We start from the raw sequence: 53639 nt of genomic DNA, 5'->3' as shown, positions 1-53639 counted from the left end.
ACCAGAAGTCTTCATCACCAACCAACCTCCTGAACTTCAACATCTCCTGCAATCTGCAGCAGCCGTCTCAGTAGCGAAGCCCTCGACTATAGCACCGTTTTGGGCGCTTCGCTACAAGTTGTGGAGAAATTGGCCTACAAACCAGCTGGCGCCTTCATGGCAGCTTCCAGCGCATCGATGAAGAGCGCAGCGACATCGCACCCTGTCTGGTCGAAGATCTCCTGGAAGCACGTGGGGCTGGTGACATTGATCTCTGTGACGCAATCGCCAATGACGTCCACGCCCGCCAGCAGCAAGCCACGCGCTTGCAGGATGGGGCCCAGGGCTTCACCGATTTCCTGGTCGCGTGCCGACAGGGGGCGGGCCACGCCCTTGCCGCCGGCCGCCAGGTTGCCGCGCACTTCGGTGCCCTGCGGAATGCGCGCCAGGCAATAAGGCACCGGCTTGCCGCCGATGACCAGCACGCGCTTGTCGCCCTCGACGATCTCCGGCAAGAACTTCTGCACCATCACGCTTTGCGTACCGTTGCGGTTCAGCGTCTCGGTGATGCTGCCCAGGTTGAGGCCATCAGGCCCCACGCGGAAGATGCCCATGCCACCCATGCCGTCCAGCGGCTTCAGGATGATGTCGCGGTGCTCTGCGTGGAACGCCCGGATGTCCGCCGGGCTGCGTGTGACCAGTGTCGGCCCGATGAACTGGGGAAACTCCATGATCGCCAGTTTCTCGGGATGGTCGCGCAGTGCCCGGGGCTTGTTGAACACGCGTGCGCCTTCGCGCTCGGCCTGCTCCAGCAGGTGGGTGGCGTAGAAATACTCGCTGTCAAACGGCGGGTCCTTGCGCATCAGCACGGCATCGAACTCCACCAGCTCGGCGGTGCGTTCGGGCTGCGCCTCGTGCCAGTGGGTGGCGTCGCCTGTCAGGCGGATGTCGGTGACCTGGGCCACGACCTTGCCACCGCGCTGCCAGGAGATGTGCTGGGGCTCGCACACTGCCAGCGTGTGGCCGCGGCGCTGGGCCTCGCGCATCATGGCGAAGGTGGTGTCCTTGTAGATCTTGAAGCTGTGCAGGGGGTCGGCGATGAAGAGCAGGGTCATGGTGTCAGATGTCTAAGAGCGCTGGGAGCAGACGCCTGGGCAGGTCGTCCACCTTATATATAGAGGCCGCACCGCCATCCCCAAGGGCGGGGCCGCCAGCCGCTGCAGGTGCAGCCGGGGCCCGCGTCAGGCTCCTCGGGCCGGCGAACGCCTGTACTGTTGCACAAATAGCGCAAAGCTGCCGGCGACCACGCCCCAGAAGGCCGACCCCACACCGGCGATGACCACGCCGCTCAGCGTGACGAGGAAGGTGATCAACGCCGCCTCGCGGTGCTGTTCATCGCGGATGGCCACGGCCAGGCCGTTGCCGATGGTGCCGAGCAGGGCCAGGCCTGCGATGGCCACGATCAGCTCCTGCGGGAATGCCGTGAGCAAGCCGGTGATCACCGCGCCGAACAGGCCGATGGCCACATACAGCGCTCCGCACGACACGGCCGCGGTGTAGCGGCGGCGGCGGTCTTCATGCGCCTCGGGGCCCATGCACATGGCGGCGGTGATGGCACTGAAGCTCAGCGCGAAGGCGCCGAACGGTGCAAGCACCAGCGTGGCCACGCCCGTCAGCGTGATGAGGCGGGAGACGGGCATCTCGTAGCCCGAGGCGCGCATCACCGCCACGCCCGGGAGGTTCTGCGAGGCCATGGTCACCACAAACAGCGGAATGGCCAGGCTGATGGCGGCCGACAGGCTGAATGTGGGTGCGGTGAATACCGGCATGGCCAACTCCAGATGCACGGCAGACCACGCCATCTGCCCCTGCAGCGCCACAAACACCACCGCGACGGCCAGCGTGATCACCACCGCATAGCGCGCCGCGAACTTGCGGGCGAACAGGTAGACGACCAGCATGGTCAGCACCAGCGGCAGCGCCGTCTGCGCCGCCGCAAAGGCCTGCAGGCCGAACCGCGCCAGCACCCCGGCCAGCAGCGCCGCCGCGATCTCCATCGGAATGCGGTTCATGACCCGCTCGAACCAGCCCGTCATGCCGGCCAGTGCCACCAGCGCGGCACTGAGCATGAATGCGCCGACCGCCTCGCCCATGCTGAAGCCACCCGCCAGGCCGGCGGTGGCCAGCACCGCCGCACCGGGGGTGGACCAGGCAATCATCACGGGCTTGCGCAGCAGCAACGAAGGCACCAGCGAGCACAGCCCCATGCCCAGGCCCAGCGCCCACATCCAGGAAGTGATCTGCGCCGGGGTGGCGCCAAAGGCCTGCGCGGCCTGGAACACGATGGCGACGGAACTCGTGAAGCCCACCAGCACCGCGACGAAGCCCGCGGTGAAGGCCGACAGGCTCAGGTCTTTGAAGAATTGCATGGGCTGGATTCTGGCACCCAGGCTTGCACAGCACAGTTGCTATATTTTCTATAGCTGCTAGCGCTTGCAGGACAAGCGGCAGAGGCCCAAACACCTCCCACCCCGCCCCTGTCCCGCCGCGCCGCACCGCGGTCAGATTTCGATCTTCGACCCCAACTCGACCACCGCGTTGTTGGGCAGGTGCAGAAAGTCCGCCGCGCCGCTGGCGTTGTGGTGCATCTGGGCGAACAGCTTCTCGCGCCAGGGGGCCATGCCGCTGCCGATGGTGGGGATGACGGTGTCGCGCGAGAGGAAGTAGCTGGTCGTCATGGACTCCAGCTCGCAGCCGCGGCCGCGCAGCAGCTCGAGGGCCCGCGGCAGGTCGGGGTCGTTCTTGAAGCCGTAGTGGATCACCACCTGCCAGCAGTCGTGGCCCAGGGACTCGACCTGCAGGCGCTTGTCCAGGCCGATCCACGGCGTTTCGTGGTTGTGCACCGTGACGAACAGGTTCTGCTGGTGCAGCACCTTGTTGTGCTTGAGGTTGTGCAAGAGCGCATTGGGCACCGCACCCGCCTCCGCCGTCAGGAACACCGCCGTGCCCTCCACCCGCGTGGGCGGGCTGATGAACACCGACTCCAGAAAATCCTTGAGATCGATGGCATCGGCGCGCAGCTTGTCGTTGAGCAGGCGGCGCCCCTCCTTCCAGGTCATCATGAAGGCGAACACGATGCCGCCGATCATCAGCGGGAACCAACCGCCCTGAAAGAGCTTGAGCAGGTTGGATGCGAAGAACGCCAGGTCCACCACGAAGAAGCAGCCCGTGGCGGCGATGCACAGCGCCAGCGGGTAGCCCCAGCCGTAGCGAATCACGAAGAAGGTCAGGATGGTGGTGATCAGCATGTCCAGCGTGACGGCAATGCCATACGCGGCGGCCAGGTTGCTCGACGAGCGGAACATCACCACGGCCAGCACGATGGCCACGAACAGCCCCCAGTTGACCAGCGGCATGTAGATCTGGCCCGTGTCGCGCACGCTGGTGTGCTGGATGTTCAGGCGCGGCAGGTAGCCGAGCTGGATGGCCTGCTTGGTCACGCTGAAGGCGCCGGTGATGAGCGCCTGCGACGCGATCACCGTGGCCATGGTGGCCATGATGACCAGCGGGATCAGCGCCCAGTCGGGCGCCATCATGTAGAACGGGTTCTTGACGGCCTCGGGCTCCGCCAGCAGCAGCGCGCCCTGGCCGAAGTAGTTGAGCGTGAGCGCCGGCATCGCCACGCCGAACCACGCCAGGCGGATGGGCCGCTTGCCGAAGTGGCCCAGGTCGGCGTACAGCGCCTCGGCACCGGTCACGCACAGCACCACCGCGCCCAGGATGATGAAGCTGGTGCCCGGGTTGGCCCACATGAAGCCCAGGGCATGGTGCGGGCTCAGCGCCCACAGGATCTCAGGGTGCCCCACGATGTGCGAGACGCCCAGCGCCGCAATGGTGATGAACCAGATCAGCGTGATGGGCCCGAAGAACTTGCCGATGCCGCCCGTGCCGCGCTTTTGCACGACGAACAGGCAGAACAGCACGATCAGCGTGAGCGGGATCACATACTGCTTGAAGTGGGGCGAGACGACCTCCAGCCCCTCTACCGCCGACAGCACCGAGATGGCGGGCGTGATGACCCCGTCGCCATAGAACAGGGATGTGCCGAAGATGCCCACGCCCAGCAGCACCGAGCGCAGCCGGGGCTTGTCCTTGACGGCCTGCGAGGCCAGGGCCAGCATGGCGATGAGCCCGCCTTCACCGTGGTTGTCGGCCCGCAGCACCAGCACCACGTACTTGAGCGACACGATGACCGTGAGCGTCCAGAAGAAGATGGAAAGGACACCGTAGATGTTGTCCTGGGTGAACGGCACGTGGCCGGACCCGAACACCTCCTTCATGGCGTACAGCACGCTGGTGCCGATATCGCCGTACACAACACCGATGGCGCCCAGCGTGAGCGCTGCGAGCGATGATTTGGAGCTTTGCACTGACCTACCCCACGCAGAGTCTGGCGGGGTTCCGTTACTTTTGGGAACGCTATTGTGCGCCCGTGCCCCCGGCCGCGTCTGGAGGGCTTGCACTATGTTGCAGCGCAGCAACTCGGCGGTGATTCACGGCTTGGCAGCGCACCGCAGACATGGCATGGCCGCCACGGCAGCGCCACGCAAGGCTTCGATAGGCTCAGCCCGACCGCTGTGAACGGTGTGGAGTTATTGCGTGCAAATCCGTCGCAGCGATCCATTGCGTTGCGCGCGCCACCCAGGTGCATAAACTGGCGCGGCCAAGGCCAGTGCACCCGTGGAACTGGCTTTGCCAGGCCACGGGGTGCGTCCCCCGTGGGGGAAGGCGCGCAGCGCCTCAGGGGGTCCACTCACCTCAGTCGTAGATCTCGGCGTCGGGGTTGGTGGCTTCCAGTTCGTAGCTGGCGGCCAGCATGGCCAGGCGCGCCACCACGCCGTACATGTAAAAGCGGTTGGGCGCGCTCACCCCGGGACGCACGCCGGGCTGGGGCATGTGCGTGCTGTGCTCGAAGGCCAGCGGCACGAAGCTCGCGCCCGGGGCGTTCAGGTTCTCGTCCACGCCGCGCTCGGCATGCATGCGGTAGAAGCCGCCGACCACGTAGCGGTCCATCATGTAGACCACGGGTTCGGCCACGGCTTCATGCACCCGCTCCTGCGTCAGCACGCCTTCCTGGATGATGAGGTCGCTGACCGGCTGGCCGTCCTTGATGACCGCCATCTTGTTCTTGGTCTTGCGGTTGACCGCGTCCAGCTCCTTGGCATCGCGCACGGTCATGATGCCCATGCCGTAGGTGCCGTTGTTGGCCTTGACGATGACGAACGGCTTTTCGTTGATGCCGTATTCCTTGTATTTGCGGCGCACCTTGGTCAGCAGCGCGTCTACTGTGGTCTGCAGCTTGTCCATGCCTTTGTCCTCGGCAAAGTCCACGCCGTCGCACTGGCTGTACATGGGGTTCACGAGCCAGGGGTCGATGCCCAGCATCTTGCCGAAGCGCTTGGCCACCTCTTCGTAGTTCTTGAAGTGGGTGCTCTTTCTGCGCACGCTCCAGCCCGCGTGCAGCGGGGGCAACAGGTACTGCTCGTGGATGTCTTCCAGGATGCCCGGGGGCCCGGCCGACAGGTCGTTGTTCAGCAAAATGGTGCACGGGTCGAAGTTCTTGAGCCCCAGCCGGCCCTTGGTGCGCACCACGGGCTCCAGCGTCACCGTGTCGCCGTTGGGCAGCTCGATCAGCGTGGGCTTCTTGATCTCGGGGCTGATGGAGCCCACGCGCACGTTCAGGCCCGCCATGTTGAAGATGCGCTGCAGCTGCACCACGTTGGCCAGGTAGAAGGTGTTGCGCGTGTGGTTTTCCGGAATGATCAGGAGGTTGCGCGCCTCGGGGCAGATCTTCTCGATGGCGGCCATGGCGGCCTGCACGGCCAGGGGCAGCATCTCCTTGGTCAGGTTGTTCCAGCCGCCGGGGTACAGGTTGGTGTCCACGGGCGCGAGCTTGAAGCCCGCATTGCGGATGTCCACCGAGGTGTAGAACGGGGGCGTGTGCTCCATCCACTCCAGCCTGAACCAGCGTTCGATGGCGGGCATCGAGTCCAGGATGCGCTGTTCAAGTTCGTTGATCGGCCCGGTGAGGGCCGTGATGAGATGCGGAACCATAGGTGCCCTTGGGGAAGCAAATTGCGACGAATTGTAGGGATTTGGGGCCGCCTTCCCTTTTCGCAAGGCGGCGCGGCAGCCCGCGGGGTCAACGGCGCCAGAAAGCGGGCGTGAGCAGGGCCATGAAACTCAGGATCTCCAGCCGGCCCAGCAGCATGCCCAGCGTACACACCCAGATCTGAAAGTCGGTCAGCACCGCGTAGTTGGACGCCGGCCCCACCATGCCCAGCCCCGGCCCCGCGCAGTTCACGCTGGCCAGCACCACCGAGAACGCGGTCACCGGGTCCAGGTCGGTCAGCAGCATCACCATTGACAGGCCAAAGACCGTGCCGCCATACACCAGCATGAAGGCCAGCACCGAGAAAATCACCCGGTTGTCCACCACCGCGTCGCCCAGCCGCACCGGCTGCACCGCGCGCGGGTGCACCAGGCGGTTCATCTCGCGGCGCGCCTGCTTGACGAGGATGAGCATGCGGACCATCTTGATGCCCCCGCCGGTAGACCCCGCACTGGTCGCCACGCCCGACAGCAGCAGCATGAACACCGGCGCGAACACCGGCCAGGCCAGGTAGTCCACCGTGGCGAACCCGGTCGTCGTGGCCATGGACACCAGGTTGAACATGCCGTGGCGCAGGGCCACGAGCGGCTCGTACACGCCCTTGGCCCACAGCAGCAGCGACACCAGCAGCCCGCCGCCGACCAGGGTCAGCAGCGTGGCGCGCAGCTCCGGGTCGCCCCAGAAGCCGCTCCACTGCCCCTTGCGGATCGCAACGAAGTACAGCGCAAAATTGCAGCTGGCCACCAGCATGAAGACGATGCAGATCGCCTCGAGCAGTGGCGACTGAAAGTACCCGAAGCTCGCGTCGTGCGACGAGAGCCCGCCCAGGCTCACCGTGGCGAACATGTGCATCAGCGCATCGAGCGGGCCCATGCCCCCCAGCCAGAACGCCAGGCCGCAGGCCACCGAGAACATCGCGTACACGCCCCACAGCCCCTTGGCCGTGCCGGTCATGCGCGGCGTGAGCTTGGTGTCTTTCAGCGGCCCCGCCGCCTCGGCCTTGAAAAGCTGGCTGCCGCCCACGCCCAGCAGCGGCAGCACGGCCACGGCCAGGATCAGGATGCCCATGCCGCCCATCCACTGCAGGAAGGTGCGCCACACGTTGACCGACACCGGCAGCGTATCGAGCCCCGCCAGCACCGTCGAGCCCGTGGTGGTCAACCCCGACACGGCCTCGAAGTACGCATAGGTGAACGACATCGGCCGCCCGATGTGGTGCCCGGCCAGCATCAGCGGCACCGCGGCCGACAGCGGCAGCAGCAGCCAGACCAGCGACACCAGCATCACGCCGTGGCGCGGCTGCAGCTCCTGGCGGAACAGGCGCAGCCGCCACCACAGCCAGGCACCCGCGGCCAGCGTGGCGGCCATCGCCATCGGGTACACGTGCCACACGCCGTCGCCGGTCCACAGCGACACCGCCAGCGGCACGCCCATCGACAGCGAGAAGATCATGATGAGGATGCCCAGCACGCGCAGGACGGGAAACATGTCCGTCATGGCCAGCACCCTGGGTTCATGGCCGCCAACATCGCATGCAGCTGCCAATACTGGCGCAGCCCAGGCGAGGGCCGCCGCGCAAGGGCCGACGCGCTGCAGAGGCGGCGCTTCGCCTCCGTGCGCTGGCGGCGTCCCCCTGCCCGCAGTGCGCAGCGCTGCGAGAGCGGGGGGAAGGCGCGAAGCGACTCAGGGGGGTGCATCAAAAGAACGTCGCGCTCACGCGGAACAGCTTTTCCACGTCGCGCACCAGCCGCTTGTGCGGCAGGAAGAACACCACGTGGTCGTTGCTCTCGATCACGGTGGAGCTGCGCGGGATGATGACCTCGGGCTCGCGCAGGTCCTGCACGGCACCCTGCGACACGTCGTAGGCGTCGGGCAGGCCGCGCACGATCAGCCCCATGTGCACGTCGCGCGGCAGCTGCAGCTCGCTCACCTTGCGACCCACCACGCGCGAGCTCTTGCGGTCGCCGCGCACCACGATCTCCAGCGCCTCGGCCACGCCCCGGCGCAGGCTGTGCACCGCCTGCACATCGCCCTGGCGCACATAGGCCAGCAGCTCGCCCAGCATGGCCTGCGCGGGCGACAGCGCGATGTCGATCTGCGTGCCGTGCATCAGGTCGGCATAGCTGCGCCGGTTGATGAGCGCCAGCACCCGGCTGGCGCCCATGCGCTTGGCCAGCAGGCAGGACATGATGTTGTCCTCGTCGTCGTCGGTGAGCGCGAGGAACAGGTCCACCTCTTCGATGCCCTCGTCGCCCAGCAGGTCCTCGTCGGTGGTGTCGCCCTGCAGCACCAACACGTTGGTGGGCAGGGACGACGCCAGCTCCACGCAGCGGTCCGCGTGGTCCTCGATGATCTTGATGTTGAAGCGCCCCGGCGCCTGCGCCAGCTGCCGCGCCAAGCGCAGCCCCACCCGGCCGCCACCAGCGATCATGATGCGGCGCACGGGCTTGGAGGGCTGGCCCTGCGGGCGGTGCAGGGCGCCCAGCACATCGGCAATGCGCTCCTGCGCGGCCAGCACGAAGACCTCGTCGCCGGGCTCGATGCGCGTGCGGCCATCGCAGGCGATGAAGCGGTCGGGCTCGTCCGGAAAGCGCCGGTAGATGGCCACCATGCGCATGGCCAGCTCGGGCGCCTTGTCGCGCAGGTCGCCGATGGTGTGGCCCACCATGGGCGCCCCCACGCGTGCGCGCACCGACACCAGGCAGGCCCGGCCCCCGGCGAATTCACGCACCTGCATCGCCTCGGGGTAGTCGATGAGCTTGGCGATGTAACGGGTGAGCGATTCTTCGGGGCAGATGATGCGGTCCACCGCAAAGCCCTCGGGGCCCACCAGGCGCTCTTCGCCTTCGAAGCCGGTGGACCGCACGCGAGCGATGCGCTTGGGGATGTTGAACATCAGCTGCGCGATCTTGCAGCACACCAGATTGGTCTCGTCCTGCGCGGCGCAGGCGATCAAGAGGTCGGTGTCGTGCGCGCCGGCCTCCGCCAGTACGTTGGGCTCGATGCCGCTGCCCACCACACCGCGCAGGTCGTAGCGCGACTCCAGGTCGCGCAGGCGCTCGGCATTGGTGTCGATGACGGTGATGTCGTTGCGCTCGGACACCAGGCTGTCGGCCACGCTCTGGCCCACGCGGCCCGCTCCGAGGATGATGATTTTCATGTGTTTTTGGCTCCTACCGCTTGATCAGCAAGCGCCAGCAGCTATCAAAACAAGAGCAAATCAAACGCGGACTTCGCCATCGCCCAGCACCACGTACTTGAGCGAGGTCAGCCCCTCCAGGCCCACCGGCCCACGCGCGTGGAATTTGTCGGTGCTGATGCCGATCTCGGCCCCCAGCCCGTACTCGAAGCCGTCGGCAAAGCGCGTGCTCGCGTTCACCATCACGCTGGCCGAATCCACCTCGCGCAAGAACCGCTGGGCGTGCACGTGGTTGGTGGTGAGGATGGCGTCGGTGTGGTGGCTGGAGTAGTGGTTGATGTGGGCGATGGCCTCGTCCACACCCGCCACCACCTTGATGCTGATGATGGGCGCGAGGTACTCCTCGCTCCAGTCCTGTTCCGTGGCCTGGGCCAGTTGGGCGCCGGCCACCTTCTTCAAGATGGCCAGCGACTCGGGGCAGCCGCGCATCTCCACGCCCTTGGCGGCATACACGGCGCCGATCTTGGGCAAGAAGTCGGCCGCCACACCGCGCGCCACCAGCAGGCCTTCGCTCGCGTTGCAGGGGCTGTACTTGTTCGTCTTGGCGTTGTCGGCCACCTTCACCGCCATGGCGATGTCGCAGGGGTCGTCCACATAGGTGTGGCAGTTGCCGTCCAGGTGCTTGATGACGGGCACCTTGGCGTCGCGGCTGATGCGCTCGATCAGGCCCTTGCCGCCGCGCGGGATGATCACGTCCACGAACTGCGGCATGGCGATGAGCTGGCCCACGGCCTCGCGGTCGGTGGTCTGCACCAGCTGCACCGCGTCCTGCGGCAGGCCGGCCTCGGCCAGCGCCTGCTGCACCAGCTTGGCCAGGGCCTTGTTGGAATCGATGGCCTCGGAGCCGCCGCGCAGGATGCAGGCGTTGCCGCTTTTGATGGACAGCGACGCGGCCTCGATGGTCACGTTGGGCCGGCTCTCGTAGATCATGCCGAACACGCCGATCGGCACGCGCATCTGGCCCACGCGGATGCCGCTGGGCTGCTGCTTCATGCCCAGGATCTCGCCAATGATTTCGGGCATGGCGGCCAACTGCTCGCAGCCTTCGGCACAGGTCTCCAGCACCTTGGGGCTGAGTTTGAGGCGGTCCACCATCGGCTCGGCAAGGCCGGCGGTGCGGGCACGGTCCAGGTCCCGGGCGTTGTCAACCTGCAGCGCATCCACGTTCTCGCGCAGCAAGCGGGCCAGCGCCTTGAGCGCTTTGTTTTTGATAGCTGACGGCGCTTTGGCCATCAGCGCCGAGGCCGTTTTGGCCTGCAGGCCGAGGGTGTGCGTGTATTCAGCGACGTTGAGGGCGTTCATCCGGCGATTTTGCCGCAGATACCCTCTGTGCGGCCCATTGAGCGCCTGTTACCCTTGCCACCCCGCCCCCATCGCCCGCATCCAGAGCCGCCCATGACCCGCGCCCACCTGCTCCAACCTGTCCATGACGCCCTGCAGGCCTTCAGCCACGGGACGCTGTCAGCGTCCGCCCTGAGCACCACCGCCCGCGCCCAGACCGACCTGCTGGCCGCCCTGCCGCCGCGCTACACCGAGGTGCTGCACGGCCTGCTGGACCGGCTGGAATCCAGCGCGCTGTTCTCGGAAGAAAGCTGCTCGTTCAGCCAGAAGGATCTCGTCGCCAACCTGGAGATGTGGGTGGACAAGGCGCGCGGCGCGCTGGACGCCGCCTGAACATTACTACCAATTTGATAGCTGCCGGCGCTTGATGGACAAGCGGTAGCGGCTATTTTTATCTGAAACCAGGTGCAGCGCCGGTCACCGCGCCGCCTGCGTCAGCCGGCACACCTGAAACGCCAGCCGCTGCAGCGCCTGCCAGCCGTTCTGCGGCCAGTCGGGTACCTTCAGGCCCTTGACGATGCCGTCCACCGTGTGGGCCGACTGCAGCAGGCGTGCCAGGGCGGCGTCGCTGGCCTTGGGCAGGATGCGCTCATACAGCTTTTCCTTGGCTCCCCAGATGCGGTTCTCGCGCAGGGCCATGGGCAGGGGACGGCCGGCGTTCATCGCGTCCTTCACGCGCTTCAAGGCGCGGATGTCCTCGGCCAGCGCCCAGTGCACCAGCACTTCTGCCTCGCCTTCGGCCTGCAGGCCGTCGAGCATGCGCTGCACGCGCGCGGTCTGGCCGGACAGCACGGACTCGGACAGCTTGAACACGTCGTAGCGCGCCACATTGAGCACCGCTGCCTCGACCTGGGCCTGGCTCAGTTCACCCGCCGGGTGCAGCAGCGCCAGCTTGCTGATCTCCTGGTGGGCGGCCAGCAGGTTGCCCTCCACGCGGTCGGCAAAGAACTGCAGCGTGCGCTGGCCCTCCTCGCCCGCCACCACGCGCTGGCCCTGCGCGGCCAGGCGCTGGGCGATCCACTGCGGCAGCATGCCGCGCTCGATGGTGTCGATCTGGATCGAGGTGCCGTTGGCCTCCAGCGCGGCAAACCAGGCGCCGCTGCGGGTGGCCTTGTCCAGGCGCGGCAGCATGACGAGCGTGAGCGTGCTGTCGTTGCCGCGCGCCGCGTCGGCCACCTGCTGCAGGGCCACGCTGCCGTCCTTGCCGGGCTTGCCCGAGGGGATGCGGATCTCCACGATCTGCTTGTCGGCGAACAGGCTCAGACTGCCGCCCGCCGCCAGCACCGCGCTCCAGTCGAAGTGAGCGCCCGCCACCGTGTAGCTGCTGCGCTCGGTGTAGCACTGGGCCCGCGCCGCGGCGCGGATGCTGTCGGCCGCCTCCTGCTGCAGCAGGGGTTCGTCGCCGTGCAGCACGTACAGCGGCGACAGGCCCTTTTGGAGGTGAGAGGAGAGTTGGGCCAGGGCGAGTTGCATACGGCAAAGTTTATCGCCTTGGCCCCCTGCCACGGACTGCGGACGGACCGGGCGAGGGGTCGGCCGGCCGCCAGCGCCCCCATCAGCAAGCCCGCGTTGCGCAGATCGCCAGCGCCAGCCCGCAGATTGCACAGCGCACGCGCCCGATGGAGCAGCTGTCTGACTGTTCATTGGCGCGCGCTGCGCAGACAATCCCGCCACCACGGCGCACCCCGATCCCGGATGCCCCGACCCCTTCAGCTCCCCACAAAGGCTTTGTTCATGACCTCCTCGCCCCACCCTACGGCGCCCGCCATCAGCCTCATCGGCGCCCCCACCGACGTCGGCGCGGGCGCGCGCGGCGCCTCCATGGGGCCTGAAGCCCTGCGGGTGGCAGGGCTTCAGCCCGCGCTGGAGAGCCATGGCCTGACCGTGCTCGACCGGGGCAACCTCAACGGCCCCGCCAACCCCTGGCAGCCGCCCGACGCCGGCTACCGGCACCTGGCCGAGGTGGTGGCGTGGAACCAGCATGTGTTCGATGCGGTGTACGCCGAGCTGCAGCAGGGCCACCTGCCCATCCTGATGGGCGGCGACCACTGCCTGGGCCTGGGCAGCATCAGCGCGGTGGCGCGCCACTGCCTCGACGTGGGCAAGACCCTGCGCGTGCTGTGGCTCGACGCGCATGCCGACTTCAACACCAGCGCGCTGACCCCCAGTGGCAACGTGCACGGCATGCCGGTGGCCTGCCTGTGCGGCTTTGGCCCGGCAGAACTCACGCAGCTGGCGGGCATGCCCGGCGGGCGCCCTGCCCTCACGCCCGGCCAGATCCGCCAGATCGGCATCCGCAGCGTGGATGCGGGCGAGAAGCGCTTTGTGCACGAGCAGGGCCTGGAGGTCTTCGACATGCGCTACATCGACGAGATGGGCATGCGCGCCACCATGCAGCAGGCACTGGCGGGTGTGGACGACAACACCCACCTGCACGTGAGCTTCGACGTGGACTTTCTGGACCCGGAGATCGCGCCCGGCGTGGGCACCCTGGTGCCCGGCGGCCCGACCTACCGCGAGGCGCAGCTGTGCATGGAGATGATCGCCGACAGCGGGCGCCTGGCTTCGCTGGACATCGTGGAGGTCAACCCGGCGCTCGATGTGCGCAACCGCACGGCGGTGCTGGCGGTGGACCTGGTGGAGTCGTTGTTCGGCAAGAGCACGTTGATGAGGCGATCCCCCTGAGGCGCTGCGCGCCTCGGTGCTGGCCGCCAGAGGCGGGGCAGCCCTTGCGCGGCTGCCCTGGCTTTGGGGCGCGCCAGTATTGACCTGCAGCGGGCGAAAGACAGAAATCCACCCGACAGCGCCCAGCGAGGGACGCAACCGTTCAAAAATTGATCAGAGCCTGACCACAGCCAAGCGCCGCATGAGCTGCTGCACGATGTCCGTGCGCATGTTGCGGTACAGCAGCGCCTCTTCCGCTTCCTTGGCCAGGGCGATGGTTTCGTTGTAGCTGATGTCGCGCTGCTGCAGCAGTTCGGTCTCGGGGATCAGCTCCACGCCGGCCTGGGTGCGCAGGCGGAATTTCACGCGCAGGCGCAGTTGCAGTTCGCGCACCTGGCCGGAGGCGTTCAGGCCCACCACCACGCGCTCCTGCTGCTCCTGCAGCAGGTCCATGATGGCCTGCGCGGTGGTCATGCCGCTGGCCTCGCGCACCACCTGCAGCTTGCCGCCGGAGCCCGCCAGCGTGCGCTGGAGTTCGCGGGCCAGGGGCGAGGCGGCGGGCGCGGCGATGTAGAGCGTCTCGAAGCCGAACTCCGGCACGCCCCGCAGGCGAAAGCCGCATCCCGCCAGCAAGGCGGCAGGGGCGAAGGTCAGCAGCGTACGTCTTTGCATATCAGTCATCCATTGCGGTCGCGCGACCAGAAGAAGCTATCTACCCTGCGCGGCCCGGGCCTGACGCTGCCACACGGCAGGCGAGGCCAGCCACCGGCGCGGCACCGGCACCGGCACCGGGACCACTCCCGCAAAGTGCGATGGGGTGGCAGGCGCGCAGCGCGTCAGGGAGTCGTCGCTTCATCGGCCGGGTCAGCCAGTTAAATCACCACGTTCACGAGGCGGCCGGGCACGATGATCACGCGCTTGGGCGCCGCGCCTGCCGCTTGCGCGGTGAAGGCTTCGCTGGCCAGTGCCACGCGCTCGATCTCGGCCTTGTCGGCCTGGGCCGGCACGTGGATGGAGCCCCGCAGCTTGCCGTTGACCTGCAGCATGAGCTCGATCTCGTCCTGCACCAGCGCGCCGGCATCGACCTGCGGCCAGGCCGCGTCGAGCAGGTCGCCCAGGTGGCTGGCGTAGCCCAGGCCGCTCCACAGGCTGTGCGCGATGTGCGGCGTGGCGGGGTAGAGCACGCGCAGCAGGATGCCGAAGCCTTCGATCAGCGCGACCTGGGCACCGGCGGAGTCGGCGGCCTTGAAGTCTTCCAGTGCGTTGATCATCTTCATCGCGCCCGAGACCACGGTGTTGTACTGCATGCGCTGGTAGTCATAGTCCACCTGCTTGAGCACGTTGTGGATCTCGCGGCGCAGGGCCTTGGCCTCTTTGCCGAATTCGACGTCATTCAGGCTGCTCGCGCTTGCCACGCTTGCGGTAGCAGCTCCCATATCCATAGCAGACAGCTTCACGCCGAAGTTCCACACGCGGCGCAGGAAGCGGTAGCTGCCTTCCACCGCGGCGTCGTTCCACTCCAGCGTGGCCTCCGGCGGGGCGGTGAACATGGTGTACAGGCGGGCCGTGTCGGCGCCGTACTTGGCGATGAGGTCCTGCGGGTCGACGCCGTTGCGCTCGGTCTTGCCCATCTTGCCGACGCCGCCGTACTCCAGCTGCAGGCCCTGCGGGTACTGGCCCTCGGCCTCGGTCAGGCGGCCGCCCACGATGCGGCCCTGGGCATCGAGCACCTGCGTGACGGCTTCGGGCGGGAAGTAGTTCTTGCCGCCCTTTTCGTCGCGCCAGTAGTAGATGTGGTTGAGCACCATGCCCTGCGTGAGCAGGTGCGCAAAGGGCTCATCCACCGTCACCAGGCCCAGGTCGCGCATGACCTTGGTCCAGAAGCGCGCGTACAGCAGGTGCAGGATGGCGTGCTCGATGCCGCCGATGTACTGGTCCATGCCGGCACCGCCGGTGGCCGACTTCTGGTCGCGCATCCAGTAGGCCGTGCCTTCGCCCACCATGGCATCGCTCTTCTTGGGGTCGCAGTACCGCATGAAGTACCACGAGCTGTCCACGAAGGTGTCCATGGTGTCGGTCTCGCGGCGCGCGGCCTTGCCGCACACGGGGCAGGTCACGCCGGCGTGGAAGCCCTCGTGCTTGTGCAGCGGGTTGCCGGAGCCGTCGGGGATGCAGTCCTGTGGCAGCACCACGGGCAGATCCTTCTCGGGCACGGGCACGGCGCCGTGCTCTTCGCAGTGGATGATCGGGATCGGCGTACCCCAGTAGCGCTGGCGCGAGACGCCCCAGTCGCGCAGGCGCCAGGTGGTCTTCTTCTCGCCCAGGCCCTTTTGCTCCAGCGCATGGGCGACGGCGTTCACGGCGTCCTTGAAGGACAGGCCGCTGAAGCTGTCGGAGTTGATGGTCACCCCGCGCTGCTTGTCGCCATACCAGTCCTGCCACTGGTGGTAGTTGAAGCTCTCGCCGTCGACCAGCACGACCTGCTTGATCTCGATGCCGTACTTGAGCGCAAAGGCGAAGTCGCGCTCGTCGTGCGCGGGCACGCCCATCACGGCGCCGTCGCCGTAGCTCATCAGCACGTAGTTGCCGACCCAGACCTCGACCTGCTCTTCGGTCAGCGGGTGCGTGACGAACAGGCCGGTGCGCAGGCCCTTCTTCTCTTGCGTGGCGAGCTCGGCCTCGGTGGTGCCGCCGTTCTTGCATTCCTCGATGAAGGCTGCGAGCGCGGGGTTGCTCTTGGCGGCGTGCGCGGCCAGCGGGTGCTCGGGCGCCACGGCGCAGAAGGTCACGCCCATGATGGTGTCGGCGCGCGTGGTGAACACGTACATCTTGCCGTCGCCGATCAGCGCGCCGTCGTCGCCGCGAACGTCGTGCGTGAAGGCGAAGCGCACGCCTTCGCTCTTGCCGATCCAGTTCTCCTGCATCAGCTTCACGCGCTCGGGCCAGCCGGGCAGCTTGTCGCCGGTCACGAAGTCGAGCAGCTCGTCGGCGTAGTCGGTGATCTTAAGGTAGTAGCCGGGAATCTCGCGCTTTTCGACCGTCGCGCCGGTGCGCCAGCCCTTGCCGTCGATGACCTGTTCATTGGCCAGCACGGTCTGGTCCACCGGGTCCCAGTTCACGACCTGGGTCTTGCGGTAGGCGATGCCCTTGCCCAGCATCTTGAGGAACAGCCACTGGTTCCACTGGTAGTACTCGGGGTCGCAGGTGGCGACCTCGCGGCTCCAGTCGATGGCCAGGCCCATGGCCTGCATCTGCTGCTTCATGTACGCGATGTTCTCGTACGTCCACTTGGCGGGCGGCACGCCGTTCTTGAGCGCAGCGTTCTCGGCCGGCAGGCCGAAGGCGTCCCAGCCCATGGGCATGAGCACGTTGTGGCCGTTCATGCGCAGGTAGCGCGCCAGCATGTCGTTGATCGTGTAGTTGCGCACATGGCCCATGTGCAGCTTGCCGCTGGGGTAGGGCAGCATCGAGCAGGCGTAGAACTTCTTCTTGCTCGTATCTTCCGTCACGCGGTAGGCGTCGGTGGCGGTCCAGTGGTCGTGCGCGGCGCGTTCGACGTCTTGGGGAGAATATTTGTCTTGCATGGGGGCTCGGGGTGAGAGGGGGGTGCAGCCGCGTGCGGTGCTGCGCTGGGCGGATTTTAGGCGGTCATGCGCCTGTCATTGCAGCACGCCATGGCCAACCGGGGCCGGCACGCCGTGCCGGGCGCGATTTCAGGGCGTGCGGGGCGGCTGCGCGGCGGCCGCTGGCGTGGAGGTTGGCCCGGCGGATGGCGCGGTAGATGGCGCGGCGGGTGGCGCCGGTTCGGCCACGAAACCGATGCGCTGCAGGCCCGCCAGGTGCGCCGCGCCCATGACCTCGACCACGCGGCCATAGGGCACGGCGGCATCGGCGCGCAGCTGCACCTCAGTGTCGGGCTGCTCGGCGCCGATGCGGCGCAGGCGCTCGGCCAATGCGGGCTGGCTCAGGGGCTGGTCGTCCAGATAGGCCTGGCCCTGGGCGTCCACCACCAGCGTGATGGCCTGGGGCGCGGAGCCCGGCGTGGCGCCTTCGCTGCGGGGCAGGTCGAGCCGGATGGAGCTGGCCAGCAGCGGCGCGGTCAGGATGAAGATGACCACCAGTACCAGCATCACGTCGACCAGCGGCGTCATGTTGATGTCGCTCATGGGCTGCGGGCCCGTGGTGCGTTCCAGCCGTCCGAAAGCCATGGAAGGTGTCCTGGTGAGGGTGCCGGGGTGTGGCTCAGGCCGCGCCTGCGGCGGGCGGCAAAGCCCCCCGCGCCACCGCTTGGTCGATCAGCAATTCGCGCAGATCGCGTGCGAAGCCTTCCAGATCGGCTTCGATGCGCCCGATCAACCGGCCGAACACGTTGTAGGCCAGCACCGCCGGGATGGCCACGGCCAGGCCGGCGGCGGTCATGATCAGCGCCTCGCCCACGGGGCCGGCCACGCGGTCGATGGTGATCTGCCCGGCACCGGCCATGGCGGTGAGCGCATGGTAGATGCCCCACACGGTGCCCAGCAGCCCTACGAAGGGCGCCGTGGAACCCACGGTGGCCAGCATCACCTGGCCGAACTGCAGGCGCCCCAGCACGCCGTGCAGGGCGTCGCGCAGCACGCGGGTGAGCTGCGTGGCCAGGCTGCCCTGCGTGGCCAGGCTGGCCGATGCGGCCGTGGCGGAGCTTGCTATGGAATTTGCAGCAACCACGAGCGGCAGGACCAGCGCTTCCCGGTCAAAAGCCTGCAAGCGTTGCGATGCCATGTCGAGCGACGGCGCCTGCCAGAAGGCCGCGGTGCTGCGCGCCACGTCGGCGCTGGCGCGGCGCATCAGGCGCAGCTTCCAGACGATCACGACCCAGCTCGCGACCGACATGGCCAGCAGCAGCAAGGCGGTGACCTGCGTCACCGCATCGCCCTGGCGCCACCAGTGCAGCGCGTCCATGGATCAGTGCAGATCGAGCACGTCGAACATGTCGAACATGCCCGTCTTGCGCTCTGCCAGGAAGCGCACGGCGCGCAGGCTGCCCTGGGCATAGCCGGCGCGGTTGGAGGACTTGTGCGAGATCTCGATGCGCTCGCCGATGCCCGCGAACAGCACCGTGTGGTCGCCCACGATGTCGCCGCCGCGGATGGCCGCAAAGCCGATGCTCGACGGGTCGCGCTCGCCGGTCACGCCTTCGCGGGCGTAGACGGCGCAGTCCTTGAGGTCGCGGCCCAGGGCCTCGGCGATGACTTCGCCCATCTTGAGCGCGGTGCCCGAAGGGGCGTCCACCTTGTGGCGGTGGTGGGCTTCGATGATCTCGATGTCGTAGCCGGTGGCCATGGCCTTGGCGGCCATCTGCAGCAGCTTGAGCGTGACGTTGACGCCCACGCTCATGTTGGGCGCCATCACGATGGCGGTGCTCTGCGCGTGGGCCGCGATCTCGGCTTTTTGCTCGTCCGAGAAGCCCGTGGTGCCGATCACGGCCTTCACGCCCAGGCGGCTGCACACGGCCAGGTGGGCCAGCGTGCCTTCGGGGCGGGTGAAGTCGATCAGCACGTCGGCGTTCTTCAGGCCGGTGGCGATGTCGGCCGTGATGGCCACGCCGCTGGCGTGGCCCAGGAAGGCGGTGGCATCGGAGCCGATGCCGGGGCTGGCGGACACATCGAGCGCACCGGCGAGCACCAGGTCGTCCGTGGCGCGGATGGCTTCGATGAGCATGCGGCCCATGCGGCCGGAGGCGCCAGCCACGGCCACGCGGCACGGAGCGGTGGCAGCGGGGGTTGAAGTCCCTGTCATGAAAATCCTGTCATGAAAATCGTGGGTGCAGCGCCGGACATGCCACGCGCTGCGGCGGGCCGGGTCAGCGCGCGGGGGCTTCCAGCGGCGGGTAGCTGACGGAGGCGGGCTCCAGCGGGGCGGCCGTCGGCGGCGTGGTGGGCCGCGCCGAGGCGGGGAACCGCGCCAGCTGCTCGGGCGTGGCTTCCAGCACCGGCACCTTGCTCTTGGACCCCTTGGAGCCCAGCGTGGCGACGAACTCGGTCTCGGTGGGCATGGTGTCGCCCTCGGAGCGCTCGAGCGCATCGCCCTTGAAGAACACGGTCAGCTTGCGGGTCTGGGCTTCTTCGCCAGGGCGTTTGAGCGTGAACACGTACTCCCAGCGGTCTGCATGGAACAGGCTGGTGAGCAGCGGCGTGCCCAGGATCTCGCGCACCTGCTGGCGGCTCATGCCGGGCTGCAGGGCTTCGACCTGCTCGCGCGAGACGAAATTGCCCTGGACGACGTCGATCTTGTAGGGGGTGACGATGTTGGCGATGCGGTCGCTGGCGCCGTTGAGGCTGCCGCATCCGGCCAGGGTGGCCACGCCAGCACCGATCAAAAGGACCAGGCCCAGGCGGGCGCTGCAAGTGGCTTTGACGGGCATGGATAAAAGGGCTGAGGATATGATCGCCCCATTGTAGCGGCAGGCCCCCCGGACCCGGGGGCCCAGGCCGGCATCCCGAAAGACCATGCCATGACCAACATCGACGAACTCAAAAGCACGGGACTCAAGGCCACGCTGCCCCGCCTGAAGATCCTGGAAATCTTCCAGAAGGGCGCACAGCGACACATGACGGCCGAAGACGTGTTCCGCGTGCTGCTGGAAGAGCGCTCGGACATCGGCCTGGCCACCGTGTACCGCGTGCTCACCCAGTTCGAGCAGGCCAGTATCCTGATCCGCAGCAACTTCGAGAGCGGCAAGGCGGTGTACGAGCTCAATGAAGGCCAGCACCACGACCACTTCGTGTGCACCTCGTGCGGCAAGGTGGAAGAGTTCTACGACGCGGAGATCGAAAAGCGCCAGCAGGCCGTGGCCAAGGCCAAGGGCTGGGTCGTCCACGACCACACCATGGCCTTGTACGGCCAGTGCGCGGCCTGCGCTAGCAAGTAACTCGCCCCTGAGTCGCCTTCGGCGCCCTCCCCTCCAGGGGACGCACCCGGTGGCCCGGCGGAGCCGGTTCCACGGGTGCACCGGCGTTGGGGGAGCGTCAGTGTTTACGGTGTGGGGGCTCTACTCTGGTGGGCCGTGACGATGGGGGCGTTCGGGGGTGTGAAGCTCTTTGGCCCTTTGCCTTGGCGTGAGGCGTACCCGGGGTCCGCGAATCCCGGCGAGGGTTCGGTGGGCAAAGGCACTCAGGCAGGCCCCATTTGAGCCAAAACAGGCTCTGCCGCTTATCCATCCAGCGCAAGCAGCTATCAAATCAATAGCATTCGGGCCTAACCACCCGTGTCGCGTTCCATGGCGCGGCGGTGGCGCTCGACGAATTCCTGGTAGGTATCGATGCCGCGTAGCTGCAGGATGGTGTTGCGCACGGCGGCTTCGACCAGCACGGCGATGTTGCGGCCGGCGACCACCTGGATCACGACCTTGAGCACGGGCACGCCCAGCACGTCCTGCGTGAGCGGCTCGTACGGCAGGCGCTCGTATTCGCGCTCCAGCGTCTCCTTGCGCACCAGGTGCACGATGAGTTTGAGGCGCATCTTGCGGCGCACCGCCGTCTCGCCAAAGATGGCGCGGATGTCCAGGAGGCCGATGCCGCGCACTTCCAGCAGGTTCTGCAGCAGCTCGGGGCACTTGCCTTCGATGGTGGTCTGGTTGATGCGGTAGAAGTCGACCGCATCGTCGGCCACCAGGCCGTTGCCGCGCGAGATCAGCTCCAGGCCCAGCTCGCTCTTGCCCAGGCCCGATTCTCCGGTGATGAGCACCCCCAGCCCCAGGATGTCCATGAACACGCCGTGCATCGTGGTGCGGTCGGCAAAGTGCTTGGACAGGTAGGCACGCAGCACGTCGATGACGAACGCCGAGGACTCGTGCGTCGAGAACATCGGGATCTGTGCGCGCTCGCACATCGAGACCAGCGCGTCGGGCGCGGTCTGGTTGTCGGCCAGCACCAGCACCGGCGGCTCCAGCGTCACGATGCGGGCGATGCGGCGCTTGCAGTCGTCGGGCGACGCATTGCTCAGGTAGGCGATCTCGCGCTCGCCCAGGATCTGCACGCGGTAGGGGTGGATGTAGTTCAGGTAGCCGACGAGGTCGGCCCCGGAGCGCGCGGAGCGCACGGCCACTTCGTCGAAGCGGCGCTCGGAGGCGCCGAGCCCGGCGACCCATTCCCATTTCAGGGCGGCGCGGAATTCCTCGAAGAGGACGTCGGCGCTGACGACATTGGGTTTCACAAGGTGCTGGCGGTAAGGTGTGCAGCGCCGGGGCGGCTCAGGCCGCCTGCGTGGACTGCCAGCCTGCGATCATGCCGTGCAGCTCGGCCGCGTCGGTGCAGGACTTGAGCCGCTCGCGCAGGGCCGAGTCGCTCAGCAGCTCCGCGATCTCGGACAGGATCTCGAGGTGCTTTTGCGTCGCCGCTTCCGGCACCAGCAGGAAGATCAGGAGGCCCACGGGCTGCTCGTCCGGCGCATCGAACCCGATGGGGTGCAGCAGCTGGAACACCGCCGCCATCGGGGCCTTGAGCCCCTTGATGCGGCCGTGCGGGATGGCCACGCCATGGCCCAGGCCCGTCGAGCCCAGGCGCTCGCGCGCAAACAGGCTGTCGGTGATCAGCGCGCGCGACAGGCCGTGCTGGCTCTCGAACAGGAGACCCGCTTCTTCAAAAGCACGCTTCTTGCTCGTGGCGTCAACACTCACAAGCACTTGGGCTGAGGGCAGGATGGAGGCGAGTCGATTCATGGTCAAGGTAACAATTATGCACATCTTGGCGAAAACCCTGATCGCGGGGCGTCAGGCAACAAAAAAACCGCCCAGTGGGCGGCTGCTGTGCCAAGCTCAGGGCTGGCGCATCACGCGTGCAGTTCGCGCTTGGCGGCTTCGTGGTGGTGATCCTGCAGGCGGTCCTTGTGGCGGACCACCTGGCGGTCCATCTTGTCGACCAGTTCATCCACCGCAGCGTACAGGTCGGAATGCGAGCTTTCGGCGAACAGGTCGTTGCCCTTCACATGGATGTTGCATTCCGCTCGCTGCCTCTTTTCCTTCTCCTTTTGCTTCTCTACCGTCAGCAGTACCTTGACATCGACAACTTGGTCAAAATGGCGGGTGATCCTGTCCAGCTTGGTGGTGACATAGCTGCGCAAGGCGGGGGTAACTTCGAGATGGTGACCGCTGATCGTCAAGTTCATAGATAAGTCTCCTGTAACACTCTCGGTGAAAGAATGCCGTCCTTGATCAGGGGAGCGGCTGGGGAACGAGGATGCATCCGTTGACGTGAGTTCACTATGCCCCTGCCCTCACCGAAAAGCAATCCCATACCGCCCCTGACTGCTGGGTTATGGCGGCGAAGGTGCCAAGCGCCGCAAAAGCGCGCACAATGATCCGGTTGACCTGCGCGCCCCTTCGCGCGCCCCTTCTCTTCAGGCGGCGCCCTCGCCCCCCATGCGGTCAGCGGGCCTGCGGTGTTGCACCGTGCAGCACCAGGCGCCCCACCACCAGCATCGACAGCACACTGGCCGTGATGCCCACCGCGGCGGACATCCAGTAGTTCTGCACCAGCCCCTGCGCATCGCGGCTGATCAGCAACCCGCCCAGAAACGAAGCCATGCCCATGGCCGCCGACTGCACCGATGCATTCAGCGTCATGAAGGTGCCGCGCAGCGACGGCTGCGCCGCCGCCGAGATGATGGCCATGCCCGGGATCATGCGGCCGCTCATCAGCGCGAACATCAGCGTGGACACCGTGAGCACGCCCCACAGCGGCACGCCGCGCACCAGCGTGATCCCCAGCAGCGGAAACGCCCCCGCGATCGCCAGGCAGCGGAACACCACCATCTTGCCCCAGCGGTCGGTCAGCACGCCGAAAAGCCGTGCGGTGAACAGCGTGACCACCCCGCCGCACAGGTACACCAGCGGGACCTGGTCGGGCCGCACGCCGGCGTTGGCCTGCAGGTAGATCGTGATGTAGGGGATCACCGTGAAGCCGGTGAACATGATCAGCGCCGAGAACAGGAACGCCCAGCGGTGGTTGGCGTCGCCCAGCACCTGGGCGATGCCGCCGAACGTGCTGCGGCGCTGCGCGGCCTGCAGGTGCGCCGTCATCGTCGGCATGGTGCGGGCCGCGAAGATGGCCAGCACGCCGACCAGCGACGCGATGGCGATGAACGGCAGGTGCCAGCCGCCGTACTGGGCCAGCAGCAGCCCGAGCGGCACGCCCGCCACGGTGGACAGCGAAAACGATGTCATCACGATGCCCATCGCCCGGCCGCGCCGCTCGAACGGCACCACGTCGGCCACGATGGTCTGCGACAGCGCCGACAGCACCCCGCCGAACGCGCCCGCCAGGATGCGCGCCACCATCAGCGAGCCGTACGTGGGCGCCAGGCCGCAGGCCAGCGTGGCCAGGCCGAACAGCACGTACAGCGTGAGCAGCAGGCGCTTGCGGCCGAAGCGGTCGATGTAGGTGGAGGCCAGCAGGCCCGATGCGCCCGCCGACAGCGTATAGGCCGACACCAGCAGCCCGAACTGCGCATCGCTGATGGCAAAGAGCTGCGTGAATTGCGGCCCTAGCGGCATCATGATCATGAAGTCCAGGATGTGCGTGAACTGGATGCCGGCCAGGGTGAGCAGCAGCCAGAACTCGCGCCGCGGCGTGAGCATGGGGGCGGCTGGAACGGCGGCAGACGCTGCCGAAGCAGCAGGCAAGGAAGAGGAGGAAGACTGCACGGAAAGTCGCGCGCGGCGGCTCAGGAAAGGAGGGCCGCCCAGTGTGCCGCAACATGGTGCAACACGCGAGACATTCGGTGTGCACGCAACGCCGCCGGCTGCCCTGACGCCCCGGCCGCGGGCACCGGCCGGCGCCGCCCCGCCACCCGCCCCGGCCCCCGCGCGTAAAATCCGCAGGTTGCGCGGAATGCTCCCGCACGTGTTTTACGTTGTGCGTTCACCGGCCTGCCGGCAGCGGACGCGACACCATCGACCGCCTCATCGACACCATGACCCAGCCCAGCTCCACCGCCCTGCACACCTCTGCCCTCACGTCGCTGCCCCTGCTGGCCCGCGGCAAGGTGCGCGACAACTACGCCGTGGGCGATGACCGCATCCTGATGGTGGCCAGCGACCGCCTGTCGGCGTTCGACGTGATCATGGGCGAGCCCATTCCCGGCAAGGGCGAGCTCCTCACGCAGATGGCGCTGTTCTGGTTCGACAAGCTCGGCCACATCTGCCCCAACCACCTCACGGGCGATGCGCCCGAGAGCGTCGTCAGCCCCGAAGAAGTGGCCCAGGTGCGCGGCCGCTCCATGCTGGTCCAGCGTTTGAAGCCCATCCCGGTGGAAGCCGTGGTGCGGGGCTACCTGGCCGGCAGCGGCTGGAAGGAATACCAGGAATCGCGTGCGGTGTGCGGCGTGCCGCTGCCCGAGGGCCTGACCAACGCCGCCAAGCTGCCCACGCCCATCTACACGCCCGCCGCCAAGGCCGCTGCGGGCGAGCACGACGAGAACATCACCTTCGAGCGGACGGTGGAGATGATCGGCCTGGATCTGGCCACCCGCATCCGCGACCTGAGCATCGCCATCTACCAGGCGGCGGCCGAAATCTCGCTGGCCAAAGGCATGATCATTGCCGACACGAAGTTCGAGTTCGGCCTCGCGCCCGACGGCACGCTGGTGCTGATGGACGAGGTGCTCACCCCCGACAGCTCGCGCTACTGGCCTGTCGAGGGCTATGCCGACGCGCTGGCCCGCGGCGAGAACCCACCCAGCTACGACAAACAGTTCGTGCGCGACTGGCTGGAACAGGCCCAGGTCAACGGCAAGCCCTGGGACAAGACCGCCCCGGCCCCGCGCCTGCCGCGCGACGTGATCGAGAAGACCGCCGCCAAGTACCGCGAAGCGCTGGAGCGGTTGACGGCGTGACAGCGTAAGGGCGTAGCGGCATGACGAACGGCTGCACGCCTTTCATGGCTGCGGTAACCGCCACGCCCCCGTGCACGCGACCCGACGGGCGACCGGGCGTGCGGCCTGCCGCTTCCAGCGCCTATTCCAGCAGCGTCTCGGCGGCCTCGAAGCCGAGCAGCGGCTTGCCCTGCGCGTCGCGCAACTGCAGGTGCGTGCCCTGCTGGCGAAAGCTTGCCACGCCTTCCAGGGCATTGAAGAACCGCGTCTCCAGCGCGCCGCGGTCCAGGCACAGGGCGATGTTGGACACCACCCGGCCGAAGAACAGCTGCGCGCCGTTGAGGTGGTAGTCGGTCAGGTACCGGTTGCAGCCGCCCGAGCCTGTGGCCCGCGCCTCGTCGGACTGCAGCACCAGGTGCGGCGGCGTGCCGCCCTGCGCGGGGCGGGGCACGGCCTCCTCCTCGATCGACACCAGGCGCCAGTACGTCAGCAGCAGCGGCACGCCGGCCTCCACCACGGCCGCCAGCGGGGGCTGGCGCCGCAGCTGCACGTCCACATGGCGGTAGGCCGCATCCTGCGGGACGGCGTGGCGCGCCTCGGAGGCCAGCAGCAGCCGGCCTTCCAGGGTGACGGCGGCGCGCACCTCGTAGCGCCCCTTGGGCACGAACCGCGAGGACGGGTACGCAATGGCCACCGCATAGGGCGGCTGGCCCGCCGGCTCGCGGCGCTGGCGCCCCAGGACCACCGGGGGCGCGTCGGGCTGGCTCACGTCCAGCAGCGTGGCCTCGAAGACGGCCTCGGGGGGCAGCACGACGCGCTCTCGGGACAAGGCCACGCCCGTGACCACCGCATCCGGTGCCGGCGGCCGCGTGCCGCAGCCCGCAGCGAGCAGGCAAGCGGCCATGCACGCCAACAGGCGGCCCCGGCCTGCCCGGAGGCTGCGGTGGTGCCCCTGCCCGGCGCGCTGCACCGCCATCACCCCCGACCCGCCGCGTCCAGCCACCCGGCCGGAATCAGCTGAGCACCACGCTCGACAAACGGCGGCGGTAGGTGGCCACCACCGGGTCGTCGGGCGGGATTTGGCCGTCGGCCACCTTCACCTTGGGCGGCTCGATGATTTCGAGGATGGCGACATAGGTCTTGCGGGCGGCTTCTTCGCCCCAGGCCTTGTCGCGCATGAGGATCTCGAGCAATTCGTCCATCGCGTCGGTCCAGCGCTGGCGGGCCATGAGCCAGCGGGCACGCGCGTAGCGGGTGTCGAAGTCGCGCTTGCTGGCGGCGATCTTGGCATCAAAATCGGCTCCAGCGCTCTCCCCATAAGCGCTCAAAGCTACGAAATCAATAGCATCCATCCAGGTCTTGAGGGCACCGAGCTTGCGCGAACCCGGGGCCTTGGCGATCACCGGGGCGAAGGCGACCTTGGCGTCGTCTTCGCGGCCCAGCTGCAGCAGCAGCTTGACGTAGTCGAAGCGGGCGTCGTCGTTGGCGGGGTCGGTCACGACGGCATGCTGCAGCTTCTCGAGCGCCGTGTCGGTGTCGCCTTCGGCCAGGGCTTCGAAGGCTTCTTCCTCTTCGGCTTCGGCCGTGAGCTGGTCTTCGGTGGGCACGTGCTTGTCGAGGAAGGCACGCACCTGGCCCTCGGGCAGCGCGCCCATGAATCCGTCCACGGGCTGGCCGTTCATGAGCAGCACGCAGGTGGGGATGCTGCGGATGCCGAACATGCCCGCGAGCTGCTGCTCCTGGTCGGAGTCGATCTTGGCGAGCTTGAAGCGGCCGGCGTATTCGGTCTCCAGCTTTTCCAGCACCGGACCGAGCGATTTGCAGGGCCCGCACCAGGGCGCCCAGAAGTCCACCAGGACGGGCACATCCATGGAGGCGGCAACCACCTCGGCTTCAAAGTTTTCTACGGTGACGTCAATCATGATGGGGGGGCCGGGAGAGGCCGGCGCAGCTGGTGGGTTCGCGCTATTTTGGCCCATCGACATGTCCCGGCTCCGGGAAGGGGAGCGCAAAAAGTAAAATCGCGGGTTCCACCTACAGCCGTGCAGCGGGCGCAACCCGCCGCCGCGCACCCCCTACCACCATGAAACCCATCCAGATCGGCGTGGTCATGGGCTCCAGCAGCGACTGGGACACCATGCAGCATGCAGTGCAGATTCTTGAACAGTTCGGCATCGCGCACGAGGCCCGCGTGGTCTCGGCCCACCGCATGCCCGACGACATGTTCGCCTACGCCGAAGCCGCCGCGGGCCGGGGCCTCAAGGCCATCATCGCCGGTGCGGGCGGCGCAGCCCACCTGCCCGGCATGATCGCTGCCAAGACCACCGTGCCCGTGCTGGGCGTGCCGGTGGCCAGCCGGCACCTGCAGGGCGTGGATTCGCTGCACAGCATCGTGCAGATGCCCAAGGGCATCCCGGTGGCCACGTTCGCCATCGGCACGGCCGGGGCTGCCAATGCTGCGCTGTTCGCCGTGGCGCTGCTGGCCAGCGAGAACCCCGAGCTGCGTACGCGCCTGGAAGCCTTCCGCGCCGAGCAGACGGAGGTGGCGCGCAACATGACCCTGCCCCCTGCCGCATGACCGCGTCTACAACGCCTCTCCTTCCCGGCGCGACGCTGGGCGTGCTGGGCGGCGGCCAACTGGGCCGCATGTTCGTGCACGCGGCGCAGGCCATGGGCTATTTCACGGCCGTGCTCGACGCCGACACCGACAGCCCTGCGGGCCTGGTGAGCCACCACCACATCCAGACCGGCTACGAAGACCCGGCGGGCCTGGCCGAGCTGGCCCGCGTGTCCGACGCGGTGACCACCGAGTTCGAGAACGTGCCCGCCGCCGCGCTGGCCACGCTGGCCGCACAGCGCCCGGTGTCGCCCGCAGCCAGCGCCGTGTCGGTGGCGCAGGACCGCGCCCGCGAGAAGGCGCACTTCGTCGGCTGCGGCGTGCCCTGCGCGCCGTATGCGGTGATCGAGACGGCCGAGCAACTGGGCGCCGTGTCCGAAGACCTGCTTCCAGGAATTCTCAAAACCGCCCGCATGGGCTACGACGGCAAGGGCCAGGTGCGTGTGAAGACCGCCGCCGAGCTGGCCGCCGCCTGGGATGCCGTGGGCAAGGTCCCGTGCGTGCTGGAGAAGATGCTGCCGCTGGCGCTCGAATGCTCGGTGATCGTGGCGCGCGGAGCCGACGGCGCCATGGTGCACCTGCCGGTGCAGCGCAACCTGCACCGCGACGGCATCCTGGCCGTGACCGAGGTTCATGAACAGAATCTGCCCCTACCGCTTGCTGCACAAGCGGTGGCAGCTGCAAAATCTGTAGCAGAAGGCCTGCAGTACGTGGGCGTGCTGTGCGTCGAGTTCTTCGTGCTGCAGGACGGCAGCCTGGTGGTCAACGAGATCGCCCCGCGCCCGCACAACAGCGGCCACTACAGCCAGAACGCCTGTGACGTGTCGCAGTTCGAGCTGCAGGTGCGCACCATGGCGGGCCTGCCGCTGACCCCGCCGCGCCAGCACAGCCCCGCCGTGATGCTGAACCTGCTGGGCGACCTGTGGTTCGCGCACGGCGACGCCGCACAGACCCCGCCCTGGGCCGAGGTGCTGGCCCTGCCCGGCACCCATCTGCACCTGTACGGCAAGCGCGACGCCAAGCGCGGCCGCAAGATGGGCCACCTCAACGTGACCGGTCCCACGCCCGAAGCCGCACGCGCCACGGCGCTGCAGGCGGCCGCCCTGCTGGGCATAGCCCCGTTCTGACCACCATGATCCTCGACGGCAACGACCCCCAGGCCATCGCCGCTGCGGCCCGCGCGGTGCGCAGCGGCGCGCTGCTGGGCCTGCCCACCGAAACCGTGTACGGCCTGGCGGCCGACGCGAGCAGCGATGCCGCCGTGGCGCAGATCTTTGCCGCCAAGGGGCGGCCCAGCGACCATCCGCTGATCGTGCACGTGGCCAACGCGGACGGCATCCGCCACTTCGCCAGCAGCGTGCCGCCGTTCGCCCAGGCGCTGGTCGACGCGTTCTGGCCCGGGCCGCTCACGCTCATCCTGCCGCGCCTGCCCGGCGTGGCCACCGCCGCCACCGGCGGCCAGGACAGCGTGGGGCTGCGCTGCCCGGCACACCCGGTGGCGCACGCCCTGCTCGTGGCCTGCGCGGCCCCGGGCGACGACGCCCAGGCCGGTGGACCGCCGGTGTGGGGGGTGGCGGCCCCCAGCGCCAACCGCTTCGGCCGCGTAAGCCCCACCACCGCGCAGCACGTGCGCGATGAGCTGGGCGCCGACCTGCTGGTGCTCGACGGCGGCGCCTGCGCCGTGGGCATCGAGAGCACCATCGTGGACTGCACCCGCGGCGTGCCGGTGCTGCTGCGCCCCGGCGCCATCACCCGCGAGCAGATCACGGCAGCCTGCGGCACGGCCCCCCTGTCCAAGGAAGACCTGCCCGACCACACGCCCCGCGCCTCGGGCACGCTGGAGGCCCACTACGCGCCCAACGCCAAGGTGCGCCTGATGGATGCCAAGGCGCTGCAGACCGGGCTGGACCTGCTGGGCGCCGAGGCCGCCAACATTGCGGTGTACGCCCGCGCCGTGCTGCGCACCAAGTCGTCGCGGCTGGTCATGCGCCGCATGCCCGACGATGCGGCCGCTACCGCCCAGCAACTGTTCGCCGTGCTGCGCGGCTTCGACGACGACGGCGTGAAACTGATCTGGATCGAAACCCCGCCCGCCAGCCCCGACTGGGAAGGCGTGCGAGACCGCCTGCAGCGGGCTGCCGCGGCCTGAGGCACCTGCCGGGAGGCTCGACGGCCCCCGGCGGCAGGGCAGGCCCTGCCTGCAACATGCCGTTGCAGGTCCGGCTTTACATGGCTTGACACGGCCCCGCTAAACTACGCCCCACTTTTCTGGAGAAATACATGGCAGCAAATTGGATCCGCCGCACCGTTCTGGTCGCCGCATGTGCGTCGGCCGCGTTGCTCGCGGCCTGCGGTTCAAGTACCACCGAGTCGGCCATCACCCCCGAGCGCTTCATCGCGTTCGGCGATGGCTACAGCGACATCGGCCAAAAGGGCACGCGCTACACCGTCAATGACGGCAGCGTGAACAACTGGACCCTGCAGGTGGCCGCCAACTACGGCAAGCCCCTGGCGGCCGCATCGGCGGGCGGCAAGAGCTACGCCGTGGGCAACGCCCGCGTCAAGGCCAAGCCCGACGCCGCCGGCAACGCCAGCACCCCGACCATCACCGAGCAGATCGACACCTTCCTGGCCAGCAACACCTTCGGCGGCAGCGATGTGGTGTTCATCAACGGGGGCGTGAGCGAAGTGATCGCCGGCATGGCCGCCGTGCAGGCCGGCACCCAGACCGAGGCCGCCATGGTGGCCGCCGCCCGCCAGGCCGGCGAGGACCTGGCCGCGCAGGTGCGCCGCCTGGTCACCGCCGGTGCCAAGTACGTGGTGGTGACCGGCACCTACGACCTGAGCAAGAGCCCCTGGGCCAAATCCATCAACCGCGAAGCCCTGCTGGCCGATGCCAGCACCCGCTTCAACGACGGCCTGCTCGTGAACATCGTCGACCTGGGCGCCAACGTGCTGTATGTCGACTCCGCCTACTACGTGAACCTGTACACCGGCGTTCCTGCCAACTACGGCTTCAACAACGCCATCGCGCCGATATGCACGTCGGTGGACGCCAACAACGGCATCGGCATCGGCACGGGCAAGGTCAACTCGTCGCTGTGCAACACCTCCACGCTGGTGGCGGGTGCGAGCCCGGACTCCTTCGTGTTCGCGGACCAGGTGTACCTCACGCCGTCGGCGCAGCGGCAGTTCGGCACCTACGCGTACGACCGCCTGCGCGCGCGCTGGTAATCGGTTCGTCCAGCAAGGACCGCGCACAAACACAAAGGCCGCCCCCGGGCGGCCTTTTTCATGGCGAGGGGCGGGGCAAGTCTCTTCTCCCCACCCCTTACCTCAACCCGCCATCAGAACTGGTAGCCCACCCCCACGGCGATCACATCGGGGTTCAGCCGTTTGGAGATCGACTGGCCCGACGAGAGGTGCGAGGTGGTCTTGAGGAAGCTCTTGTAGTAGGCAGCATCCACGAACCAGCGGTCGTTGATCTTCCACACGAAGCCGACCTGGGGCGTGATGCCCCACTTGTTGTCGACCGATGCGGTGGTGGGGTTCGCCGGCGTGCCGCCCGTCAGGCCGCTGAGCGTGGCCGTGGTGCGGGTCTTGAAGAACCGGCCATAGGTCACGCCCACGCCCAGGTAGGGGCGGAACCGCGCCTCGGCCTCGCCAAAGCGGTACTGCGCGAACACCGTGACGGGCAGCACCTTGGTCTCGGCCAGCTTGCCCACACCGGCGATGGCGCCGTCGCCCACGATGTCGTGCTTGAAAGGCAGGGACAGCGGCACGTCCACCGCCCAGTGGTCGGTCAGCATGTAGTTCACACCGCCCGACAGCGACGTGGCGGCGTCCACGTCCACCTTGGTGTTGGGGAACGCCGGGGCGCTCAGGTTACCGCTCTTGACCTGCGGAGCGATGTGGGTGAAGCCCGCGCGGACGCTCAATGTGCCGGCGACCTGCGCCATGGCGCCCGTGCCGAGAAACAGCGCCGCTGCCGCCAGGCCAGCCTTGGAAAATGCGTGCATGAAGAACTCCTTGGATGGAAGCATGTGCAGCCGGCTCACAGCCAGCCAGCGCGGGACAGCGAACGCGACACCAGTTGGCCCACCAGCTGGTGGCCGTACGGCGTGGGATGGAAGCTGTCGGCAAAGCCGTAGCTCTTCCACCAGTCGGCGCCGCCCGTGGCACCCGCGGGCGGGGTCATGGCCGACAGCGCCGTGGCGGTGCAGGTGGGGAAGGTGTAGGTCGGCAGTCCATCCGCGCCCACGCCCGTGGCCGGGCAGGCCGGCGTGGTGGTATTGGTGAGCTGGTACTGCGCAGGGTTGGTCGCCTGGTCCTTGAACGACGTGTAGAAGTCCACCACCGCGATGCGGGTGTCGCCAGCCAGGCTGGTCGCCAGCTGTGCATTGAAGGCCTGGATCCAGCCATCGAACAAGGCCTCGGCCTGCGTGGCAGCGGCTGCGCCGCGGGTGGCGCTGATGGACGCCAGCACCAGGCGGAAGCGCGGCGTCAGCGTGACGCCGGGGGCATTGAGCACGGCCACGCGCGGTGCGTTCTTGGCGACCGTGTTGGCCTTGATGGTGTCGGCAAAGTTGCGGGCCAGGGCCTGCATGTAGGCGCCTCCCACTTGCGCGAGGCCATTGGCCCCGCCCGCCAGCGCGGCGCTGACGGTGGCCTGGGGCAGCACGCTGCTCAACAGGGCCGCATAGGCCTGGCCGCTGTCGGTGGAGGCGCGCAGGTAGGCGCCGATCAGGTCGGCCGCGTCGTTGCCGCCGCCGTCGATCAGCACCAGGTCGCTGGCGCTGTAGCCGCGCGCGCCCATGTCCTTGATCTGCTGCGTGATGGACACCGGCGATGTGGGCGCGGTGGCGTTGTTGATGCGCCCGCCGCCCACCGCGTAGTTGGTGCAGGCCGCGTTGGTGCCGAACGCCGAACCGTTGAACCGGTAGTAGGCGCACAGCGACTGGCCGTAGCTCGTGGCCACGCGCTCGGGCCAGATGGCCGTGGAGCCCACGCCGGTGGCGGCCGACCCCTGGACGGTGAATTTGTAGCCAAAAGTCCCGCTGTCAGCGAGGCTGTCGCCCGCCACCTTGACGGACGTGACAGGTGCCGAGGGCGCGGTATCCGAGCCGCCGCCGCCGCAGGCGGCCAGCAGGCAGGCCGCGACCAACGCCGACAGGGAGGCTTTGCATTGTTGTGAATTCAAGGGATTCTCCAGTTGAAAACTGCCAAAAAGAACGACCGTGCTTTTTTCGCATCTCCATGGTACCCCCGAGTTCCCAGCTTGCCCGCCCGGGAAAATACCGAGCCCGCCCCGAGCTTTACACACCCCTCTCCAGACACCCGCCCACAAAAAAGCCGGCCCGAAGGCCGGCGGTTCGAAGGGCGTGCCTGGCCCCTGCCGAGCCAGGGCGCGGCCGTGTGCAGCCCGCGCAAAGGCCCGTGTACTTACTTCACGGTGTCGAACACCGCCCGCGCCTGGGCATGGCAGAACGGGGGCTCGTACGTGCCGTGGTAGGAGCCGTAGTAGGTGGCAAACGCGGCGGACGCCGGGTCGGTGGGCGCCTTGCCGCCGGTGCCGAACGTAGCCTGGATGGCGGCGTCCACGTCCACCGACGCCACGTTGGTCACGCCCCGGCTGTCGAAGTCGGCCTTCATGACCTGCTGGTGAATGGAGGGCGGCACCGTGGGGTCGCCCGCGCCGCCGCACAGCAGCACGCGGGCCTTGGGCGTCCAGCCCAGCAGGTCGTTCTTCTTGGCCGCCAGGTACAGCGGATGGGTGGTGCTGGTCTGCGAGCCCTTGATGAAGTCCGGCTGGAACAGCGCGTCGCGGGCCTGGTTGGGCGTGCCCGCCGGCAGCGTGCCGGAGGTGACCAGGGTGGTGTAGTTCATCGTGGGGTTGGGCAACAGGGTCTCGATGTAGCCCGAGTACGGCGCCTTGAAGACCTGCTTCACGTCGGTATAGACATCGCCGTAGACCTTCTGCCAGGCGGTGACGAGGTACGGCACGAAGAACTGCACGCCCGCGATCGCATCCGGAATGCGCAGCGAGCCGGACAGGTTGTACGGCCCGGCCAGGTGCGCGCCCGCGACCACGTTGAATTCACTGCCGTAGTCGCGCTCTGCGCTGCGCTGCGCGGCCATCGACGAGTGCCCGCCCTGCGAGTAGCCGTTGAACATGACCTTGCCCGACAGGTTGGCGCCCACCGTGCCCGCGGCATTGCGCGCGGCGCGCACCGAATCGATCACCGAGGTGGCTTCCGAATCGGCATGCAGGTAGGGGTGGTAGCTGTAGCCCGACTTGGCAAAGCCCAGGTAGTCGGTGGCGACCACCGCATAGCCCTGCGCGGCGTACATCGCGGCGAGCAGGAAGGTCTCGCTGTCCTGCGGGTTGGCCAGGGTGCGGGGCTTTTGCACGTCGGTGCCCTTGGCATACGCCAGCAGCGGCGCGGCCGTGGTGCAGCTGCCGGCGGGCACCAGCATCACGCCCGAGGCGTTGGTCATCTCACCGCCCTTGGCGCCTGCGGTGGCGTAGTTGAGCGACACCACCTTCACGTCGCACTTGGCCTTGCCGCTGATGGGCTGCAGGCCACTGCTGGCCGTGCCGGCATCGATCTGCGCGGCCGTGAGCGTGGCCAGCACCGCCGGCGGGTCAATCAGGGCGCCGCGGGCGGGGTCGTCCGAGCCCCCGCAGGCCACAAGCAGGACCGCCGCAGCGGCAACACAGGTCAAGCGAAAATACGTCATGGGTGGAGACCTCCGGTGGGTAAGGAACGACGGATCGTGCGCTTACCTGCACTGCAGCAGCATCCGGGTTAACGAGTGCCCGGCCGGGCAGATTTGACACCTGGGCGACAGTGGCGAAGGGCCCGCGCACAGGGTGGCGCCATGGGCGGGGCGCTGTCGGATGCTCAGCGCCCGCCGCGCGCCCCGTACACCATCTTCATGCCCAGGATGGTGCCCGCCAGCGCCAGCGTGATCGCATTGGCCACCACGATGGGCCAGGCCCCGAGCACCAACCCGTAGACCAGCCACAGCGCCACCCCCGCGGTGAACACGCTGTACATACCCAGCGAGATGCCCCCGACATCGCGCGTCCGGAAGGTGTGCAGGGCCTGCGGCACGAAGCTGCAGGTGGTGAGGAACGCGGCCAGGTAGCCGATGAGCTCGGAGAGGGGCATGGAGCGGGGGTGAGGGAGAAGTGCCAGGGCCAGCGCGGATTATTCACTGGTCGCGCGCCGCCCAGTCCACCACGGCGTCCAGCACCGGCCGGGCCGCCCCGGCGTTGGCATGGTTGACCACCGCCACCAGCACATAGCGCCGGCCGCTGGCGGCGTGCACGTAGCCTGCCACCGCCATCACGTCGCGCAGGCTGCCGGTCTTGAGGTGGGCGGACGCGCGGCTCTGGCTGCGGCGCAGCGTGCCGTCCACGCCCGACATGGGCAGCGACGCCACCAGGTCCGGCATGACGGGCGACTGCCAGGCCACCTGCAGCATGCGGGCGAGCGCCTGGGCCGTGAGGCGCGCGTCGCGGCTGAGCCCCGCGCCGTTGTCGGCCTGCGGCAACTCGGCATCGCCCACGCGCGCCTGCCACCACTGGCGCAGGGCCTCGCGTGCACCGTCGAACGTGGCCACGCCGTTCTTTTGCAGCGCCATCGTCAAAAACACGTGCTGGGCCATCACGTTGTTGCTGTACTTGTTCACGTCGCGCACCACCTCGGCCAGCGCGGGCGATGTGGACACGAACGCGGGCTTGAGCCCCGCCGGCACCTTGCCGTCGCGCACGCTGCCGGTGAGCTTGCCGCCCAACTCGCGCCACATGCCCTCCACGGCCCGCGCCGCAAAACCGCGCGGGTCGGCCGCGGCCACGGGCCACACACGCTCGCCGCACGCGGCCGGGTACACGCCCTGGAACACCACCTTGGCAGGGTCGGCCAGCTCGGCCCGCAGCGCGCCGCGCCAGTCGCCGCAGTCGGTGCCGGCCGCCGCCAGCGCCACGGAGGCCTGGCGCTGCACGCCGGCCAGCGGCGGGTCGTACTGGATGCGTGCCAGCCCTGCCGGCACGTCGGGCACGAAGGTCATCACCGACGATTTGTAGTTGAGCAGCAGCGCGTCGGGCGACGCGTTATAGGGCCGCAGCGGCTCGCCGTCGAAGCGGGCCGGATCGTGCTCGGGCACGTCGAACGCGGTGCGGTCCAGCACGATGTCGCCCACGATCACCTGGATGCCCTGCGCCTGCAGGCGCCGCATGAGCAGCCACAGCCGCTCCATCACCATCTTGGGGTCGCCCTGGCCCTGGATGTACACATTGCCGCGCAGGCTGCCGTCCTGCACCGTGCCCTGCACGTACACGGGCGTGTTCCAGACGTAGGCAGGGCCCAGTTGCTCCAGCGCCGCGTAGGTGGTCACCAGCTTCATCACCGAGGCGGGGTTGACCTGGACCTGGGCACGGTGCGCCAGGCGGGGCTGCGTGCGGGCTGTGCCCTGCGCGTCGGTGACCATCACGCTCAGGGATTCGCGCGGCAGCTTGGCGCGGGCCAGCGCGGCTTCCACCTCGGGGGGCAACGCCACGGGCGCCGCCGTGGACTGGGCCTGCGCAGAGGAGACAGCGGCCGCGCACAACACGCCGGCCAACCACACGGCCCGCCCCCATCGCAGGCACAGGGGGGTTCTCGATCGATTCTTCATCATGCAGGAAGTCTAGAGGAGGACCGTGCAGCCGCCGACCTGGCAGCGGCCAAGGGCACGCGGCCGACCTGCATGCAGTGCGTGCAATCGGCAAGCGGCGTACTTACACTATGCAACATCACCCCCCGCACCCGGGACAGTGCGGGCGCACCCACGGCGCACCGTGGATCTGCGCGGCAGGGCGGCCATCGCGCCCACGGTTGCCACCACAACGCTACACAACAAGGCATTTTCTTATGAGCCGACTCTCCGACCTTTCCGTCGCCAAGCGCCTTGCGCTGGGATTTTCCCTGGTGCTCCTGCTGCTGATCGGTGCCATTGCGCTGAGCATCTCGCGCCTGAACGCGGTGGCCGATGCCACGCTGGAGATGGTGCAGAACCCCATCAAGACCGAACGCCTGGTGAGTGACTGGTCGCGCAACCTGCGCACCGGCATCACGCGCACCGCCGCCGTGGCGCGCAGCAGCGACCCGGCGCTGGCGGACTTCTTTGCCGAGGACAGCAAGGCCTCGTCCAAGAGTTCGGGCGAGCTGCAAAAAGCGGTCGAGGCGCTGATGTTCCTCGACTCCGAGAAGAAGCTCTTTGCAGAAATCGGCGCGCTGCGCACGATCTACCTCAAGAACCGCGACGACATCTTTGCGCTCAAGAAAGAGGGCAAGGTGGACGAAGCGAATGCCATGCTGGTCAAGCAGTTCATGCCCGAGGCGGCCAACTATGCCGCCAAGATGGACGAGTTGCTGAACAACCAGCGCGAGCAGGTGGATGCCCTGGGGCGTGCCGTCGAAGAGAACCGCCAGACCAGCCGGCAGTTGCTGATCGCGCTGGGTGTGCTGAGCGTGGCGGTGGCCGCGCTGTTCTCGTGGGTGCTGTCCCGCTCGGTCACCGTGCCGCTGGGTCAGGCTTCGGACCTGGCCCGCCGGGTGGCCGCCGGCGACCTGACCGCCACCGTGCCGCAGCATGGCAAGGACGAGGTCGGCGCGCTCATGGAGTCCCTGGCGCTCATGCAGGCCAACCTGGCCAGCGTGGTGAACAACGTGCGGCACGGCGCGGAGTCCGTCTCCAATGCCAGCTCCGAGATCGCCCAGGGCAACACCGACCTGAGCTCCCGCACCGAACACCAGGCCAGCGCGCTGCAGCAGACGGCCGCCAGCATGGAGCAACTGAACTCCGCCGTGCGCAACAACGCCGACAACGCCCGCCAGGCCAACCAGCTGGCGATGACGGCCTCCAGCGTGGCCGCCCAGGGCGGCGCGGTGGTGGGCGACGTGGTGGAGACCATGAAGGGCATCAACGACGCCAGCCGCAAGATCAGCGACATCATCGCCGTCATCGACGGGATTGCCTTCCAGACCAACATCCTGGCGCTCAACGCCGCGGTGGAAGCCGCCCGCGCGGGCGAGCAGGGCCGCGGTTTTGCCGTGGTGGCATCGGAAGTGCGCAGCCTGGCCGGCCGCAGCGCCGAGGCCGCCAAGGAGATCAAGAACCTGATCCACGCGAGCGTGGAGCGGGTCGAGCACGGCACGGCGCTGGTCGACAAGGCGGGCGAGACCATGAGCGAAGTGGTGAGCAGCATCCGCCGCGTCACGGACATCATGGGCGAGATCAGCGCGGCCAGCGGCGAGCAGAGCGCCGGCGTCGCCCAGGTCGGCGAGGCCGTCACCTCGATGGACCAGGCCACGCAGCAAAACGCCGCGCTGGTGGAAGAAATGGCCGCTGCCGCCAGCAGCCTGCGCAACCAGGCGCACGACCTGGTGCAGGTGGTGGCGGTGTTCAAGCTCTCCGGCGACCAGTCGCGCCCCGCCATGGCCCCGGCCAAAGCCCCGGCCCCCCAGGCCCGCCCCGCGCCCGCACGGCCGGCGGCCGTGGCCCAGGCCCCTGCCAAACCCCTGGCCAAGGCCGCCATCGCCCGGGCCCCATCGCCCGCAGCGGCCCGGCCTGCAGCCCCGGCCCTCGCGCAGCCGGCCGCCCCACGGCCCGACCCGCGCAGCGCGCCAAAGGGCGGCGACGACGATTGGGAATCCTTCTGAGCGCCTGTTGCGCAGCCTGAGGCTTACCAGCCGCCTGCCGGGCACCTTTCGGGCACCTTCCTCGCACACGGTGGCGCAACCAGCGCCTGCCCGGCCCGGTGCGGGCCCGCGCCACCGGATAATCCCCCCATGCGCTTTTCCCCTCGTGCCATGGGCCTGCTGGCGGCTGTCGTGACGGTCACCATCTGGACGGGCTTCATCGTCATCGCCCGCGCCTCGGCACAGCGCACCCTCACACCGTTCGACATCGCCTTTTTGCGCATCGTGGGCGCCAGCCTGGTCCTGCTGCCCTGGGGCTGGTGGATGGTGCGGCGGCGCAAGGCCGCCCTGGGCAGGGCAGCGCCACCATCGAGCCTTGCGGGCATCTCGCCCCTGCCCCTGCGCACCACGGTGCTGCTGGGCACGCTGGGCGGGCTGCTGTACGCCATGCTGGCGTATGCGGGCTTCTTCCACGCACCGGCCACGCATGCGGCGGTGCTCATGCCCGGCAGCCTGCCGCTGTGGACCGCCCTGCTGGCGGCCCTGCTGCTGCACGACCGCATCACGCCGCTGCGCGCCGCGGGGCTCGCGCTGATCGTGGCGGGCGACCTGCTGGTGGGCGGCAGCAGCCTGCTGGCCGCGTTCGCGGGCGGAGACGTCTGGAAGGGCGACCTGCTGTTCATGTCCGCCGCCGCCTGCTGGGCCGCCTACAGCGTGATGGCGCGGCGCCACGCGGTGGACGCGGTGCAGGCCACCATCGCCATCACGGCCTTTGCCTGCCTGGTGTACGTGCCGTCCTATGCGCTGCTGGCGGGCCTGGGCGGGGTCGCCAGCCGTCTGGCACTCGCACCCGGGAGCGAGATCCTGTTCCAGCTGGCGTTCCAGGGCGGGGGCTCGGTGGTGATCTCGGGCATTGCCTTCACGCGCATGATCCAGCACTACGGCCCCGTGCGCTCGACCATGATCACGGCGCTGGTGCCCGGCCTGTCGGCCATCGGCGCGGTGATGTTCCTGGGCGAGCCCCTGCACTGGAACCTGGTGGCCGGGCTGCTGCTCGTGACCGGGGGTATCCTGCTGGGGGTGCTGCGCCGGGCCCCGCCGGCGGCGGCCTCCCCACCGGGTACCTCCACCGCATCCGCACCGGGCCGCACGGCCCCGTGACCCCAAATCCTTTCTCCCCGCGCGACCGGCCCCAGCCCATGAATTTGCTTGCTTTCGACACCAGCACCGACGTCATCTCCATCGCCGTGCAGCACGGCGATGCCGTTTGGCTGCACCACGGTCCGGGCGGCTCGCAGGCGTCGGCCACGCTGATCCCGGCCGTGCGCAGCCTGCTGGCGCAGGCGGGCCTGACGTTCGACACGCTGGACGCGCTGGTCTTTAGCCGCGGGCCGGGCTCCTTCACCGGACTGCGCACCGCCTGCGCCGTGGCCCAGGGGCTGGCCTTCGGCGCACGCGGCGGCCAGGGCATTCCGGTGCTGCCGGTGGACACGCTGCTGGCCGTGGCCGAGGAGGCCCGGGCACAGCACGGCTGCACCCAGGTGGTGGCCGTGCTGGATGCGCGCATGGACGAGGTCTACCACGCCCGCTGCGAATGGCAGCCCGCCGAAGGCCGCTGGCAGGCCGACGCCGACTTCGGCCTGGGCGCGCCCGAAACCGTGCAGGCCCCGCCCGGCTGGACCGTGGCGGGCAATGCGCAGGCGCCCTACGGCGAGCGCCTGGCACCGGCCGCACCGCACGCCGCAGCCCTGCCCACCGCCGCCGCCCTGCTGCGCCTGGCACCCGCCCTGCTGGCCGCTGGCGGCGCGGTGCCGGCCACCGATGCACTGCCGCGCTACATCCGCGATAAAGTGGCGAAAACCACGGCCGAGCGCGCTGCAGAGCGCGTGGCTGCCACCACGACCACCACGCCACCATGAGCGCCCTGCCCACCCCCCCCACATCCGCGCTGGAGGCACGCTTTGAAAACCTCACGCTCGCGCGGCTGGACGCCGTGCTGGAGGTGGAGGTGCAGGCGTACACCCACCCCTGGACGCGCGGCAACTTCACCGACGCCCTGGCCTCGGGCTACCAGGCCCAGGTGCTGATGGCGGGCGACCACCTGCTGGGCTACTTCGTCGCCATGCTGGGCGTGGACGAGGTGCACCTGCTGAACATCACCGTCACGCCCGAGTACCAGCGCCAGGGCTGGGCGCGCGTGCTGCTCGATGCGCTGGCCCTGTGGTCGCGCGGGCGCGGCGCGCAGTGGCTGTGGCTGGAGGTGCGCACCAGCAACCTGCGCGCCCACGGCATCTACCTGGCCTATGGCTTTCGCCGCGTGGGCGAACGCAAGCGCTACTACCCCGCCGCCGACGGCCAACGCGAAGACGCGGTGGTCATGAGCTTTGCGCTATGAACCCGGGCACCTTGCGCCTGATCTGTCTATGACCCTCGACCTCGATGCACGCCAGCGCGCCATGCTGCAGGAAATGGGCGTCACCGTGTGGGGCCCACCATCCCGCCCCGCCGCGGCCACCGTGACCGAGCGGGCCGGCACGGCCCCCGCCGTGCCGATGGCGGCGGATGCGCTCGCTGCGGCCCCGCCGGCTCCTGCCCTGCCCCCCGCCGCCGTGGCGGCGATGCCGTCTCCCCCCCCCCGGGCGGAGCCCCCCGTGGCCCCGCACGCTGCGGTGGCGGCCGGCGCACCCACCGCCACCGCAGCGGCTGGCGGTCCCGGCGCTGCCGCCCTGCGGCTGCATCCGCCGCAGGCGCTCTACCCCCAGGCCGACCCGGCCCAGGCACCCGCAGAGCTGGGCGCAGGCTGGCTCATCGTGGCCGAGAGCACCGCACCCCACGACCCCCTGTCGGGCGACGCCGGCAAGCTGCTCGACAACATGCTGCGGGCCATGCAGCTGCACCGGCACCCCCGCGTCTTCATCACCGCGCTGGAGCGCTCTGCCGCCGGAGCCCCCGGCACCGACGCCATCCCCGAGCAACTGGCCGCGGCGGTGGCGCAGCTGCAGCCTTCGATGGTGCTCGTGCTGGGCCATGTGGCCGCCCGCGCAGCCCTGGGCCGCACCGAGCCGCTGGGCCGCCTGCGTGCCGAGCTGCACCAGCTGGCCGGGTGCCCGGCCGTGGTGTCGTACGACCCCGCCTTCCTGTTGCGCTCGCAGGACACCAAGGCCGCGGCCTGGGCCGACCTGTGCCGGGCGCTGGCCACCGTGCGCGTGCGCCAGAACGCCTGAGCGGTGCCGCGGCGGGCTGGCGGGGTGTCTGTCTGTGTGTGTGAGGCCATCACCACCGCAGCGGCGGCTTCCGGCAAGGCCCGTGCGGGCCGGAACCTGGCCGCGCCACCGAAGTCATCCCCAAGCGGTGCACAACGTGCACAACGTGCACAGAAAGCCGGATATCCGCGCACCGAAGCCCCTGTGCAGCCCGGACAGGCGCGAGGTCCGGTGCCATAATCCGCCGCTTGCCCATTTTTTACTGATTGACGGAGAAAGCTCCTTGGAAACCTACCCCAGTTGGTAGCTTTCAGCTCCCCGGCCTGCTGCCGTGGGGTCTGAAAGCACCCCATGCCCCCCACCGCCGCAGATGCCACATAACCAGGGAGTGAGCCCATGCTCAACATCTTTTCGCTCGCCAATGGCCGGCTCGTCCAGGAAGAAATCGAATCCCTGGAAGAGCTGACCCGCTTCCAGCCGATCTGGGTGGACCTGGAAGCCCCCACCCTCGAAGAAAAACGCTGGATCAAGCAGCACTACGGCCTGTCCATCCCCGAAGATGCGATGGACGAGGACATCGAGGAATCCGCCCGCTTCTACGAGGAAGACAACGGCGAGCTGCACATCCGCAGCGACTTCCTGATCGACGACGATGAAGACCCCCGCTCGGTGCGCGTGGCCTTCATCCTGAACCAGCACAACGCCAACCTCAAGAGCCGTGGCGTGCTGTTTTCCATCCACGATGAAGACGTGCCGGTGTTCCGCCTCTTGCGCATGCGCGCACGCCGTGCGCCGGGGCTGATCGAAGACGCCAAGGAAGTGCTGCTCAAGCTGTTCGACGCCGACGCCGAATATTCGGCCGACACGCTGGAGAACATCTACGACGAGCTCGAAAAGGTGAGCAAGCAGGTGCTGGCCGGCGACGTGACCGACGCACTGGCCGGCGAAGTGCTGGGCGCCATCGCGCGCCAGGAAGACTTGAACGGCCGCATCCGCCGCAACGTGATGGACACCCGCCGCGCGGTGAGCTTCATGATGCGCAGCAAGATGCTCAACTCCGAGCAGTTCGAGGAAGCCCGCCAGATCCTGCGCGACATCGAGTCGCTGGACAACCACACGGCGTTCCTGTTCGACAAGATCAACTTCTTGATGGACGCCACGGTCGGTTTCATCAACATCAACCAGAACAAGATCATCAAGATCTTCTCGGTGGCCAGCGTGGCCCTGCTGCCGCCCACGCTGATCGCGAGCGTGTACGGCATGAACATGAAGTTCCCGGAGCTGGAGCTGCTGGGGCCGGCGGCGTATCCGTACGTGATCGGGCTGATGCTGGCGAGTGCGCTCGGGCCCATGTGGTACTTCCGCAAGCGCGGCTGGTTGAAGTAGCCCCTCTGTGGCGCGGACCTACGCGCCGCCGCCAGAGGCGTCAGCCCTTCGGAACTGTCCAAGCCTGCGCAGGAAGGCTCGGAGCCGCAGTTCCTCAGCCCCCCAGGGGGGACGCCTCCGGTGGACCGGCGAAGCCGGATCCACGGTGGCGCTGGCGATGGCGGCGGGGGGTGAACTGGCGGCGTGCCCTGAACATGGAGGGAGCCATTCGCTGCGCTCTGGCGGGGTACCGGCTGGGGCGTTTTCTGCGGGCGAGCTATGTGGGGTCCTGGGTGAGGTAGGTAGGAGGCGGCGGCGCACCCTCATGAAAATACTCAATTTTTAGGCCAAAACACCCTCTACCGCTTTTCTATAACGCGCCAGTAGCTACATATTTCATAGCAACTGCAACAACTTGCCGACGATGTGCTCTGCGTACCGGCTCGCCACGGTTTGGATGAACTGGGGGAAGTCGACGTGGGCGGTGTCGTCGGCGCGGTCGGAGATGGTGCGCATGGCGGCGAAGGGCACGTTGTAGTCCAGGCAGACCTGGGCCACGGCGGCGCCTTCCATTTCGACGGCGAGGACCTCGTGGCCGGCGGCGCGCAGGGCGTCGCGCAGGCGCTGCGACTCCTGGGCGCTGGAGACGAAGCGGTCGCCGCTGGCGATCAGGCCCTGGTGCACGCTGCGGACCTCGGATTGCGAAGAAAAATGGCCGCTACCGCCTATCAGGCAATCGCGAGCAGCTATCAAAAGCAGAGCAGACAATGGTGCATCGCACTCCAGCACCGCGCGTGCATAGCCGGGCAGCTCCCAGCGCGGGAACAAGGGGGACGCGTCCATGTCGTGCTGCAGGTAGCTCTGCGCCACCACCACGTCGCCCACGTTCACGCCGTCACCCAGGCCACCCGCCACGCCGGTGAACACGATGCGCGCGACGCCGAAGTGCTCGACGAGCGCCGTGGCGGTGGTGGCCGCCGCCACCTTGCCGATGCCCGAGAGCGCCAGCACGACAGAGCGCCCGTGCAGCTCGCCGCGCCAGAACGAGCGGCCGGCGCGGGTGATGCGCTGGGGGTGCGCCAGCGCGTGGACCAGGCCGGCCTGTTCTTCGGGGAGGGCGCTGAGGATGGCGGTGGTCATGGCGTGGAACTCTCGGGGTCAAAACAAAGGCGGCCGAAGCCGCCTGGTGGCCGCCCCGATTGGCGAGGCAGGGCTGTTGCTGCGCAGAAGCTGCTACTTCTTGTCGCGCAGCTCGCGGCGCAGGATCTTGCCCACGGGGGTCTTGGGCAGCTCGGTGCGGAACTCGATCACGCGGGGCTGCTTGTAGCCGGTGAGCTCGGCGCGGCAGAACTCCTTGACCTGGGCTTCGGTGAGCGTGGGGTCGCGCTTGACGATGACGAGCTTGACGGCCTCGCCGGTCTTCTCGTCGGGCACGCCCACCACCGCGCATTCGAGCACGCCGGGCATCTGCGCGACCACGTCCTCGACCTCGTTGGGGTACACGTTGAAGCCCGAGACGAGCACCATGTCCTTCTTGCGGTCCACGACCTTGAAGAAGCCGCGTGCGTCCATCACGCCGATGTCGCCGGATTTGAAGTAGCCGTCATCGGTCATGACCTTGGCCGTCTCGTCCGGGCGCTGCCAGTAGCCGGCCATGACCTGCGGGCCCTTGATGGCGATCTCGCCGGGCTGGCCGAGGGTGGTGACTTCGCGGCCTTCATCGTCCAGCAGCTTCATCCAGGTGCCGGGGATGGGCACGCCGATGGTGCCGGTGTACTCGGTGCTGGTGGTCGGGTTGCAGCTGGCCGACGGGCTGGTCTCCGACAGGCCGTAGCCTTCGCAGATGGGGCAGCCGGTCTTCTCCAGCCACAGCTTGGCCACGGCGCCCTGCACGGCCATGCCGCCGCCCACGGAGACCTTGAGGTTCTTCCAGTTGACGGTGTGGAAGTCCGGGTGGTTGGCCAGGCCGTTGAACAGCGTGTTCACGGCCGGGAAGCTGTGGAACGTGTGCTTGGAGAGCTCCTTGAGCACCGCCGGCAGGTCGCGCGGGTTCGGGATCAGGATGGTCTTGCCGCCCGTGCGCATGCTCAGCATCATGTTCACGGTGAACGCGAAGATGTGGTACAGCGGCAGCGCGCAGATGCTGGTGGGCTGCTCGCCGGCCGGCACCTTCTTCATGACCGGGTCGTTCCAGGCCTCGGACTGCAGCACGTTGGCGATCACGTTGCGCTGCAGCAGCACCGCGCCCTTGCTCACGCCGGTGGTGCCACCGGTGTACTGCAGCAGCGCGATGTCGTCGGGCTTGATGTCGGGCTTCTTCAGCGTGCCGCGCGTGCCCTGGGCCACCGCGTCATTGAAGCGCACGGCGCCGGGCAGGTGGTAAGCGGGCACCATCTTCTTGACGTTGCGCACCACGTAGTTGACCAGCGCGCCCTTGAGCAGGCCCAGCTGGTCGCCCATGGCGCACAGCACCACATGCTTGACCGGCGTGTTGGCGATGCAGTTCTGCAGCGTGGTCGCAAAGTTCTCGATGATGACGATGGCCTTGGAGCCGGAGTCCTTGAGCTGGTGCTCCAGCTCGCGCGGGGTGTACAGCGGGTTCACGTTGACCACCACGAAGCCGGCGCGCAGGATGGCCGCCACCGCCACCGGGTACTGCGGCACGTTGGGCATCATGATGGCCACACGGTCGCCCTTGACCAGGCCCAGGCCCTGCAGATAGGCCGCGAACGCGCTCGAGAGAGAGTCGGTCTGGGCATAGGTCACGTCCTTGCCCATGAAGCTGTAGGCCACGCGGTCGGCGTACTTGGTGAACGCTTCGTCCATGAGCGCCACGAGGGACGGGTATTGCGAGGGGTCGATATCTGCAGGCACGCCTTGCGGATAGGCGGCCAGCCAGGGACGGTCGGTCATGGTGTCTGTCTCTCCAAACTCTTTTGAAACTCAATGCAATGAAACCCCGGCATTGTCCCTGCCGGTGCTGGTTTCGGGGGTGTGTGGTTTCCCTAGGCGCAGAGGGCTTTGCGGGCCGCCCTGCCACCGCGGGCGCGGGAAACCGAGCGGGGTCTATTCGATCGCCTTGCCGATGTCCTCGACCACCTTCTTGGCGTCGCCGAAGACCATCATGGTCTTGTCCATGTAGAACAGTTCGTTGTCCAGGCCCGCATAGCCCGCGGCCATGGAGCGCTTGTTCACGATCACGGTCTTGGCCTTGTAGGCCTCCAGGATGGGCATGCCGTAGATGGGGCTGCCCTTGGTGTGCGCGGCGGGGTTCACCACGTCGTTGGCACCGAGGATGATGGCCACGTCGGCCTGGCCGAACTCGCCGTTGATGTCTTCCATCTCGAACACCTGGTCGTAGGGCACCTCGGCCTCGGCCAGCAGCACATTCATGTGGCCGGGCATGCGGCCCGCCACGGGGTGGATGGCGTACTTGACGGTGATGCCCTTTTCGGTGAGCTTGGCCGCCAGCTCCTTGACCGCATGCTGGGCGCGCGCCACGGCCAGGCCGTAGCCGGGCACGATGACCACGGTCTCGGCATTGCCCAGCACGAAGGCCGCGTCGTCCGAGCTGCCGGTCTTGACGGGCCGCTGCTCCTTGGCGCCCGAGGCGGCGCTCGCCGCCTCGCCGCCGAAGCCGCCCAGGATCACGTTGAAGAACGAGCGGTTCATGGCCTTGCACATGATGTAGCTCAGGATCGCGCCCGAGCTGCCCACCAGCGATCCGGCAATGATCAGCATCGAGTTGTTGAGCGAAAAACCGATGCCCGCCGCGGCCCAGCCCGAGTAGCTGTTGAGCATGGACACCACCACCGGCATGTCGGCACCGCCGATCGGGATGATGATGAGCACGCCGAGCACGAACGACAGCGCCAGCATGGCGAAGAAGGCCGTCCAGTTCTCGGTGAACATGAACACCAGGCCCAGACCCACGGTGGCCAGACCCAGCGCGAGGTTGAGCATGTGCTGCCCCGCGAACTGCACCGGCGCGCCCTGGAACAGGCGGAACTTGTACTTGCCCGACAGCTTTCCGAACGCGATGACCGAGCCGCTGAAGGTGATGGCGCCGATGGCCGCGCCCAGGAACAGCTCGAGCCGGTTGCCCGCCGGGATGGGCTGGCCCTTGGCCACGATCTGGAACGCCCAGGGTTCGGCCACCGCCGCGACCGCGATGAACACGGCAGCCAGGCCGATCATGCTGTGCATGAAGGCCACGAGCTCGGGCATCTTGGTCATCTCGACCCGCTGGGCCATGAAGGCGCCCGCGGCACCGCCCACCACCAGCGCCCCCAGCACGTACACCATGCCCTGGGCCTTGCCGCCCGACAGCTCCACGATGAGCGCGGCCGTGGTCAGGATGGCAATCGCCATGCCCGTCATGCCGAACAGGTTGCCGCGGATCGACGTGGTGGGGTGCGACAGGCCCTTGAGCGCCTGGATGAAGCAGACGCTGGCCACCAGGTACAGCAGCGTGACGAGGTTCATGCTCATGCCTGGCCTCCTTCAGCCTGGGGGGCGGCGACCTTCTTTTCTTTTTTCTTGAACATCTCGAGCATGCGCCGTGTGACGAGGAAGCCCCCGAACACGTTGACCGCCGCCAGCGCCACCGCCAGCACCCCCATGCTCTTGCCCAGCGTGGTCTCGGTGAGCGCGGCGGCCAGCATGGCCCCCACGATCACGATGGCCGAGATCGCGTTGGTCACGGCCATGAGCGGCGTGTGCAGCGCGGGCGTCACCGTCCAGACCACGTGGTAGCCCACGTAGATGGCCAGCACGAAGATGATGAGGTTGATGAGGGTGGGCGAGACGGCGTCCATGGAGAGTCCTTCGTTCAGTGCGTTTCAGGAAGACCAGGGGCCAGAAGACGCTTTCTTCTTGGCAAAGTAAGCATCCACCGCGCCGATGAGCTGCTGCTGCGCAGCGTTGGGCGGTGGCTCGATCTGTGCGGCCGCGCGCATCACGGTCTGCAGCGTCTGCACGTGGTAGTCGGTGAACTTGTCGGCGCTGCGCTCCAGCAGCACCGGCAGCTCGCGCAGCTCCAGCGCCCGGCTGCGCAGCAGATGCGCGCTGGCCACCCAGAGGTTGGCGGCATCCGATTCACTGAGCTGCAGGTGTTCACGCAGCAGGGCCTGGACGCCGGCCTTTTGCTGCACCGTGATCGCGCCGGTGGTCTGCACCGTGGCCAGGGCCAGCACGGCGACCACGTCCACCGGGTGGTCCAGCGCATACAACGGCGGCGTCTGCACCTTCTTGCGCCAGGCGCGGCGGTGAAAGAAGGTCAACGGATTGAGCCAGCCGACGTCGATGCCGAAGCGGCGCAAGGCCTCCATCGCCATGGTGAACGTGATGACCAGGCCCAGAATCTGCAGAACGACACCCATGTTGAGAACTCCAGTCTGTGGGCGGTGAGCGGTGGTAACGCGGTAAGCGGGGGCTTGCTGCGTGCTCAGTTGGGCACGGCAAAGGGGAACGGCGGCACGGGGAAGAAGCCATCGGCCATGCCCGTGCTCACGCGGGCGGCCTCGGCCACCTTGTGGCTCCATTCCTGGGCCGGGTAGCCCGCGCGCAGGAACTCTTCGTTGTTGCTCGTCTTGGGCCGCAGCAGGCGCTGGTCGACCATGGCGTTGATCTCGACATACGAGCCGCCCTGCGTCGCAAAGCGGTAGTTCAGGTGCGAATACGGCTGCAGCGGCGTGGCCTTGTGCTCATCCATCCAGCGCACCACGCCGGGGTGGTTCTTCTCCATCCAGTCGGCGTTGTTGGCCCACCGCTTGAACCGCAAGCAGTCGATGCGCACCGGGCTGCCCTTGGTCGCGTCTTCCACGGTCATGCCCTGCTGCAGAGGGCAGCTGCCCGTCCAGAGCGTGGGGTCGCGCGGGATGTCCGTGCGGTTGGTCTGCACCAGCATCACGGCCAGCAGTTCGCGGTTGGCGCCGCGCAGCGCCACGGCGCGCGTCTGCAGTGGAAAGGCGCCGGGCAGCGGGTGCAGCGGGAACGCCTCGTTCGTCGCGCCCAGGTCTTCCCACGCCGCCGAGGGCAGCACCACGCGCGTGCGGCCGGCGCTGAACTCCGCAGGGCCGGCGGGTATGGGTGCGCAGCCGCTCACGGCCAGCACGCCACAGGCGGCCAGCAGCCAGCCACCGCGGCGGGGCGTGGCGGACAATATCTCTTGCAAATTCTTCAGCAGGCTCATGCGCGCTTTACCGTGCCCTCGTGTGCCATGAGGCAGGCGGCAACAATGTCGTCCTGCAGGTCCATGTGCAGGGCACCTTCCTTGTTGATGATGAGTTTGAGAAAGTCGAGCACGTTGCGCGCGTAGAGCGCGGACGCATCGGCGGCGACGAGCGCCGGCAGATTCGTCTCGCCCACCAGCGTGACGCCGTGCTTGACCACTGTCTGGCCCGCTTCGGTGAGCGGGCAGTTGCCGCCTTGCGGGGCGGCAAGGTCCACGATGACGGAGCCCGCCTTCATGGACCGGACCATGTCTTCGGTCACCAGGACCGGTGCGGCGCGGCCGGGAATCAGGGCCGTGGTGATGACCACATCGGCCTGGGCCACGCGCTTGGCCACCTCGGCCTTCTGGCGGTCGAGCCAGCTTTGCGGCATGGGGCGGGCGTAGCCGCCCACGCCCTCGGCCGCGTCTTTTTCTTCCTGGGTCTCGTAGGGCACGTCGATGAACTTGGCACCCAGCGACTCCACTTGTTCCTTCACGCTGGGGCGCACGTCCGAGGCCTCGATGACAGCCCCCAGCCGCTTGGCGGTGGCAATGGCCTGCAGGCCCGCGACGCCCACGCCCAGGATCACGACACGGGCGGCCTTGACGGTGCCCGCCGCGGTCATGAGCATGGGGAAGAAGCGTTGATAACGGTCGGCCGCAATGATCACGGCCTTGTAGCCGGCGATGTTGGCCTGCGAGGACAGCACGTCCATGCTCTGGGCCCGCGTGGTGCGCGGCGCAGCCTCCAGGGCGTAGGCCGTGACGCCCGCGCTGGCCAGCCGCTGCAGGCCCGCGGCGTCGAAGGGGTTGAGCATGCCCACCACGGTGGCGCCCGCACGCAGGCGGGGGGCTTCGGCGTCCGAGGGCGTGCGCACCTTGAGCACCAGGTCGGCACCCCAGGCGCCGGCGGCATCGGAGATCTCGGCGCCGGCGGCTTCGTACGCGGCGTCCGTGACGCTGGCGGCCACACCCGCACCCGACTCGATGCGCAGGGTGTGGCCCTGCGCCTTCAGCTTCTTGACCGTCTCGGGCGTCACTGCCACCCGGGTCTCTCCTGCCATCGATTCCGCAGGCACACCAATCAGCATGTCATCTCCTCGGTGAGGGTCAGTGGAATTACTTACTGACCGCGAGCTTACATGAAGAATTTCTCATGACTGTCGCCTTTGTCTGATGTAGAGGGAACTCCCCACCCAGGCCAAGGATCGCGTGCCACGCAAGGTGCCGAGTGTGCACGCTAATTCGCGACAGCCTGTCGTTGGCGTCCAAGGAACAGGCTGCACCGGCCGTAAAAAAGCCCGGCCGCCTTGTGTGCAACCGGGCTCCCATGCGGCGGTCAGGCCCGCGCGCGTGGATCAGTCCACCATCAGTTCACCACCTGCGCCAGCGCGCCGGATGCGTACTGCCGGGCCACGTCCTGCAGGCTGTGGCCCTTGATCTTGGGGCCCTGGCCTTCGCAGCCGAACTCCAGGTAGCGTGCCTTGCAGACCTGCTTGGCGGCTTCGCGGGCGGGCTTGAGCCATTCGCGCGCATCGAACTTGTCGGGGTTCTCGGCCAGGAACTTGCGCACCGCGCCGGTCATGGCCAGGCGGATGTCGGTGTCGATGTTGATCTTGCGCACGCCGAACTTGATGGCTTCCTGGATCTCCTCGACCGGCACGCCGTAGGTTTCCTTCATCTTGCCGCCGTACTGGTTGATGATGGCCAGCAGCTCGGCAGGCACCGACGAGGAGCCGTGCATCACCAGGTGGGTGTTGGGAATGCGCTGGTGGATTTCCTTCACGCGGCTGATGGCCAGGATGTCGCCCGTGGGCTTGCGGCTGAACTTGTAGGCGCCGTGGCTGGTGCCGATGGCGATGGCCAGGGCATCGAGCTGGGTGGCCTTGACGAAAGTGGCCGCCTCTTCGGGGTCGGTGAGCATCTGGCTGTGGTCGAGCTTCACGTCGGCGCCGATGCCGTCTTCCTCGCCGGCTTCACCGGTTTCGAGGTTGCCCAGGCAACCGAGCTCGCCCTCCACCGTCACACCGACCTTGTGGGCCATCTCGACGACCTTGCGGGTCACTTCCACGTTGTATTCGAAGGACGAAGGCGTCTTGCCGTCTTCCATGAGCGAGCCGTCCATCATCACCGAGCCGAAGCCCAGGTCGATGGCGCCCGCGCAGATCTTGGGCGAGGTGCCGTGGTCCTGGTGCATCACCAGCGGGATGTGCGGAAAGGCTTCGACCGCGGCCTGGATCAGGTGCTTGATGAAAGGCTCGCCTGCGTACTTGCGGGCTCCGGCGCTGGCCTGCAGGATGACCGGGGCGCCCACTTCGTCGGCGGCGGCCATCACGGCCTGGACCTGCTCCAGGTTGTTGACGTTGAAGGCAGGGATGCCGTAGCTGTGGGCGGCGGCATGGTCGAGCAGTTCGCGCATCGAAACGAGGGGCATGGTCGTGATGTCCGTTGAAGTTGGTGAGGGTCGCAGTCGGCCTGGTGGGGCCAGGGTGGGGGCCTGGGCGGTGGTAACCGCTTGGTAACTCGTAATTTTAACCGGCCGGCGTGACAGGGGTTGGCGGCAAATCCAGCCGGTAGCAGGTGGTAAAGGGCGCCGGGGCCGGGGCCTCGCCGAAGCGGCCGCCGTGGATGTCGGCCACGCGCCGCAGGATTTCATGGCCCAGGTGCAGGCTGTCTTGGGGCCGGTCCACCGGCGCTGCGCAGTCGTCTTGTGCGGTGCGCCGCCCGTCGTCGCAGACCTGCAGCCAGGCGCCCTCGGGGCCGTCCCCACACAGCTGCACGGCGATATGGGTTCCGTGCGGCGTGTGCTTGAGCGCGTTCTCCACGAGGTTGCGCGTGGCGATGTCGAGCAGCAAGGCATGGCCCTGGACCATCAACGCCGGCGGCGCCTGCAGCGCAATGTCGTCGCCGCGCTGCCAGGCCGTCTGCGCGTAGTCGGCGCACACCGAGCGCACCAAAGCGGCCAGGTTCACCGCCTGCTTGGCTTCATGCAGCTCGGCCCGGCTGGCCCTCGCCAGGGCCAGCAACTGGTTCAGCACATGCCCCGCCCGCAGGGCATCCCGACCGATGCGGTCCAGCGCCTGGGCCTTGGCGTCTTCGTCGAGCTCACCGGACAGGGCGCTGGCCTGCAGGGCAATGGACGACAGGGGCGTCCGCAGTTCATGGGCCACCTCGTTGGCCAGCCTGCGCTCGCGCACCATGGCGGTGTGCTGGCGATCCAGCAGCGTGTTGATGGAGGCCACCACGGACTCGAATTCGCTCCAGGCATGGCGCGAGGCCAGGCGCTGCGTGCTGACCGGGTCCAGCGCAGCGACATCCGCCGACAACGCGTACAGCGGCCGCAACCCGCGCCACAGTGCCAGTCCCAAGGCCAGGGACACCACGGGCAGCAACCACAGGCCCGGCTCGATCATCTGCCCGGCAATGTCGTCGGCCAGTTCGTCCCGCTCATGCAGCTGCAGCATCACCATGATCTTGCGGGCCCGCGCCGCATCCCATTGCGAGAAGCTGCGCCAGACCACCTTGTCCGGGCCGAGCGTCAGGTTGGCGAAACCCTCCACGTCGGAGAACTCCGGCGGCAACGTGGTGCCGCTGAGCGACAGCAGCCGCCCCTGCGCGTCCCACTGCACGACACTGATGGACTGCTGGTAGTCGTGGGACTTGAGCCAGGGGGTGGGCGCCCGGGGGGTGACCTGCGGCCCCTCCATCACCTCCGTGGCCCGCAGATTGAGCAGCAAGGCCGCCACGCTGGCCAGGTGCCCGTCGGTCAGCTCGTCCGCCTCGTGCACGCCCGTCTGGTAGCCGATGAACACGAAGGTGCCCCACACCAGCGCCAGCGCGCCCAGCGACCACAGCAGCAGTTGCCGCGTGAGCGATGGCCTGCGGGGCCGCCGTGGCAAAGACTCGGCAGGCGCGTTCATCCGGGCATCTCCTGGGGCATGAAATAGCCCACCCCCCGCATGGTCTGTATGCAGGCGCTGCCCAGCTTGCGGCGCAGGTGGTGGATGTGGACCTCGACGGCATTGCTCTCGATGGCCGCCTCCCAGCTGTACAGGCGCTCCTCGATCTGCTGGCGCGAGAGGACGCGGCCACGCGCCTCCAGCAGCACCAGCAGCACCGAAAACTCCCGGGGCGACATCTCGACCGGCCGCCCCTGCAGGCGCACGGTGCGCGCAGCCGGGTCCAGTTCGATATCGCCATGGCGGATGGTGGGCGATGCGCGGCCTGCCGCACGCCGCAGCAGCGCTCTCAGGCGCGCATCCAGCTCGTCCACGTCAAACGGCTTGGTGAGGTAGTCGTCCGCGCCCAGGTCGAGCCCCGCGATGCGCTGGTGGACCTGATCACGCG

Annotated in this window: 49 protein-coding genes (1 of these 49 running past the window's edge); 14 read left to right on the top strand and 35 right to left on the bottom strand. The window is 68.2% G+C overall.

The genetic code is table 11. The features are described 5' to 3' along the window. Positions 1–134: 134 nt before the first annotated feature. The 7 genes from gshB to ACSQ3D_RS23355 all read right to left on the bottom strand — a co-directional run bounded on the left by gshB (position 135) and on the right by ACSQ3D_RS23355 (position 10652). Entirely contained in the window at positions 135–1094 is a 960-nt protein-coding gene (gene gshB, locus ACSQ3D_RS23385) for a glutathione synthase (RefSeq protein ID WP_436128511.1), read from the bottom strand. Positions 1095–1220: 126 nt separating this feature from the next. Continuing rightward, a complete protein-coding gene (locus tag ACSQ3D_RS23380; protein WP_436128510.1) occupies positions 1221–2408 on the bottom strand; it encodes a benzoate/H(+) symporter BenE family transporter in 1188 nt (395 codons plus the stop codon). A 132-nt stretch (positions 2409–2540) separates the two neighbouring features. Continuing rightward, positions 2541–4409 carry a potassium transporter Kup gene (locus ACSQ3D_RS23375; protein ID WP_436128509.1) on the bottom strand — a complete coding sequence of 623 codons (1869 nt, stop codon included), beginning with the start codon at positions 4407–4409 and terminating at the stop codon, positions 2541–2543. Positions 4410–4797: 388 nt separating this feature from the next. Next, positions 4798–6093 (bottom strand): glutamate--cysteine ligase, encoded by a 1296-nt coding sequence (gene gshA, locus ACSQ3D_RS23370; RefSeq protein WP_436128508.1) that lies wholly within the window; start codon positions 6091–6093, stop codon positions 4798–4800. 88 nt (positions 6094–6181) lie between these two features. Then, positions 6182–7648: a TrkH family potassium uptake protein gene (locus ACSQ3D_RS23365; RefSeq protein ID WP_436128507.1), complete on the bottom strand. Its 1467-nt coding sequence runs from the start codon at positions 7646–7648 to the stop codon at positions 6182–6184. Positions 7649–7847: 199 nt separating this feature from the next. Then, entirely contained in the window at positions 7848–9311 is a 1464-nt protein-coding gene (gene trkA, locus ACSQ3D_RS23360; protein WP_436128506.1) for a Trk system potassium transporter TrkA, read from the bottom strand. 60 nt (positions 9312–9371) lie between these two features. Next, complete coding sequence (locus ACSQ3D_RS23355) at positions 9372–10652, bottom strand: glutamate-5-semialdehyde dehydrogenase (protein WP_436128505.1); 1281 nt, start codon at positions 10650–10652, stop codon at positions 9372–9374. Positions 10653–10745: 93 nt separating this feature from the next. On the opposite strand from ACSQ3D_RS23355, the gene ACSQ3D_RS23350 reads away from it, so the two are divergent. Continuing rightward, positions 10746–11024 (top strand): hypothetical protein, encoded by a 279-nt coding sequence (locus ACSQ3D_RS23350; RefSeq protein WP_436128504.1) that lies wholly within the window; start codon positions 10746–10748, stop codon positions 11022–11024. Positions 11025–11108: 84 nt separating this feature from the next. Here ACSQ3D_RS23350 and holA read toward each other — a convergent pair whose 3' ends face one another. Continuing rightward, positions 11109–12164, bottom strand: coding sequence for a DNA polymerase III subunit delta (holA, locus tag ACSQ3D_RS23345; protein WP_436128503.1), 1056 nt, complete (start codon positions 12162–12164; stop codon positions 11109–11111). 261 nt (positions 12165–12425) lie between these two features. Here holA and rocF point away from each other — a divergent pair, with 261 nt between their 5' ends. Continuing rightward, the gene (rocF, locus tag ACSQ3D_RS23340; protein ID WP_436128502.1) at positions 12426–13376 is read left to right on the top strand and encodes an arginase; all 951 of its coding nucleotides are present in this window, start codon (positions 12426–12428) and stop codon (positions 13374–13376) included. Positions 13377–13529: 153 nt separating this feature from the next. Here the strand turns inward: rocF and ACSQ3D_RS23335 are convergent, their stop codons facing one another. From ACSQ3D_RS23335 to ACSQ3D_RS23310, 6 genes are all read right to left on the bottom strand, one after another. Then, complete coding sequence (locus tag ACSQ3D_RS23335; protein ID WP_436128501.1) at positions 13530–14027, bottom strand: LPS assembly lipoprotein LptE; 498 nt, start codon at positions 14025–14027, stop codon at positions 13530–13532. Between the two features lie 200 nt (positions 14028–14227). Continuing rightward, on the bottom strand, positions 14228–16939 hold the full coding sequence (leuS, locus tag ACSQ3D_RS23330) for a leucine--tRNA ligase (protein ID WP_436128500.1): 2712 nt from the start codon (positions 16937–16939) through the stop codon (positions 14228–14230). 129 nt (positions 16940–17068) lie between these two features. Next, positions 17069–17563: an ExbD/TolR family protein gene (locus ACSQ3D_RS23325; protein ID WP_436128499.1), complete on the bottom strand. Its 495-nt coding sequence runs from the start codon at positions 17561–17563 to the stop codon at positions 17069–17071. 34 nt (positions 17564–17597) lie between these two features. Then, the gene (locus tag ACSQ3D_RS23320; protein WP_056411443.1) at positions 17598–18296 is read right to left on the bottom strand and encodes a MotA/TolQ/ExbB proton channel family protein; all 699 of its coding nucleotides are present in this window, start codon (positions 18294–18296) and stop codon (positions 17598–17600) included. Between the two features lie 3 nt (positions 18297–18299). Next, a complete protein-coding gene (dapB, locus tag ACSQ3D_RS23315) occupies positions 18300–19133 on the bottom strand; it encodes a 4-hydroxy-tetrahydrodipicolinate reductase (protein ID WP_436128498.1) in 834 nt (277 codons plus the stop codon). A 64-nt stretch (positions 19134–19197) separates the two neighbouring features. Then, on the bottom strand, positions 19198–19758 hold the full coding sequence (locus ACSQ3D_RS23310; RefSeq protein WP_056411441.1) for an outer membrane protein assembly factor BamE: 561 nt from the start codon (positions 19756–19758) through the stop codon (positions 19198–19200). 90 nt (positions 19759–19848) lie between these two features. On the opposite strand from ACSQ3D_RS23310, the gene fur reads away from it, so the two are divergent. Beyond that, entirely contained in the window at positions 19849–20265 is a 417-nt protein-coding gene (gene fur / locus ACSQ3D_RS23305; protein WP_056411439.1) for a ferric iron uptake transcriptional regulator, read from the top strand. Between the two features lie 326 nt (positions 20266–20591). Here the strand turns inward: fur and hprK are convergent, their stop codons facing one another. The 4 genes from hprK to ACSQ3D_RS23285 form a co-directional block, all read right to left on the bottom strand. After that, positions 20592–21548, bottom strand: a complete 957-nt coding sequence (gene hprK, locus ACSQ3D_RS23300; protein ID WP_056411436.1) for an HPr(Ser) kinase/phosphatase — start codon at positions 21546–21548, stop codon at positions 20592–20594. 37 nt (positions 21549–21585) lie between these two features. Next, complete coding sequence (locus ACSQ3D_RS23295) at positions 21586–22053, bottom strand: PTS sugar transporter subunit IIA (protein ID WP_056411434.1); 468 nt, start codon at positions 22051–22053, stop codon at positions 21586–21588. A gap of 110 nt (positions 22054–22163) precedes the next feature. Next, positions 22164–22499 (bottom strand): ribosome hibernation-promoting factor, HPF/YfiA family, encoded by a 336-nt coding sequence (hpf, locus tag ACSQ3D_RS23290; protein WP_056411430.1) that lies wholly within the window; start codon positions 22497–22499, stop codon positions 22164–22166. A 259-nt stretch (positions 22500–22758) separates the two neighbouring features. Further along, a complete protein-coding gene (locus ACSQ3D_RS23285; protein ID WP_436128497.1) occupies positions 22759–23970 on the bottom strand; it encodes an MFS transporter in 1212 nt (403 codons plus the stop codon). A 335-nt stretch (positions 23971–24305) separates the two neighbouring features. Here ACSQ3D_RS23285 and ACSQ3D_RS23280 point away from each other — a divergent pair, with 335 nt between their 5' ends. Continuing rightward, positions 24306–25226 carry a phosphoribosylaminoimidazolesuccinocarboxamide synthase gene (locus ACSQ3D_RS23280; protein ID WP_056411673.1) on the top strand — a complete coding sequence of 307 codons (921 nt, stop codon included), beginning with the start codon at positions 24306–24308 and terminating at the stop codon, positions 25224–25226. A gap of 121 nt (positions 25227–25347) precedes the next feature. On the opposite strand, the gene ACSQ3D_RS23275 is transcribed toward ACSQ3D_RS23280, so the two are convergent. Continuing rightward, positions 25348–26109 (bottom strand): META domain-containing protein, encoded by a 762-nt coding sequence (locus ACSQ3D_RS23275; RefSeq protein ID WP_235507343.1) that lies wholly within the window; start codon positions 26107–26109, stop codon positions 25348–25350. A gap of 109 nt (positions 26110–26218) precedes the next feature. Next, on the bottom strand, positions 26219–27127 hold the full coding sequence (trxA, locus tag ACSQ3D_RS23270; protein ID WP_056166764.1) for a thioredoxin: 909 nt from the start codon (positions 27125–27127) through the stop codon (positions 26219–26221). Positions 27128–27288: 161 nt separating this feature from the next. Between trxA and purE the strand changes: the two genes are divergently transcribed. From purE to ACSQ3D_RS23250, 4 genes are all read left to right on the top strand, one after another. Beyond that, positions 27289–27783, top strand: coding sequence for a 5-(carboxyamino)imidazole ribonucleotide mutase (gene purE, locus ACSQ3D_RS23265; protein WP_056411422.1), 495 nt, complete (start codon positions 27289–27291; stop codon positions 27781–27783). After that, positions 27780–28949, top strand: a complete 1170-nt coding sequence (locus ACSQ3D_RS23260) for a 5-(carboxyamino)imidazole ribonucleotide synthase (protein ID WP_436128496.1) — start codon at positions 27780–27782, stop codon at positions 28947–28949. Before purE ends, ACSQ3D_RS23260 begins: the two co-directional genes overlap by 4 nt. Positions 28950–28954: 5 nt before the next feature. After that, a complete protein-coding gene (locus ACSQ3D_RS23255; protein WP_396505741.1) occupies positions 28955–29971 on the top strand; it encodes an L-threonylcarbamoyladenylate synthase in 1017 nt (338 codons plus the stop codon). Positions 29972–30102: 131 nt separating this feature from the next. Continuing rightward, the gene (locus tag ACSQ3D_RS23250; protein WP_396505740.1) at positions 30103–31056 is read left to right on the top strand and encodes an SGNH/GDSL hydrolase family protein; all 954 of its coding nucleotides are present in this window, start codon (positions 30103–30105) and stop codon (positions 31054–31056) included. 113 nt (positions 31057–31169) lie between these two features. On the opposite strand, the gene ACSQ3D_RS23245 is transcribed toward ACSQ3D_RS23250, so the two are convergent. The 5 genes from ACSQ3D_RS23245 to dacB form a co-directional block, all read right to left on the bottom strand. Then, positions 31170–31841 (bottom strand): OmpW/AlkL family protein, encoded by a 672-nt coding sequence (locus ACSQ3D_RS23245; protein WP_056411671.1) that lies wholly within the window; start codon positions 31839–31841, stop codon positions 31170–31172. 35 nt (positions 31842–31876) lie between these two features. Then, positions 31877–33022: an SGNH/GDSL hydrolase family protein gene (locus ACSQ3D_RS23240; protein ID WP_056411410.1), complete on the bottom strand. Its 1146-nt coding sequence runs from the start codon at positions 33020–33022 to the stop codon at positions 31877–31879. A 242-nt stretch (positions 33023–33264) separates the two neighbouring features. Further along, on the bottom strand, positions 33265–34563 hold the full coding sequence (locus tag ACSQ3D_RS23235; protein WP_436128495.1) for a lipase family protein: 1299 nt from the start codon (positions 34561–34563) through the stop codon (positions 33265–33267). A gap of 164 nt (positions 34564–34727) precedes the next feature. Then, positions 34728–34997, bottom strand: a complete 270-nt coding sequence (locus ACSQ3D_RS23230; RefSeq protein ID WP_056411407.1) for a SemiSWEET transporter — start codon at positions 34995–34997, stop codon at positions 34728–34730. Between the two features lie 43 nt (positions 34998–35040). Beyond that, complete coding sequence (gene dacB / locus ACSQ3D_RS23225) at positions 35041–36507, bottom strand: D-alanyl-D-alanine carboxypeptidase/D-alanyl-D-alanine endopeptidase (protein WP_436128494.1); 1467 nt, start codon at positions 36505–36507, stop codon at positions 35041–35043. A 233-nt stretch (positions 36508–36740) separates the two neighbouring features. On the opposite strand from dacB, the gene ACSQ3D_RS23220 reads away from it, so the two are divergent. The 6 genes from ACSQ3D_RS23220 (at position 36741) to corA (ending at position 43099) form a co-directional block, all read left to right on the top strand. Further along, complete coding sequence (locus tag ACSQ3D_RS23220) at positions 36741–38531, top strand: methyl-accepting chemotaxis protein (RefSeq protein WP_436128493.1); 1791 nt, start codon at positions 36741–36743, stop codon at positions 38529–38531. Positions 38532–38660: 129 nt separating this feature from the next. Beyond that, positions 38661–39671: a DMT family transporter gene (locus ACSQ3D_RS23215; protein ID WP_436128492.1), complete on the top strand. Its 1011-nt coding sequence runs from the start codon at positions 38661–38663 to the stop codon at positions 39669–39671. Positions 39672–39709: 38 nt separating this feature from the next. Further along, positions 39710–40429 (top strand): tRNA (adenosine(37)-N6)-threonylcarbamoyltransferase complex dimerization subunit type 1 TsaB, encoded by a 720-nt coding sequence (tsaB, locus tag ACSQ3D_RS23210; RefSeq protein WP_436128491.1) that lies wholly within the window; start codon positions 39710–39712, stop codon positions 40427–40429. Continuing rightward, positions 40426–40905, top strand: coding sequence for a ribosomal protein S18-alanine N-acetyltransferase (gene rimI / locus ACSQ3D_RS23205; RefSeq protein WP_396505734.1), 480 nt, complete (start codon positions 40426–40428; stop codon positions 40903–40905). Before tsaB ends, rimI begins: the two co-directional genes overlap by 4 nt. Positions 40906–40933: 28 nt before the next feature. Further along, positions 40934–41734 (top strand): uracil-DNA glycosylase family protein, encoded by an 801-nt coding sequence (locus tag ACSQ3D_RS23200; protein WP_436128490.1) that lies wholly within the window; start codon positions 40934–40936, stop codon positions 41732–41734. A gap of 375 nt (positions 41735–42109) precedes the next feature. Then, on the top strand, positions 42110–43099 hold the full coding sequence (gene corA, locus ACSQ3D_RS23195; protein WP_056411392.1) for a magnesium/cobalt transporter CorA: 990 nt from the start codon (positions 42110–42112) through the stop codon (positions 43097–43099). A 375-nt stretch (positions 43100–43474) separates the two neighbouring features. On the opposite strand, the gene ACSQ3D_RS23190 is transcribed toward corA, so the two are convergent. From ACSQ3D_RS23190 to ACSQ3D_RS23145, 10 genes are all read right to left on the bottom strand, one after another. Continuing rightward, entirely contained in the window at positions 43475–44218 is a 744-nt protein-coding gene (locus tag ACSQ3D_RS23190; protein WP_436128489.1) for a 5'-methylthioadenosine/adenosylhomocysteine nucleosidase, read from the bottom strand. Positions 44219–44311: 93 nt separating this feature from the next. After that, positions 44312–45991, bottom strand: coding sequence for a long-chain-fatty-acid--CoA ligase (locus ACSQ3D_RS23185; RefSeq protein WP_436128488.1), 1680 nt, complete (start codon positions 45989–45991; stop codon positions 44312–44314). Positions 45992–46144: 153 nt separating this feature from the next. Further along, a complete protein-coding gene (locus ACSQ3D_RS23180; protein WP_436128487.1) occupies positions 46145–47569 on the bottom strand; it encodes an NAD(P)(+) transhydrogenase (Re/Si-specific) subunit beta in 1425 nt (474 codons plus the stop codon). Next, complete coding sequence (locus tag ACSQ3D_RS23175) at positions 47566–47895, bottom strand: NAD(P) transhydrogenase subunit alpha (protein WP_056411384.1); 330 nt, start codon at positions 47893–47895, stop codon at positions 47566–47568. The genes ACSQ3D_RS23180 and ACSQ3D_RS23175 overlap by 4 nt, the downstream gene beginning before the upstream one ends. A gap of 24 nt (positions 47896–47919) precedes the next feature. Further along, on the bottom strand, positions 47920–48459 hold the full coding sequence (locus ACSQ3D_RS23170; protein ID WP_056411382.1) for a hypothetical protein: 540 nt from the start codon (positions 48457–48459) through the stop codon (positions 47920–47922). Positions 48460–48524: 65 nt separating this feature from the next. Beyond that, complete coding sequence (locus ACSQ3D_RS23165; RefSeq protein WP_056411380.1) at positions 48525–49271, bottom strand: hypothetical protein; 747 nt, start codon at positions 49269–49271, stop codon at positions 48525–48527. After that, positions 49268–50383: a Re/Si-specific NAD(P)(+) transhydrogenase subunit alpha gene (locus ACSQ3D_RS23160; protein ID WP_056170843.1), complete on the bottom strand. Its 1116-nt coding sequence runs from the start codon at positions 50381–50383 to the stop codon at positions 49268–49270. Before ACSQ3D_RS23160 ends, ACSQ3D_RS23165 begins: the two co-directional genes overlap by 4 nt. Before the next feature lie 278 nt (positions 50384–50661). Beyond that, on the bottom strand, positions 50662–51726 hold the full coding sequence (gene fba / locus ACSQ3D_RS23155) for a class II fructose-bisphosphate aldolase (protein WP_056411376.1): 1065 nt from the start codon (positions 51724–51726) through the stop codon (positions 50662–50664). Between the two features lie 97 nt (positions 51727–51823). After that, the gene (locus ACSQ3D_RS23150; RefSeq protein WP_436128486.1) at positions 51824–53212 is read right to left on the bottom strand and encodes a histidine kinase dimerization/phospho-acceptor domain-containing protein; all 1389 of its coding nucleotides are present in this window, start codon (positions 53210–53212) and stop codon (positions 51824–51826) included. Then, positions 53209–53639: the 3' portion of a response regulator transcription factor gene (locus tag ACSQ3D_RS23145; protein WP_056411372.1), read on the bottom strand. It continues 274 nt past the right edge of the window; only the last 431 of its 705 coding nucleotides appear in the window; its start codon lies off the right edge, out of view; it ends in the stop codon at positions 53209–53211. Before ACSQ3D_RS23145 ends, ACSQ3D_RS23150 begins: the two co-directional genes overlap by 4 nt.

Source organism: Acidovorax sp. LjRoot117 (assembly GCF_964252695.1).
In the GTDB taxonomy this organism is placed as follows: Bacteria; Pseudomonadota; Gammaproteobacteria; order Burkholderiales; family Burkholderiaceae_C; genus Acidovorax.
The sequence above is the reverse complement of the archived record's forward strand: the minus strand, read 5'-3'. Positions and strand labels throughout refer to the sequence as shown.

Excerpts from the sequence above, each read along its gene's own strand:
- gshB (WP_436128511.1), bottom strand. The coding sequence starts at position 1,094 with ATGACCCTGCTCTTCATCGCCGACCCCCTGCACAGCTTCAAGATCTAC.
- ACSQ3D_RS23255 (WP_396505741.1), top strand. The coding sequence starts at position 28,955 with ATGATCCTCGACGGCAACGACCCCCAGGCCATCGCCGCTGCGGCCCGC.
- ACSQ3D_RS23220 (WP_436128493.1), top strand. The coding sequence starts at position 36,741 with ATGAGCCGACTCTCCGACCTTTCCGTCGCCAAGCGCCTTGCGCTGGGA.
- trxA (WP_056166764.1), bottom strand. The coding sequence starts at position 27,127 with ATGATTGACGTCACCGTAGAAAACTTTGAAGCCGAGGTGGTTGCCGCC.
- ACSQ3D_RS23250 (WP_396505740.1), top strand. The coding sequence starts at position 30,103 with ATGGCAGCAAATTGGATCCGCCGCACCGTTCTGGTCGCCGCATGTGCG.
- corA (WP_056411392.1), top strand. The coding sequence starts at position 42,110 with ATGCTCAACATCTTTTCGCTCGCCAATGGCCGGCTCGTCCAGGAAGAA.
- ACSQ3D_RS23355 (WP_436128505.1), bottom strand. The coding sequence starts at position 10,652 with ATGAACGCCCTCAACGTCGCTGAATACACGCACACCCTCGGCCTGCAG.
- ACSQ3D_RS23325 (WP_436128499.1), bottom strand. The coding sequence starts at position 17,563 with ATGGCTTTCGGACGGCTGGAACGCACCACGGGCCCGCAGCCCATGAGC.
- leuS (WP_436128500.1), bottom strand. The coding sequence starts at position 16,939 with ATGCAAGACAAATATTCTCCCCAAGACGTCGAACGCGCCGCGCACGAC.
- trkA (WP_436128506.1), bottom strand. The coding sequence starts at position 9,311 with ATGAAAATCATCATCCTCGGAGCGGGCCGCGTGGGCCAGAGCGTGGCC.
- gshA (WP_436128508.1), bottom strand. The coding sequence starts at position 6,093 with ATGGTTCCGCATCTCATCACGGCCCTCACCGGGCCGATCAACGAACTT.
- ACSQ3D_RS23245 (WP_056411671.1), bottom strand. The coding sequence starts at position 31,841 with ATGCACGCATTTTCCAAGGCTGGCCTGGCGGCAGCGGCGCTGTTTCTC.
- holA (WP_436128503.1), bottom strand. The coding sequence starts at position 12,164 with ATGCAACTCGCCCTGGCCCAACTCTCCTCTCACCTCCAAAAGGGCCTG.
- ACSQ3D_RS23175 (WP_056411384.1), bottom strand. The coding sequence starts at position 47,895 with ATGGACGCCGTCTCGCCCACCCTCATCAACCTCATCATCTTCGTGCTG.
- ACSQ3D_RS23260 (WP_436128496.1), top strand. The coding sequence starts at position 27,780 with ATGACCGCGTCTACAACGCCTCTCCTTCCCGGCGCGACGCTGGGCGTG.
- ACSQ3D_RS23185 (WP_436128488.1), bottom strand. The coding sequence starts at position 45,991 with ATGACCGACCGTCCCTGGCTGGCCGCCTATCCGCAAGGCGTGCCTGCA.
- hpf (WP_056411430.1), bottom strand. The coding sequence starts at position 22,499 with ATGAACTTGACGATCAGCGGTCACCATCTCGAAGTTACCCCCGCCTTG.
- rimI (WP_396505734.1), top strand. The coding sequence starts at position 40,426 with ATGAGCGCCCTGCCCACCCCCCCCACATCCGCGCTGGAGGCACGCTTT.
- ACSQ3D_RS23310 (WP_056411441.1), bottom strand. The coding sequence starts at position 19,758 with ATGCCCGTCAAAGCCACTTGCAGCGCCCGCCTGGGCCTGGTCCTTTTG.
- ACSQ3D_RS23350 (WP_436128504.1), top strand. The coding sequence starts at position 10,746 with ATGACCCGCGCCCACCTGCTCCAACCTGTCCATGACGCCCTGCAGGCC.
- dapB (WP_436128498.1), bottom strand. The coding sequence starts at position 19,133 with ATGACAGGGACTTCAACCCCCGCTGCCACCGCTCCGTGCCGCGTGGCC.
- ACSQ3D_RS23180 (WP_436128487.1), bottom strand. The coding sequence starts at position 47,569 with ATGAGCATGAACCTCGTCACGCTGCTGTACCTGGTGGCCAGCGTCTGC.
- fba (WP_056411376.1), bottom strand. The coding sequence starts at position 51,726 with ATGCCCCTCGTTTCGATGCGCGAACTGCTCGACCATGCCGCCGCCCAC.
- ACSQ3D_RS23365 (WP_436128507.1), bottom strand. The coding sequence starts at position 7,648 with ATGACGGACATGTTTCCCGTCCTGCGCGTGCTGGGCATCCTCATCATG.
- ACSQ3D_RS23280 (WP_056411673.1), top strand. The coding sequence starts at position 24,306 with ATGACCCAGCCCAGCTCCACCGCCCTGCACACCTCTGCCCTCACGTCG.
- ACSQ3D_RS23170 (WP_056411382.1), bottom strand. The coding sequence starts at position 48,459 with ATGGGTGTCGTTCTGCAGATTCTGGGCCTGGTCATCACGTTCACCATG.
- ACSQ3D_RS23230 (WP_056411407.1), bottom strand. The coding sequence starts at position 34,997 with ATGCCCCTCTCCGAGCTCATCGGCTACCTGGCCGCGTTCCTCACCACC.
- ACSQ3D_RS23285 (WP_436128497.1), bottom strand. The coding sequence starts at position 23,970 with ATGCTCACGCCGCGGCGCGAGTTCTGGCTGCTGCTCACCCTGGCCGGC.
- rocF (WP_436128502.1), top strand. The coding sequence starts at position 12,426 with ATGACCTCCTCGCCCCACCCTACGGCGCCCGCCATCAGCCTCATCGGC.
- ACSQ3D_RS23190 (WP_436128489.1), bottom strand. The coding sequence starts at position 44,218 with ATGACCACCGCCATCCTCAGCGCCCTCCCCGAAGAACAGGCCGGCCTG.
- ACSQ3D_RS23200 (WP_436128490.1), top strand. The coding sequence starts at position 40,934 with ATGACCCTCGACCTCGATGCACGCCAGCGCGCCATGCTGCAGGAAATG.
- ACSQ3D_RS23160 (WP_056170843.1), bottom strand. The coding sequence starts at position 50,383 with ATGCTGATTGGTGTGCCTGCGGAATCGATGGCAGGAGAGACCCGGGTG.
- ACSQ3D_RS23215 (WP_436128492.1), top strand. The coding sequence starts at position 38,661 with ATGCGCTTTTCCCCTCGTGCCATGGGCCTGCTGGCGGCTGTCGTGACG.
- tsaB (WP_436128491.1), top strand. The coding sequence starts at position 39,710 with ATGAATTTGCTTGCTTTCGACACCAGCACCGACGTCATCTCCATCGCC.
- ACSQ3D_RS23320 (WP_056411443.1), bottom strand. The coding sequence starts at position 18,296 with ATGGACGCGCTGCACTGGTGGCGCCAGGGCGATGCGGTGACGCAGGTC.
- ACSQ3D_RS23335 (WP_436128501.1), bottom strand. The coding sequence starts at position 14,027 with ATGCAAAGACGTACGCTGCTGACCTTCGCCCCTGCCGCCTTGCTGGCG.
- ACSQ3D_RS23295 (WP_056411434.1), bottom strand. The coding sequence starts at position 22,053 with ATGAATCGACTCGCCTCCATCCTGCCCTCAGCCCAAGTGCTTGTGAGT.
- ACSQ3D_RS23235 (WP_436128495.1), bottom strand. The coding sequence starts at position 34,563 with ATGACGTATTTTCGCTTGACCTGTGTTGCCGCTGCGGCGGTCCTGCTT.
- purE (WP_056411422.1), top strand. The coding sequence starts at position 27,289 with ATGAAACCCATCCAGATCGGCGTGGTCATGGGCTCCAGCAGCGACTGG.
- ACSQ3D_RS23165 (WP_056411380.1), bottom strand. The coding sequence starts at position 49,271 with ATGAGCCTGCTGAAGAATTTGCAAGAGATATTGTCCGCCACGCCCCGC.
- fur (WP_056411439.1), top strand. The coding sequence starts at position 19,849 with ATGACCAACATCGACGAACTCAAAAGCACGGGACTCAAGGCCACGCTG.
- dacB (WP_436128494.1), bottom strand. The coding sequence starts at position 36,507 with ATGATGAAGAATCGATCGAGAACCCCCCTGTGCCTGCGATGGGGGCGG.
- ACSQ3D_RS23150 (WP_436128486.1), bottom strand. The coding sequence starts at position 53,212 with ATGAACGCGCCTGCCGAGTCTTTGCCACGGCGGCCCCGCAGGCCATCG.
- ACSQ3D_RS23380 (WP_436128510.1), bottom strand. The coding sequence starts at position 2,408 with ATGCAATTCTTCAAAGACCTGAGCCTGTCGGCCTTCACCGCGGGCTTC.
- ACSQ3D_RS23275 (WP_235507343.1), bottom strand. The coding sequence starts at position 26,109 with ATGGCCGCTTGCCTGCTCGCTGCGGGCTGCGGCACGCGGCCGCCGGCA.